The 57,671-nt window shown below is 35.5% G+C and carries 60 protein-coding genes and 1 pseudogene; 31 read left to right on the top strand and 30 right to left on the bottom strand.

Going from position 1 to position 57,671, the window contains the following annotated elements; genetic code table 11:
- Nucleotides 1-152 precede the first annotated feature (152 nt).
- Entirely contained in the window at nt 153-1,526 is a 1,374-nt protein-coding gene (locus tag ABN080_RS02285) for an MATE family efflux transporter (protein WP_196553147.1), read from the bottom strand.
- Nucleotides 1,527-1,839: 313 nt separating this feature from the next.
- Between ABN080_RS02285 and ABN080_RS02290 the strand changes: the two genes are divergently transcribed.
- On the top strand, nt 1,840-2,487 hold the full coding sequence (locus ABN080_RS02290; protein WP_349440249.1) for a riboflavin synthase subunit alpha: 648 nt from the start codon (nt 1,840-1,842) through the stop codon (nt 2,485-2,487).
- A 99-nt stretch (nt 2,488-2,586) separates the two neighbouring features.
- Here the strand turns inward: ABN080_RS02290 and cfa are convergent, their stop codons facing one another.
- Nucleotides 2,587-3,741 carry a cyclopropane fatty acyl phospholipid synthase gene (gene cfa, locus ABN080_RS02295; RefSeq protein ID WP_349440250.1) on the bottom strand — a complete coding sequence of 385 codons (1,155 nt, stop codon included), beginning with the start codon at nt 3,739-3,741 and terminating at the stop codon, nt 2,587-2,589.
- A 307-nt stretch (nt 3,742-4,048) separates the two neighbouring features.
- The gene (punC, locus tag ABN080_RS02300; RefSeq protein WP_196553145.1) at nt 4,049-5,266 is read right to left on the bottom strand and encodes a purine nucleoside transporter PunC; all 1,218 of its coding nucleotides are present in this window, start codon (nt 5,264-5,266) and stop codon (nt 4,049-4,051) included.
- Between the two features lie 118 nt (nt 5,267-5,384).
- On the opposite strand from punC, the gene punR reads away from it, so the two are divergent.
- Complete coding sequence (punR, locus tag ABN080_RS02305; protein ID WP_072070292.1) at nt 5,385-6,287, top strand: DNA-binding transcriptional activator PunR; 903 nt, start codon at nt 5,385-5,387, stop codon at nt 6,285-6,287.
- A gap of 22 nt (nt 6,288-6,309) precedes the next feature.
- On the opposite strand, the gene purR is transcribed toward punR, so the two are convergent.
- Complete coding sequence (gene purR, locus ABN080_RS02310) at nt 6,310-7,335, bottom strand: HTH-type transcriptional repressor PurR (RefSeq protein ID WP_036937255.1); 1,026 nt, start codon at nt 7,333-7,335, stop codon at nt 6,310-6,312.
- Nucleotides 7,336-7,602: 267 nt separating this feature from the next.
- Between purR and cydH the strand changes: the two genes are divergently transcribed.
- On the top strand, nt 7,603-7,686 hold the full coding sequence (cydH, locus tag ABN080_RS18210) for a cytochrome bd-I oxidase subunit CydH (RefSeq protein ID WP_115349648.1): 84 nt from the start codon (nt 7,603-7,605) through the stop codon (nt 7,684-7,686).
- A gap of 137 nt (nt 7,687-7,823) precedes the next feature.
- Here the strand turns inward: cydH and sodB are convergent, their stop codons facing one another.
- Nucleotides 7,824-8,402 (bottom strand): superoxide dismutase [Fe], encoded by a 579-nt coding sequence (sodB, locus tag ABN080_RS02315; RefSeq protein WP_072062546.1) that lies wholly within the window; start codon nt 8,400-8,402, stop codon nt 7,824-7,826.
- A 349-nt stretch (nt 8,403-8,751) separates the two neighbouring features.
- Nucleotides 8,752-9,567, bottom strand: a complete 816-nt coding sequence (locus ABN080_RS02320; protein WP_349440251.1) for a sulfite exporter TauE/SafE family protein — start codon at nt 9,565-9,567, stop codon at nt 8,752-8,754.
- Between the two features lie 679 nt (nt 9,568-10,246).
- On the opposite strand from ABN080_RS02320, the gene ABN080_RS02325 reads away from it, so the two are divergent.
- On the top strand, nt 10,247-10,714 hold the full coding sequence (locus tag ABN080_RS02325; protein WP_196553142.1) for an OB-fold protein: 468 nt from the start codon (nt 10,247-10,249) through the stop codon (nt 10,712-10,714).
- 421 nt (nt 10,715-11,135) lie between these two features.
- Nucleotides 11,136-11,474: a Grx4 family monothiol glutaredoxin gene (locus tag ABN080_RS02330; protein ID WP_072070287.1), complete on the top strand. Its 339-nt coding sequence runs from the start codon at nt 11,136-11,138 to the stop codon at nt 11,472-11,474.
- Between the two features lie 121 nt (nt 11,475-11,595).
- On the opposite strand, the gene rnt is transcribed toward ABN080_RS02330, so the two are convergent.
- Both rnt and gloA read right to left on the bottom strand, forming a co-directional pair.
- A complete protein-coding gene (gene rnt / locus ABN080_RS02335; RefSeq protein ID WP_349438905.1) occupies nt 11,596-12,234 on the bottom strand; it encodes a ribonuclease T in 639 nt (212 codons plus the stop codon).
- A gap of 94 nt (nt 12,235-12,328) precedes the next feature.
- Nucleotides 12,329-12,736, bottom strand: a complete 408-nt coding sequence (gene gloA, locus ABN080_RS02340) for a lactoylglutathione lyase (protein ID WP_036937247.1) — start codon at nt 12,734-12,736, stop codon at nt 12,329-12,331.
- Nucleotides 12,737-12,919: 183 nt separating this feature from the next.
- On the opposite strand from gloA, the gene ABN080_RS02345 reads away from it, so the two are divergent.
- Both ABN080_RS02345 and slyA read left to right on the top strand, forming a co-directional pair.
- The gene (locus ABN080_RS02345; protein ID WP_196553141.1) at nt 12,920-13,159 is read left to right on the top strand and encodes a DUF1289 domain-containing protein; all 240 of its coding nucleotides are present in this window, start codon (nt 12,920-12,922) and stop codon (nt 13,157-13,159) included.
- 453 nt (nt 13,160-13,612) lie between these two features.
- Entirely contained in the window at nt 13,613-14,041 is a 429-nt protein-coding gene (slyA, locus tag ABN080_RS02350; protein WP_196553140.1) for a transcriptional regulator SlyA, read from the top strand.
- A gap of 173 nt (nt 14,042-14,214) precedes the next feature.
- On the opposite strand, the gene ABN080_RS02355 is transcribed toward slyA, so the two are convergent.
- Nucleotides 14,215-14,682, bottom strand: coding sequence for an outer membrane lipoprotein (locus ABN080_RS02355; RefSeq protein ID WP_340896386.1), 468 nt, complete (start codon nt 14,680-14,682; stop codon nt 14,215-14,217).
- Nucleotides 14,683-14,902: 220 nt separating this feature from the next.
- On the opposite strand from ABN080_RS02355, the gene anmK reads away from it, so the two are divergent.
- From anmK to pdxY, 4 genes are all read left to right on the top strand, one after another.
- On the top strand, nt 14,903-16,015 hold the full coding sequence (anmK, locus tag ABN080_RS02360; RefSeq protein WP_115349655.1) for an anhydro-N-acetylmuramic acid kinase: 1,113 nt from the start codon (nt 14,903-14,905) through the stop codon (nt 16,013-16,015).
- Between the two features lie 45 nt (nt 16,016-16,060).
- Nucleotides 16,061-16,714 (top strand): pyridoxamine 5'-phosphate oxidase, encoded by a 654-nt coding sequence (pdxH, locus tag ABN080_RS02365; protein ID WP_164526218.1) that lies wholly within the window; start codon nt 16,061-16,063, stop codon nt 16,712-16,714.
- Between the two features lie 132 nt (nt 16,715-16,846).
- The gene (gene tyrS, locus ABN080_RS02370) at nt 16,847-18,121 is read left to right on the top strand and encodes a tyrosine--tRNA ligase (protein ID WP_072067950.1); all 1,275 of its coding nucleotides are present in this window, start codon (nt 16,847-16,849) and stop codon (nt 18,119-18,121) included.
- A gap of 121 nt (nt 18,122-18,242) precedes the next feature.
- Nucleotides 18,243-19,112, top strand: coding sequence for a pyridoxal kinase PdxY (pdxY, locus tag ABN080_RS02375; protein ID WP_197269252.1), 870 nt, complete (start codon nt 18,243-18,245; stop codon nt 19,110-19,112).
- A gap of 188 nt (nt 19,113-19,300) precedes the next feature.
- Here pdxY and ABN080_RS02380 read toward each other — a convergent pair whose 3' ends face one another.
- The 10 genes from ABN080_RS02380 to pspF all read right to left on the bottom strand — a co-directional run bounded on the left by ABN080_RS02380 (nt 19,301) and on the right by pspF (nt 29,370).
- Nucleotides 19,301-19,768 (bottom strand): hypothetical protein, encoded by a 468-nt coding sequence (locus ABN080_RS02380; protein WP_349440252.1) that lies wholly within the window; start codon nt 19,766-19,768, stop codon nt 19,301-19,303.
- A 152-nt stretch (nt 19,769-19,920) separates the two neighbouring features.
- The gene (gene gstA, locus ABN080_RS02385; RefSeq protein ID WP_115349659.1) at nt 19,921-20,532 is read right to left on the bottom strand and encodes a glutathione transferase GstA; all 612 of its coding nucleotides are present in this window, start codon (nt 20,530-20,532) and stop codon (nt 19,921-19,923) included.
- A 218-nt stretch (nt 20,533-20,750) separates the two neighbouring features.
- Nucleotides 20,751-21,452 (bottom strand): DUF3592 domain-containing protein, encoded by a 702-nt coding sequence (locus tag ABN080_RS02390; protein WP_349440253.1) that lies wholly within the window; start codon nt 21,450-21,452, stop codon nt 20,751-20,753.
- 302 nt (nt 21,453-21,754) lie between these two features.
- Nucleotides 21,755-22,543, bottom strand: a complete 789-nt coding sequence (gene fabI, locus ABN080_RS02395) for an enoyl-ACP reductase FabI (RefSeq protein ID WP_072067955.1) — start codon at nt 22,541-22,543, stop codon at nt 21,755-21,757.
- A gap of 207 nt (nt 22,544-22,750) precedes the next feature.
- Complete coding sequence (gene sapF / locus ABN080_RS02400) at nt 22,751-23,560, bottom strand: putrescine export ABC transporter ATP-binding protein SapF (RefSeq protein ID WP_072067956.1); 810 nt, start codon at nt 23,558-23,560, stop codon at nt 22,751-22,753.
- Nucleotides 23,550-24,551 (bottom strand): putrescine export ABC transporter ATP-binding protein SapD, encoded by a 1,002-nt coding sequence (gene sapD / locus ABN080_RS02405; RefSeq protein ID WP_072067957.1) that lies wholly within the window; start codon nt 24,549-24,551, stop codon nt 23,550-23,552. Before sapD ends, sapF begins: the two co-directional genes overlap by 11 nt.
- Nucleotides 24,551-25,444, bottom strand: a complete 894-nt coding sequence (sapC, locus tag ABN080_RS02410; protein WP_072067958.1) for a putrescine export ABC transporter permease SapC — start codon at nt 25,442-25,444, stop codon at nt 24,551-24,553. The genes sapD and sapC overlap by 1 nt, the downstream gene beginning before the upstream one ends.
- Nucleotides 25,431-26,396, bottom strand: a complete 966-nt coding sequence (gene sapB / locus ABN080_RS02415; protein WP_349440254.1) for a putrescine export ABC transporter permease SapB — start codon at nt 26,394-26,396, stop codon at nt 25,431-25,433. The genes sapC and sapB overlap by 14 nt, the downstream gene beginning before the upstream one ends.
- Nucleotides 26,397-26,399: 3 nt before the next feature.
- Nucleotides 26,400-28,085: an ABC transporter substrate-binding protein SapA gene (sapA, locus tag ABN080_RS02420; RefSeq protein WP_196553135.1), complete on the bottom strand. Its 1,686-nt coding sequence runs from the start codon at nt 28,083-28,085 to the stop codon at nt 26,400-26,402.
- Nucleotides 28,086-28,371: 286 nt separating this feature from the next.
- The gene (pspF, locus tag ABN080_RS02425) at nt 28,372-29,370 is read right to left on the bottom strand and encodes a phage shock protein operon transcriptional activator (RefSeq protein ID WP_349440255.1); all 999 of its coding nucleotides are present in this window, start codon (nt 29,368-29,370) and stop codon (nt 28,372-28,374) included.
- 217 nt (nt 29,371-29,587) lie between these two features.
- On the opposite strand from pspF, the gene pspA reads away from it, so the two are divergent.
- From pspA to tyrR, 8 genes are all read left to right on the top strand, one after another.
- Complete coding sequence (gene pspA, locus ABN080_RS02430; protein WP_072067962.1) at nt 29,588-30,256, top strand: phage shock protein PspA; 669 nt, start codon at nt 29,588-29,590, stop codon at nt 30,254-30,256.
- Nucleotides 30,257-30,292: 36 nt separating this feature from the next.
- On the top strand, nt 30,293-30,523 hold the full coding sequence (pspB, locus tag ABN080_RS02435) for an envelope stress response membrane protein PspB (protein ID WP_036937208.1): 231 nt from the start codon (nt 30,293-30,295) through the stop codon (nt 30,521-30,523).
- Nucleotides 30,523-30,879, top strand: a complete 357-nt coding sequence (gene pspC, locus ABN080_RS02440) for an envelope stress response membrane protein PspC (protein WP_115349663.1) — start codon at nt 30,523-30,525, stop codon at nt 30,877-30,879. Before pspB ends, pspC begins: the two co-directional genes overlap by 1 nt.
- 117 nt (nt 30,880-30,996) lie before the next feature.
- Nucleotides 30,997-31,251 carry a phage shock protein PspD gene (locus ABN080_RS02445; RefSeq protein WP_196553133.1) on the top strand — a complete coding sequence of 85 codons (255 nt, stop codon included), beginning with the start codon at nt 30,997-30,999 and terminating at the stop codon, nt 31,249-31,251.
- Nucleotides 31,232-32,626, top strand: coding sequence for a YcjX family GTP-binding protein (locus ABN080_RS02450; RefSeq protein ID WP_349440256.1), 1,395 nt, complete (start codon nt 31,232-31,234; stop codon nt 32,624-32,626). The genes ABN080_RS02445 and ABN080_RS02450 overlap by 20 nt, the downstream gene beginning before the upstream one ends.
- Nucleotides 32,623-33,666, top strand: coding sequence for a YcjF family protein (locus tag ABN080_RS02455; protein WP_072067965.1), 1,044 nt, complete (start codon nt 32,623-32,625; stop codon nt 33,664-33,666). The genes ABN080_RS02450 and ABN080_RS02455 overlap by 4 nt, the downstream gene beginning before the upstream one ends.
- A 533-nt stretch (nt 33,667-34,199) precedes the next feature.
- Nucleotides 34,200-34,619: a hypothetical protein gene (locus ABN080_RS02460; protein WP_340896398.1), complete on the top strand. Its 420-nt coding sequence runs from the start codon at nt 34,200-34,202 to the stop codon at nt 34,617-34,619.
- Between the two features lie 153 nt (nt 34,620-34,772).
- Nucleotides 34,773-36,338 (top strand): transcriptional regulator TyrR, encoded by a 1,566-nt coding sequence (gene tyrR, locus ABN080_RS02465; RefSeq protein ID WP_196553131.1) that lies wholly within the window; start codon nt 34,773-34,775, stop codon nt 36,336-36,338.
- Between the two features lie 70 nt (nt 36,339-36,408).
- On the opposite strand, the gene tpx is transcribed toward tyrR, so the two are convergent.
- Nucleotides 36,409-36,912: a thiol peroxidase gene (gene tpx / locus ABN080_RS02470; RefSeq protein ID WP_349440257.1), complete on the bottom strand. Its 504-nt coding sequence runs from the start codon at nt 36,910-36,912 to the stop codon at nt 36,409-36,411.
- 224 nt (nt 36,913-37,136) lie between these two features.
- On the opposite strand from tpx, the gene ABN080_RS02475 reads away from it, so the two are divergent.
- A complete protein-coding gene (locus tag ABN080_RS02475; protein WP_349440258.1) occupies nt 37,137-38,756 on the top strand; it encodes a peptide ABC transporter substrate-binding protein in 1,620 nt (539 codons plus the stop codon).
- A gap of 618 nt (nt 38,757-39,374) precedes the next feature.
- Here ABN080_RS02475 and ABN080_RS02480 read toward each other — a convergent pair.
- The gene (locus ABN080_RS02480) at nt 39,375-39,935 is read right to left on the bottom strand and encodes an Ail/Lom family outer membrane beta-barrel protein (protein ID WP_349440259.1); all 561 of its coding nucleotides are present in this window, start codon (nt 39,933-39,935) and stop codon (nt 39,375-39,377) included.
- A gap of 258 nt (nt 39,936-40,193) precedes the next feature.
- Nucleotides 40,194-40,535 (bottom strand): DUF4377 domain-containing protein, encoded by a 342-nt coding sequence (locus tag ABN080_RS02485; RefSeq protein ID WP_072067970.1) that lies wholly within the window; start codon nt 40,533-40,535, stop codon nt 40,194-40,196.
- A 345-nt stretch (nt 40,536-40,880) separates the two neighbouring features.
- On the opposite strand from ABN080_RS02485, the gene zntB reads away from it, so the two are divergent.
- Nucleotides 40,881-41,864, top strand: coding sequence for a zinc transporter ZntB (gene zntB / locus ABN080_RS02490; RefSeq protein ID WP_197269245.1), 984 nt, complete (start codon nt 40,881-40,883; stop codon nt 41,862-41,864).
- A gap of 309 nt (nt 41,865-42,173) precedes the next feature.
- On the opposite strand, the gene ttcA is transcribed toward zntB, so the two are convergent.
- Together ttcA and leuE are read right to left on the bottom strand one after the other, a co-directional pair.
- Nucleotides 42,174-43,097, bottom strand: coding sequence for a tRNA 2-thiocytidine(32) synthetase TtcA (gene ttcA / locus ABN080_RS02495; protein ID WP_196553127.1), 924 nt, complete (start codon nt 43,095-43,097; stop codon nt 42,174-42,176).
- 307 nt (nt 43,098-43,404) lie between these two features.
- Nucleotides 43,405-44,046 (bottom strand): leucine efflux protein LeuE, encoded by a 642-nt coding sequence (gene leuE, locus ABN080_RS02500; protein ID WP_164526221.1) that lies wholly within the window; start codon nt 44,044-44,046, stop codon nt 43,405-43,407.
- Nucleotides 44,047-44,530: 484 nt separating this feature from the next.
- Here leuE and ABN080_RS02505 point away from each other — a divergent pair, with 484 nt between their 5' ends.
- Together ABN080_RS02505 and ABN080_RS02510 are read left to right on the top strand one after the other, a co-directional pair.
- Nucleotides 44,531-44,827 (top strand): putative quinol monooxygenase, encoded by a 297-nt coding sequence (locus ABN080_RS02505; RefSeq protein WP_349440260.1) that lies wholly within the window; start codon nt 44,531-44,533, stop codon nt 44,825-44,827.
- A 67-nt stretch (nt 44,828-44,894) separates the two neighbouring features.
- Nucleotides 44,895-45,494 (top strand): pentapeptide repeat-containing protein, encoded by a 600-nt coding sequence (locus ABN080_RS02510; RefSeq protein WP_196553126.1) that lies wholly within the window; start codon nt 44,895-44,897, stop codon nt 45,492-45,494.
- Nucleotides 45,495-45,540: 46 nt separating this feature from the next.
- Here the strand turns inward: ABN080_RS02510 and gloA2 are convergent, their stop codons facing one another.
- On the bottom strand, nt 45,541-45,930 hold the full coding sequence (gloA2, locus tag ABN080_RS02515; protein ID WP_196553125.1) for an SMU1112c/YaeR family gloxylase I-like metalloprotein: 390 nt from the start codon (nt 45,928-45,930) through the stop codon (nt 45,541-45,543).
- Between the two features lie 452 nt (nt 45,931-46,382).
- Here gloA2 and ABN080_RS02520 point away from each other — a divergent pair, with 452 nt between their 5' ends.
- The 5 genes from ABN080_RS02520 to ABN080_RS02540 all read left to right on the top strand — a co-directional run bounded on the left by ABN080_RS02520 (nt 46,383) and on the right by ABN080_RS02540 (nt 49,535).
- Nucleotides 46,383-46,919 carry an Ail/Lom family outer membrane beta-barrel protein gene (locus ABN080_RS02520; protein WP_349440261.1) on the top strand — a complete coding sequence of 179 codons (537 nt, stop codon included), beginning with the start codon at nt 46,383-46,385 and terminating at the stop codon, nt 46,917-46,919.
- Between the two features lie 326 nt (nt 46,920-47,245).
- Nucleotides 47,246-47,785 (top strand): Ail/Lom family outer membrane beta-barrel protein, encoded by a 540-nt coding sequence (locus tag ABN080_RS02525; protein ID WP_349440262.1) that lies wholly within the window; start codon nt 47,246-47,248, stop codon nt 47,783-47,785.
- A gap of 228 nt (nt 47,786-48,013) precedes the next feature.
- On the top strand, nt 48,014-48,469 hold the full coding sequence (locus ABN080_RS02530) for a GNAT family N-acetyltransferase (RefSeq protein ID WP_072067978.1): 456 nt from the start codon (nt 48,014-48,016) through the stop codon (nt 48,467-48,469).
- Nucleotides 48,470-48,651: 182 nt separating this feature from the next.
- Nucleotides 48,652-48,933 (top strand): hypothetical protein, encoded by a 282-nt coding sequence (locus ABN080_RS02535; protein WP_349440263.1) that lies wholly within the window; start codon nt 48,652-48,654, stop codon nt 48,931-48,933.
- A 170-nt stretch (nt 48,934-49,103) separates the two neighbouring features.
- Complete coding sequence (locus ABN080_RS02540; protein ID WP_196553122.1) at nt 49,104-49,535, top strand: carboxymuconolactone decarboxylase family protein; 432 nt, start codon at nt 49,104-49,106, stop codon at nt 49,533-49,535.
- A gap of 357 nt (nt 49,536-49,892) precedes the next feature.
- Here ABN080_RS02540 and ABN080_RS02545 read toward each other — a convergent pair whose 3' ends face one another.
- Together ABN080_RS02545 and cls are read right to left on the bottom strand one after the other, a co-directional pair.
- Nucleotides 49,893-50,216: an HI1450 family dsDNA-mimic protein gene (locus ABN080_RS02545; RefSeq protein WP_115349680.1), complete on the bottom strand. Its 324-nt coding sequence runs from the start codon at nt 50,214-50,216 to the stop codon at nt 49,893-49,895.
- Nucleotides 50,217-50,331: 115 nt separating this feature from the next.
- Nucleotides 50,332-51,792 (bottom strand): cardiolipin synthase, encoded by a 1,461-nt coding sequence (cls, locus tag ABN080_RS02550; protein WP_072067981.1) that lies wholly within the window; start codon nt 51,790-51,792, stop codon nt 50,332-50,334.
- A 306-nt stretch (nt 51,793-52,098) separates the two neighbouring features.
- On the opposite strand from cls, the gene ABN080_RS02555 reads away from it, so the two are divergent.
- Both ABN080_RS02555 and tonB read left to right on the top strand, forming a co-directional pair.
- The gene (locus ABN080_RS02555; protein ID WP_072067982.1) at nt 52,099-52,281 is read left to right on the top strand and encodes a YciY family protein; all 183 of its coding nucleotides are present in this window, start codon (nt 52,099-52,101) and stop codon (nt 52,279-52,281) included.
- A gap of 113 nt (nt 52,282-52,394) precedes the next feature.
- Nucleotides 52,395-53,108 carry a TonB system transport protein TonB gene (gene tonB, locus ABN080_RS02560; RefSeq protein ID WP_115349682.1) on the top strand — a complete coding sequence of 238 codons (714 nt, stop codon included), beginning with the start codon at nt 52,395-52,397 and terminating at the stop codon, nt 53,106-53,108.
- Between the two features lie 113 nt (nt 53,109-53,221).
- On the opposite strand, the gene yciA is transcribed toward tonB, so the two are convergent.
- Together yciA and ABN080_RS02570 are read right to left on the bottom strand one after the other, a co-directional pair.
- The gene (gene yciA / locus ABN080_RS02565; RefSeq protein ID WP_072067984.1) at nt 53,222-53,653 is read right to left on the bottom strand and encodes an acyl-CoA thioester hydrolase YciA; all 432 of its coding nucleotides are present in this window, start codon (nt 53,651-53,653) and stop codon (nt 53,222-53,224) included.
- Between the two features lie 206 nt (nt 53,654-53,859).
- A pseudogene (locus ABN080_RS02570) lies at nt 53,860-54,408 on the bottom strand (septation protein A); the annotation flags it as partial.
- A gap of 310 nt (nt 54,409-54,718) precedes the next feature.
- On the opposite strand from ABN080_RS02570, the gene ABN080_RS02575 reads away from it, so the two are divergent.
- Nucleotides 54,719-56,536: a SulP family inorganic anion transporter gene (locus tag ABN080_RS02575; RefSeq protein ID WP_231619302.1), complete on the top strand. Its 1,818-nt coding sequence runs from the start codon at nt 54,719-54,721 to the stop codon at nt 56,534-56,536.
- A gap of 110 nt (nt 56,537-56,646) precedes the next feature.
- On the opposite strand, the gene ABN080_RS02580 is transcribed toward ABN080_RS02575, so the two are convergent.
- The gene (locus tag ABN080_RS02580; RefSeq protein ID WP_349440265.1) at nt 56,647-57,417 is read right to left on the bottom strand and encodes a YciC family protein; all 771 of its coding nucleotides are present in this window, start codon (nt 57,415-57,417) and stop codon (nt 56,647-56,649) included.
- Nucleotides 57,418-57,671 lie beyond the last annotated feature (254 nt).

The following is a 57,671-nucleotide window of genomic DNA, read 5'->3' on the forward strand; positions in this document are numbered from 1 at the left end:
CGCATTATCTATTCTGGGTAACAACGGAAACGAATATTAACGAGATGATCCGATTCTGGCAAGAGGAAAAACACAAATTTATACTCAACTGCTCGTATTTAAAGCTATTTGTTGATATTTGTGTCATTCCCTTGCCAAATTAACCTTTTCGTTTAACGCTCTGAGCGTAATAACACCACTTCATCAGATTGACGCTGGATCCACCAAATGCGAGATCCCATCATAATGGCTGAAGCCGTTAAACCAAGAATAAAGCCAATCCAGAAACCCGCAGGACCCATCGCTTCAACAAAATAATCAGTACGCCCTAAGATATAACCTGAAGGCAGACCAATAATCCAATAAGCAATAAAAGTAATAAAGAAGATAGAACGTGTATCTTTATACCCACGTAACACACCCGAGCCAATAACTTGCACCGAATCTGATAACTGATAAAGGGCAGCAAATAACATTAAGTGAGAAGCTAATGTTACCACTTCAAGATTGTCGTTATACATTAAGGCAATTTTTTCTCTAAAGATAATAGAAAAAATAGCGGTACAACTGGCAAGCATTAACCCGACGGCAAGTGCCGTGATCGCAGAGATACGCGCTTGCTCTGTAGATCGTTGTCCTAAGTTATAACCCACACGAATGGTTGCTGCTATTCCCAATGAAAGAGGGAACATGAACATCAGTGAACTAAAGTTAAGTGCGATTTGATGACTGGCGACAGCTGTAACGCCTAAAGGCGAGACTAACAGTGCAACAACAGCAAATAAAGTCACCTCAAAGAAGAGTGCTAATCCAACGGGTAACCCTAAAAAGGTAATACGCTTTATCGTATTTAACTCAGGGCTAACAAACCGTTTTTTAGGCATAACATCGCGCTGTGTGGGAGCACGACGCACGTAATAACGCATCATCAAGAACATAGCCCAAAAAACAGAGGCGGTCGCAACACCACAACCAATGCCGCCTAATTGTGGTGCACCAAATTTACCGTAAATAAAGGCATAGTTCACAGGGATATTAATCAACAAGCCAATAAAACCAATGATCATACCGGGTTTTGTTTTGGATAATCCCTCACACTGACTTCTTAATACTTGATAATAAAGACAACCAGGTGCTCCCCACATAATGGCATGAATAAAACCAATCGCTTTTTCAGCTAATTCAGGGTCGATATCATGTTGTGCTTCAATAATAAATCGGCTGTTATAAAGAACGGCAATTACCATAATAGACAAGAATGTGGCGAGCCAAAAACCTTGCTGTGTACGATCCGCAATATGTTTTCGTTGTCCTGATCCATTTAATTGAGCAACGATTGGCGTCAATGCCATTAATATGCCTTGACCTAATAAAATCGTTGGCAACCAAATAGACGTACCTACTGCTACCGCAGACATTTCTGTGGCATTTACAGCACCCGCCATAACAGTATCAACCACACCCATTGCCGTTTGGGAAAATTGCGCGATGATAACGGGGATGCCTAAAGCAAGTAAGCTACGCGCTTCTTTTATGTACTTCTGCACGCATACACCTTTATTTATTATAAGAAAAAGGAAGGAAAGGAAGAGAATAAACGCCGTATTGTTAAAATGGCGTAAAGAGATCCTCAAGAACGCATATTCTAATGATAAAAGTTTAATTAGCAATGAAAGATGCTTAGCTTTTTAAACACAGGATTTTGATAATTTATTAGGTGTTTTTACGTTATATTTAACGGCAGTTCTCAGCAAGGAATAAATACGATAATTGTTCCTTTGTATTAATAAGAGCTATGTTATTCTAACTAGCATAAGCCTAAATTGAGTTTACCAGTTTATCTACCCAAGGAGATGTAAGATGTTTACAGGTATTGTTCAGGGAAAAGGGCGAGTTATTGCTATAGAAGATAAAGGCGATTTTCGTACCCATATCATTGAATTACCGAAAGAGTTAGTCGGTAACTTAGAAACAGGAGCCTCTATTGCGAATAATGGTTGCTGTTTAACGGTTACTAAAATTGAAGGTACGCACATTAGCTTTGATTTAGTGAAAGAGACGTTACGTCTCACTAACCTTGGTGAATTAAACGTGGGCTCTGAAGTTAATATTGAACGCGCAGCTAAATATGGTGATGAAATAGGCGGACATGTGATGTCTGGTCATATTGTCACAACCGCCGAAGTTGCCAAAATTATTACTTCAGAAAACAATTTACAAATTTGGTTTCGTATCTTCGATAAATCGCTGATGAAATACATTTTGCATAAAGGCTTTATCGGTATTGATGGTATTAGTCTCACTATTGGTGATGTGGTTAATAACCGATTCTGTGTTCATCTTATTCCAGAAACACGAGATAGAACGACACTCGGTTGTAAACGCCTTGGCGATAAAGTGAATATTGAACTTGATCCTCAAACTCAAGCGATTGTGGATACAGTCGAACGTGTTATGGCACAGCAACAAGCTTTATTAGTAGCACAGCAAAGTGAAAACGAAGAGTAATAATAACATTATGACTTATTAGCTTTATTGCTTTTTAAGCTAAAGTAAAAAGAAAGCCAGTTCATTGATTAAACTGGCTTTTTTTGTTTTTAATTAAAATTAACGTGGGATCTGTAAACCACCAACTTGCCCTTTAGGGCTTAACATGATTTGCCATAATTGAATATCTCTGGCTCTAAATGCACCAGCACAGGCATTTAGATAATAGCTAAACATGCGTTTAAAGCGCGGTGTGTAATTTGATTCAATCTCTGGCCAACAGGTTAAAAAGCGCTGATACCATGCCATTAGAGTTTTATCGTAATCGGCACCAAAGTTGTGCCAATCTTCCATTACAAACTTATCGTCTATTGCATGTGCGATTTTTTGAATCGATGGCAAGCAACCATTAGGAAAAATATATTTACTTATCCAACTATCTACATTCACTTTATCGCGATTAGATCCAATGGTATGCAGTAAAAATAGACCATCTTCTTTTAAGTTACGACGAACTACTTTAAAGTACGTTGCATAATTTTTAGGGCCAACATGCTCAAACATACCGACAGAAACGATGCGATCAAATTGTTCATGTAAATCGCGATAATCTTCTAAAATAATATTAACATCAAGTCCTTGGCATCGTGCTTGTGCCAATTTTTGCTGTTCAACAGAAATGGTGACACCTGTGACAGAAACACCGAAATGTTTTGCTGCGTAAGCGGCAAGCCCACCCCAACCACAACCGATATCTAATAAAGTCATACCGGGTTTTAAATTGAGCTTCCGGCAAATAAGATCTAATTTGTGTTCTTGAGCTTGTGCTAAGTTATCTGCATTTTTCCAATAGCCACAGGAATATTGCATATTAGGATCAAGCATAGATGTAAATAAATCATTACCAAGATCGTAATGCTCTTTACCAACCATCCATGCACGTTTTTGTGTTTGTAGATTAAAAAGACGGGCCGTTGCAATTTTGAAAATATCACGTAGATTTTGCGGAAGCTTATTTTCAAGGCCTGCACGCAATACTTTATGAAAGAATATATCAAGTCGCTCACAATCCCACCAACCGTCCATATAGCTTTCACCGAGACCTAATGAGCCTTGTTGCAATACTCTTTTATAAAAATTTTGATTGTGAACCTGAATATCATAAGGTTCAGAGCCATTTACTCGAATATCTGCATGAGTTAATAGTTCTATAGCGATCCTTTTATAAGGATCATGAGAGGTCTTTCGGCCTTCTTCTACACAAGATGTACTCATATACTCTCCGGCGTAAACTAAGCGGGTTTTGAGACATAAAGCTAAAAAAGGATGTGTACAGATTGAAAGTATTAAAATGGTATTGTGTTCAATATGAATTGAACGAATAGAATTAATAAGACAACTAATCTGACATAATCAGCTAATAATCTGTTTAATGCCTCAAAATCCGAAAGAAAAAATAAATAAAACGCTATTACAGCGTATAGGTAAGTATAGAGACGTAGATTATTTTTCTCTAGAAAATAAAAAGGCTATTTTTTATAAAACAGCCTTTTTGAGAATATTCTTAAAAATAAGGGTGCGATTATTCTGCTGTTTGAATTGTGTGTTTGCTAACGGATTTATTACGCTGAATAAAGTAACCAACTGCCATTGGGATCGCAGTTAACGCCATAATTGCGGTGGTGTTAATAAGCGGTTGTTGGCTGATAAACGCAGACACGATAAAACTTGCTAAACTACAAAGACCCAGTTGTAGTGCATTTTGTAATGCGGCTGCTTTACCACTGATTTCAGGGTAAGCTGATAAAGCATTAGATACAGCGATTGGATAAGATGCACCATTCATTGCAGCCATAATACAGAACGGAATTAAGATCGTAGTTAATGTTGGCTCAGTAAATTTAGCAACAAGGTATAATGCAGTCATACTAACGGCATAACCAATTAACAGCAGGGGTAATAATGCTTTACCCGTCATTTTTGACAGTAAAATACGACAACCATAACCACCAACCATAAAGGCAATAGTTTGTGGAATATAGCTTAAACCGATATCCTGTGGTGAGTAACCCATTTTCTCAAGAATAATAGGTGAGCCTGCTAACCAAGCAAAGAAACCTGCACTACAAGAAGCGTAAACTAATACGTTACCTGTATATAGAGGTGATTTCAGTAATGTCATAAATGACGCAGTAGATTGGTTTGCATCGGAGACTGATTTTTGTTTAATATTTTTCAACATTAATGTTGGTAACATTAAAACAAGTGTTACTGCCATTAGTAGCATGAAAATCATACGCCAGCCACCGTGATTTAATAGTGAGGCACCAATTAAAGGGGCGAGTGCGGGTGATAATGCAACCAGTGGCATGATTAAAGCAAAAACGTGTTGTGCGCGAGACTCATCGAAGCGATCAATAACTAATGCTTGCCAAATAACAGCTGCAGAGCAGACACCAAAAGCTTGTAAGAAGCGCATCGCGAGTAAGCCTGTTGCACTTTCAACCCACAACATACCAAGGCAGCCTAAAGAGAAAAGGCTTAAACCAATAAGAAGAATAGGTTTACGACCAACTTTGTCAGAAAGTGGTCCCCAAAGTAACTGAGCAACAGCAAAACCAAATAAAAAGATACTTAAGCTATTACTGATAGCGCCTTCGCTGATAGCGAGTTCACGCTGCATCATACCGAATGCAGGTAAGTACATATCAATTGCTAAGTAACCCAGCATACTTAAACCTGCTAGGTACACCATGAAGCTCATAGGTGTTTTTGATTGTGTGGATGTTTTAGTATTCATTTTATTTTCTATGCTATGTGATGTAGAACATTTTATGTATTGTAACTAAGACCTATTTTACTTGTGAAACGGGAATATTTGGTTAATGCTGTGAAAAATTTTCAAAGGAATAAACTCTATGTGGTCAGAATACTCTTTAGAAGTTGTTGATGCAGTCGCTAGAACAGGAAGTTTTAGCTCCGCTGCTCAAGAATTGCACAGAGTGCCCTCCGCCGTTAGTTATACTGTTCGGCAATTAGAAGAATGGCTCGCCGTTCCTTTATTTGAGCGTCGTCACCGTGATGTAGAATTAACCGATGCGGGTAAAATTTTCATCAAAGAAGCGCGATCTGTTATCAAAAAAATGAATGACACTCGACACCTATGTCAACAAGTTTCTAATGGGTGGCGTGGTCAATTTAGTATAGCAGTTGATGGCATTGTTAAACCCGAAAGAACACAACAGCTTATTCTCGATTTCTATCGCCATTTTCCTGATATTGAGTTGTATGTCTACCCAGAAGTGTTTAATGGGGTATGGGACTCCTTAGTTAATGGTCGTGTTGATTTAGCAATTGGTGCAACAAGAGCGTCACCGATTGGTGAACGTTATAGTTTCAGGGATATGGGTTTTATGCCTTGGCGCTGTGTTTGCCATGTTGATCATCCATTAGCTAAAGCAGAACACCCATTAACCGATGATGAAATGCGACCTTATCCTAGCTTATGTTTAGAGGATACATCACGTAGTTTACCAAAGCGTGACACTTGGGCGTTAAATAACCAACGTAGAATGGTTGTACCAACATGGGATATGGGGCTTGAGTGTTTGTTGGCAGGATTATGTGTAGGAATGGTGCCTTGGCATCGTGCTGAGCCATTGATAGCCCAAGGTAAGCTAGTTACTTTAAAACTTGCACAGCCATTGCCAGACAGTCCATGCTGTCTGACGTGGGTTGATAAAAGTGAATCGCCTGCTTTGACGTGGTTGTTAGATTATCTTGGAGATAGCCAAACCTTAAATGAGGAATGGCTTCGCTAGATATTATATAGCTGAATAGGAATTAGCGACGATAGTCGATAAAAGGACCATCAGCAACTGAACGACGCTCAACCAATCGAGGGTGTACTTCGATTGTTTGGGCATCTTCACGTTTGTTAACGATGCGATCAAGCAACATAGATAAGGCCATTTGACCTAAACGTTCTTTGGGCTGGTGGACAGTGGTTAATGCAGGGGTAAAATAACGTGCATTACGAATATTGTCATAACCCACAATTGAAATATCAAAAGGAACACGTAAACCTAGCTCATCTGCAGCACAGATTGCTCCCATTGCCATCACATCACCACCACAAAAAACTGCAGTAGGGCGTTGTTTTTGATTTAGCATTTGATACATCGCTTTATAACCTGACTCAGGTTCAAAGTCACCTTGTACAATCCACTCATCTTTTACTGTAATTTTGGCTTCTTCCATGGCTTTTAGAAAGCCTTGTAGACGACCACCGCCGGTGTTGCGCTCTAATGGACCAGGAATAATACCGATATCACGATGACCTCGTTCGATAAGATAACGGCCAGCGATATAGCCACCATGAAAAGCGTTATCGATAATTGTATCTGTAAAGTCGCCACGGGCCTTACCCCAATCCATGACAACCATGGGAATATTACGATAGCCTTCCAAAAGAGTGAGAAGGTGATCGGGATATTCAGAACACATCACTAATAATCCATCAACGCGTTTTTGTGCCAGCATTGCTAAATAGGCTTTTTGTTTATCAAGATTATTATGTGAATTACATAAAATCAGTGTATAGCCTTTGCTATAACAACTGTTTTCAACTGCTTCAATCACTTCAGCAAAGTAAGGAGCTTCACTGGACGTGGCTAACAGGCCAATAGATTTGGTATGATTGACTTTTAAACTACGCGCCACGGCACTAGGCGAATAATTTAATTCTTTTATAGCGGCCCAAACTGCTGCCCGTGTGTTCTCTGCAACAAAACGCGTTTTGTTGATCACATGAGAAACAGTCGTGGTTGATACGCCTGCGCGTTTTGCCACGTCTTTTATTGTTGCCATGGTGTGGAAAACTCCTGACCTTCATTGGTCTCTTTTATCTAATTTTATGGTTTAACTGCCAGTATAGTCATACATAGGGCAAACACTGGCAATAATTTAGCGATTAGCTGTGAATTTTGTATGATCTAGCTCAAAAGTGAAAGTATTAATCAATGTTATAAATTGTGCACTGGTCGCTATTTTAGCAAATTTTGATATGTGATAATAATTAACCATGACAAGGTTATGGTTAATAATGTGTATTATAATCATTTTGAGGGAGAATAGATGGATACGGATCTGAAATTTGGTTTGAGTACAGCAGTAGCAGCACTTGTTATGATCGTTATATTTTCTACTATGTTGTTCTAATCACTGCTTTATAAAATATCCGATCAATTTAAATTATAAATTATCGAATATCTGAGTATAACAAAGGGCTCAAGGCCCTTTGTTATTATGTTACCAAAAACGAATCTTAATCACTCATCTTTGATTATCAAGTTCAATTAAGCTAGGTTAGCTTCAACAAATGACCAGTTAACCAGCGCCCAGAACTCTTCTAAATATTTCACGCGTGCGTTACGGTAATCGATATAGTAGGCGTGTTCCCATACGTCCACAGTTAACAGTGGTTTGTCTGCACCTGAAACTGGTGTTGCTGCATTAGATGTGTTAACAATTGCCACTGAACCGTCAGCTTTTTTCACTAACCAAGTCCAACCTGAACCGAAGTTTTTTGCTGCCGCATCGTTAAATTGCTTTTTGAACTCTTCAAAAGAACCAAATGCTTTGTTGATAGCATCAGCTATTTTACCTGTTGGTGCACCACCAGCGTTTGGTGCTAAGCAATTCCAGTAGAAAGTATGGTTCCATACTTGTGCTGCGTTATTGAAGATGCCACCATCAGTCGATTTGATGATTTCTTCTAACGATTTAGATTCTAGATCAGTGCCTTTAACCAGATTGTTTAAGTTGGTTACATAGGTTTGGTGATGTTTACCATAGTGGTATTCTAATGTTTCTTTAGAGATATGTGGCTCAAGAGCATCTAACGCATAAGGTAATTTTGGTAATTCGAAAGACATTGCGTACTCCTTTATACTATCTATTTCGGGTTTTGTGCCTAAAATCATTTCATCAAGATCATCTGAATTGATAAAATGAGGCAAATGAATCACTAACTTGTTACTATTTTGCTAATTATTTTAACAAAAATTTGCTGAAATAACAGCTAAATATCTTTTATCTATCGTTATAAGGCATATTGATTAATTATACTCATAAGAGTATATCCCACCAAGCGACGCGTAAAGTAGTAAAGCCATTATTGTGCTAAATGAAAATATTATTATTAATACGATTATTTCAGGTTTATAAAAAAAACATCTCTAACTTTACTTATTTCATTGATATAAAAGTATTTTTATTTTTTTCTTATTCGATAATAAGTGTATATATCATTTTAATAACGACTAAAAATAAAAATAATGCAAATATTTGGCGGACTTTTGAAATTGGCAGGCGATAAGCCACTTTTACTCCAATAGGGGCGAAAAGCACGCTAGTAATGCTTATTCCAACAAATGCAGGTAAATAAACAAAACCTAAATAATAGTCATTAATATTCGTTTGGTTCCAACCATAAATAATCCCCATCGTTGTGCCAATTAGGGCAATAATTACTCCTAACATTGATGAAGTTGCAATGCATTTGCGTGTATTAAATCCCCAATGACTTAATAGCGGAATGGTAATAGTGCCACCAGCAATACCAATAAAGCTTGAGACAAAACCAATAAGTGAACCACCACTTGTTAGTGCAGGTTTTGAGACAATAGGATCTTTAACATTCTCAATGCGTTCTGTTTCTTTCTTTTTGGTTAACAAACCATAAATGGTATAGATCATGAAAATACAAAACACGATTTGCAAAAAAGTGTTCGACATTTTTTGTACAAGAAATGTTCCCACAAGCATGCCAATAATAGTACCTATGGCTAATAGAGGAAATTGCTGCCATAAAATGGCTTTATGTTTATTATGAGAGTATGCCGAAGATGCCGTAGAAAATATAATGACAGAGAATGATGTGGATAAGGCTATTTTCATTACCATATCAAGAGGTATTGCTTGTTGGCTAACCACATACATAACGACGGGAACAATGATTGCTCCTCCTCCAATACCAAGTAATCCAGCAAAGAAGCCCGTGATACATCCCACTAAAAGAAAAAGTAAAATCATCTCCATAATTAATACTACCCATCAGGATTTATCATAAACCCATTTATATACATTATATCCTTTTAGGAAGGTAGCATTAAATCGCTAGTTATCAAAAACTGGGCGCTCAGGCTCTTAGTGATTAAAAAAAGATTACAAATTAATATGGTAGGGGGCTATTGTTAACCGAAGTATAGAAATAGTTATTTTTCGAATTTTTTATATTTTCCTTTCTTCTTTTTAAGATGTGAAAATATATAACTGAATATAATTCCAATAAAGAAGAATGCAACATACTTTATCAATATTGCTATAATGAATTCTATATTTAAATCTTTATATTTAAATTTCCGAATTAATTTTTATGGGGGAATAATAGTAATGTGTAGAATGATAAACCCTAAGTTTAGATATAAAGGTACAATAAAGAATTATTTGGCGATACTATTGGGTGGTGATAGTGGTTAAGTTGGAATATAATGCTATTATTTTATTTCTTCATTAAGGCTTAAGGCGAGAGACTTTTCTTATTTTAAATCATACAATAGACAGTTATAGTATCGTTCATTTATATTTCCATTAATATAAAATAAAAACATTAAGCTGTTTAAGTAGTAATGTATTTCTCTACAAAATTGGCGAGGAAGTTGTTTATTTACCTATTATATTTTTATATGTCTTTTTTTGACGCTATAAAGGATTTTTTATGAAAAAGAGAGTGTTATTATTATCTGCAATTATATTATTATCGGGATGTAAAATAAATGAAGCTATTCGCTCAGTTAATAGTGCTGTAAGCCAAATAGTTCCATCAATGGAATCAACAGTAACAGAAGCTTCTTATGCAGGAATATGCAAGGATTTTAATGATAATGAAATAGCTGCTCAGAAAAAATGGAGAGGTAAGTGGGTCATTTTAGAGGGAAGAGTGACTAATATCAGAAGCTTGGATGAAGTCGTTAGATATGACCTCTATAAACCAACCCCACCTAAAGTCGTTGCTATTTCATTTAATAATAAAACCAGTGCGTCATATACTTTAAAACCAAGCGAAGAAGAAAATGTCCTTAAAATTAAGAAAGGACAAACTGTGAAAATAAAAGGTGAAATAACTGATATTACATATGCACTGGGTTGTTTGATCCTTTTAGACAACGGAACCATACAGCAATAAGTCATATGAATTAGGTTAATTGATTTGAGTTATGATGATTTTCTCATCTGAAATGTATTCAGCCTCTTAATTGAGGCTTTTAGTGTATTATCACCGATAAAAAATAAATAATGAAAATAGAGTTGTAAAGAATTACCTGTTTTTACAGTACGTATCTTTTCTAACATCTTAGAAAGTGAATACGTAGATCGTAAAGGTGAAGTGATAAGGTAAAACACACACATAAACATCTATAACTTGTTGATTTGTTTTTATGCATTATCGTGCATTTTCTCGTCAATAGTATTGTGATTTGATACCAACTTATTGTTTTATATTGATAACTAAACTTATATAGAGCTTTCCAATATAAAGTGGTATTCTTCTTTCATGTTTTCCCCTATAAAGCATATTGAATGTAAAAGGCTGTAAGGACTTACAAATGACGACTATTGAAAAAATTGAACGCCAGATTAATGAAAACCCAATTATTTTATATATGAAAGGTTCACCAAAATTACCAAGTTGCGGTTTTTCTGCTCAGGCAGTTCAAGCTATCTCTGCTTGTGGTGAGCGTTTTGCGTATGTTGATATCCTGCAAAACCCAGATATTCGTGCAGAATTACCAAAATATGCACACTGGCCAACTTTCCCACAATTATGGGTAGATGGTGAATTAGTCGGTGGATGTGACATCATTTTAGAAATGTATCAGCGCGGTGAATTACAGAAGTTACTAAAAGAGACTGCTGATAAGTATCGCGGCGAAGAAGAAGCCTAATTATTTTTTTCTTTTAAGGCATTGATATTAAAAGAGACAAAAATAAAGTATTCAATAAAAAAGCCAGTTCAGAGATGAACTGGCTTTTTCTGTTATTCATATTATTATTGAAAAAATAGAATTAAGGTGTTGGTAATGGCCATCCACCGAGCTTTTTCCAGCGATTAACTAATTCACAAAAAAGTAATGATGTGCGATTCGTATCATACAACGCACCATGAGCAAGTTTGCTATCAAAAGGTATTCCTGCAGTGATACAGGCTTTAGCTAAAATAGTTTGTCCCAATACTAATCCACTTAACGCCGCTGTATCAAATGTGGCAAAAGGATGAAAAGGGTTTCGTTTTAACCCAGCACGTTCAGCCGCCGTCATGACAAAGCTATGATCAAAATTTGCATTGTGCGCCACAATAATGGCACGGTTACAATCAGCATCCTTCATTCCTTTACGTACCATTTTAAAAATAGCATGCAAAGCTTCATATTCACTGACTGCGCCACGAAGTGGATTTGTTGGATCAATGCCTGTAAATTCTAAGGCTGCAGGTTCTAGATTAGCACCTTCAAAGGGATCAACATGAAAATGTAGCGTGTTATCAGGTTTTAACCAACCTTGTTCATCCATTTTTAATGTAATGGCTGCAATTTCAAGTAAACCATCTGTTTTTGCATTAAATCCACCTGTCTCAACGTCAATAACAACAGGGTAGTAACCTCGAAAACGGTTACAAAGCTTATTGGGATTATTTATTTCAGGCATCAAATTGTACTTATCCGATAAAAATAAAATATCGGAAATTAATAATAAGCAAGGCCAGAAAGATAAAGAGATTATCTTTCTGGTTAAATAAAAATCAGTTACCTAGCGCGTGACTTGCACTTTTATTTTCGATGAGTTCGATTTTATACCCATCAGGATCTTCAACAAAAGCAATAATAGTTGAACCACCTTTAACTGGGCCTGCGTCACGGGTAACATTACCGCCAGCTTGACGAATTGCTTCACAGGTTGCTGCAACATCATCAACACCTAGCGCAACATGGCCAAAAGCCGTTCCCATTTCATAGCTGTTTACGCCCCAGTTATAGGTTAATTCAATAACCGCACCGGTGCTCTCATCACCATAGCCCACAAAAGCTAACGAGTATTTATATTCCTCATTCTCGCTAGTGCGTAGAAGTTGCATACCTAATACTTTGGTATAAAAATCGATAGAACGTTGTAAATCGCCTACACGAATCATGGTATGAAGTACTCGCATATAAACCTCTCGTGTTTTTTTAATGTTAAACCTTACAGATAAACTGATGGCGCAGTACTATAGCGCGTTAAAGCCCTAAAGTTCAATTTTACTACCCCCTTAATAGTTCAATCTGTGCATTGTGCAGATAATCTCTCCATTAACTATACTCTATAGTAACAAACAACAGGGGGGGGAAATCAAATGCAAGATCAATTAGAATTTTTTGATATTCCTAGTCCTTGTATTGGATGTTGTGAAATGAATGCTCAAGGCTATTGCATGGGATGCTATCGTAACCGGCAAGAACGATTTAATTGGTCAACAATGAGCGCATTAGATAAAAGAAATGTATTACGCCTTTGTCAGCAACGTTATTTAAGAACATTTAAAAAAGAAGGGGCGACAATAGGAAAAGAAAATGAACAACTTAATTTATTTTAAAATTTCCACTTGTTTTTTAATTTTAAAAAATAAATGTAGAATTATTTTAATTCATTTTTGTTATTTATTGTAGTTAGTTGGTTTATTATTTTTTCTTTATTAATACAATTATATTGATTAAAAACATTTCTAATGGTTATTTATTTGTAATTGCATGATAACAAAAATATTTTTCTTTATCGGGATATGAATCGTGAAATAATGATTGTTATTATGTAAAAAAATATAGATTAGTTTTTATAACAAGGTTATTCTTTATGGGCTTTCGTTGTCAGAAAGAAAATAAATTAATAAAGTCTTGAAAATAATTACTTATCTAATAAATAGGAATATAATTATATTAGTTATTAAAGGTAAATATTTTAATTAAAAAGAATAGGTAAATGTTGTATTAAAAATGAATATCTAAACTTTGTAATAAGTTGACTGAAAATGCTAATTAAGGAGAGATAAGTGGAATCAACATTAGGAGCTGATTTGGCGCGTTTAGTTCGATTATGGCGTGCTTTAATTGATCATCGTCTCAAACCATTAAAATTAACTCAAACCCATTGGGTCACTTTGTATAATATTAGCCAATTACCGCCAGAGCAGTCACAAATACAATTGGCTAAAGCTATAGGTATAGAGCAACCTTCTTTAGTAAGAACACTTGATCAACTGGAAGAAAAAAAACTGATATGTAGACATACATGTGCAAATGATCGTAGAGCCAAACGTATAAAATTAACAAACGAATCAGAACCTTTTATTAATGAAGTCTATGCAGTTATAGAGCAAACTAGACGAGAAATATTGGGTGATATTCAACGAGATGAAATTGAAACATTAATTGGTATTATTCAAAAGTTGGAAAAAAACATAAATAGATTAAGTAGCTAATAATTTAAAAATCAATATATAATCTATTTAAATAAAGATTAATTACTATTGTGATAATAATTATTACGTGAGAGTAATAATTAGGTGGGTTATATATTTAATCTCTCTTTAAATTCATTATTAGGCCATAAAAAAAACAGGCAACATTAAGTTGCCTGTTTTATATCCATAAACTATCTAGGAGATACAGTTAAATTATTACCATTACCAATAACTGCAACACGTTGGCCTTGGCTATAAACAGTATTATCTGCTTTTTGAACGATAGCCACGGTTTTACCGCTATCTAGACGAACTTCAATTTGAATACCCTTGGTTGTATTTAATGCACCTTGTGCTTGTTGTCCTGCCATCCCACCTGCGATTGCACCAGCTGCTGTTGCAAGGTTACGACCTGTGCCACCACCAATAGTGTTACCTAACATTCCACCAAGAACAGCACCACCAACGGCACCTAAGATGTTCTCATCACTGCCTGCTTGGATATTAACTGCACGAACAGAAACAATCGTACCATAAGTAATATTTTGCGCTTGTTTAGCTTGGCTTGCAGTGTAAGTGTCGCCCGATAATGAACTTGTGTTCACACAACCAGTAAGAACGGTCATTGTAAAAAGACCAATAAGTAAATGCTTAAACATAGTTACTCCTAAAGAAAACCTGATGTACATTGTTCAGGTTATACCAATGTTATCTAGTATCAGTTATAGACTATTTTTTACTTATGTCGACACTGATTTTAATAATATATAGCTTACTATATAGTAAAGGCCGATAGTAAAAACAGAAGAGATTTCTGAAAAAGAGAATATAACATTATATGTTAAAAATTTGCATCATCTTGATTATAAGGAAAAGAACATGAGAGCAGGGCGATACATTGGCGTGATGTCTGGCACAAGCTTAGATGGTGTTGATGTTGTATTAGCTGCAATCAATAATAAGTTCGTTGCACAACAAGAAACTCATTTTTTACCTTACCCTCAACTTCTACGTCAACGTATTTTAGCTGTTTGCCAAGGACAACCCACTACTCTACATGAGCTAGGCTTATTAGACGCGCAATTAGGGGAGCTATATGCTCAAGCAATTATAGAGTTACTGGCAAAAGTAAAACTTAGTGCAAGCGATATTACGGCGATAGGGTGTCATGGACAAACGGTCTGGCATGAACCTGAAAGTGATATGCCATTTACTATGCAAATCGGTGACAATAATCGTGTAGCTGCATTGACAGGGATCACCACTGTCGGTGATTTCCGTCGTCGTGATATAGCATATGGTGGGCAAGGTGCGCCTTTAGTACCTGCTTTTCACCTTGCAGTATTAGGGCATTCTATCGAGAGACGTATTATTCTAAATATTGGGGGAATTGCCAATATTTCATTACTATTGCCTGGTGTCGCAGTAAAAGGCTATGACACAGGCCCTGGCAATATGTTGTTAGATAGCTGGAACTGGATACATAACCAAACGCCTTATGATGATAATGGGCAATGGGCAGCAACCGGGAAAGTAAATGCTGCATTATTAAAAGACATGCTGTCTGATCCTTATTTTTCTCGTTCAGCACCTAAAAGTACAGGACGAGAATATTTCAATACACAATGGTTAAACTATCATTTAGAAAGAGTACCTAATGTCTTCCCTGAAGATGTACAAGCTACTTTAGTTGAATTAACCGTTATCAGTATTGTGCAACAAATACAATTAAGCGGGGGATGTGAACGCCTTTTAGTTTGTGGCGGAGGCGCTAGAAATGGGCAAATCATGCATCGTTTGGCTTCATTGTTACCAGGCACAGAAGTGGCTGCTACAGATAAATATGGTTTAAGTGGTGATGATATGGAGGCTCTTGCATTTGCTTGGCTCGCAGCTAGAACTATTGCCAATGAATCAGGAAATTTACCTTCTGTCACAGGGGCATCAAGAGAAACTGTTTTAGGGGCGATTTACCCTACAAATCCTCGTTAAGCGTGATATGCTGAACGCAGTTTCTCAAAAGAGAGAGTGTGAAAAATGACAGATCTTGATTTTATTGATGTTGCCGATTTACGCCGTGAATATATGAACGGTGGATTACGACGTCATGAATTAACTGAACAGCCATTGGTGTTGTTTGAGAAATGGTTAAAACAAGCTTGTGAAGCGCGTTTAAGTGATCCTACAGCAATGTGTGTTGCAACTGTTGATGAAAATGGACAACCTTATCAGCGTATCGTGTTATTAAAGCACTTTGATGAACATGGCTTAGTTTTTTACACCAACTTGGGGAGTCGTAAAGCGAGTCATTTAGAACATAACCAAAGAGTGAGTTTGTTATTTCCTTGGTATCCCTTAGAAAGACAAGTCTGTTTTTTAGGGAAGGCAGAAAAGCTTTCGCCTATTGAAGTTCTGAAATACTTCCATAGTCGCCCTAAAGATAGTCAAATTGCAGCTTGGGCTTCTCAACAGTCTTCTCGTATTTCCGCAAGAGGCGTGTTAGAAAGTAAGTTTTTGGAATTAAAACAGAAATTCCAAAATGGAGAAGTCCCATTACCGAGCTTCTGGGGTGGATATCGTGTGACATTTGAATCTGTTGAATTTTGGCAAGGACGAGAAAATCGTCTACACGATCGCTTTATCTACCAAAAATCACCACAAGGATGGGATATTGAGCGATTAGCACCTTAATAGTGCGTTAATAAATTTTCCTCAAAAAGCCTTTTTCTACTGGTACTTAACGTAGTGGCGCTTTATGCTATACCACTTGTGTTTCACTTATATTTTAAATAGACAAAAAACAATAAACCGATGGAGTCATTGATGTCTAGCAAGAACCTAATCACACAATTGCAGGAGCGTGGGCTAATCGCTCAGGTCACGGATGAGGCAGCTTTAGTAGAGCGTTTGGAGCAAGGTCCTATCGCTCTCTATTGTGGCTTCGATCCTACCGCTGATAGCCTGCACTTGGGGCATTTGGTTCCTTTGCTGTGTTTAAAACGATTCCAACTAGCCGGGCATAAGCCTGTGGCGTTGGTGGGTGGTGCAACGGGTCTGATTGGTGATCCTAGTTTTAAAGCCACCGAGCGCAAACTGAATACCCAAGATACTGTTCACGAATGGGTAGAAAAAATTCGTAAACAAGTGTCACCTTTCTTAGATTTCGACAGTGGTGAAAACAGTGCGGAATTAGCAAACAACTATGACTGGTTTGGTCAAATGGATGTGCTGACATTCCTGCGTGATATCGGTAAACACTTCTCTGTGAACCAAATGATCAACAAAGAAGCGGTTAAACAACGTTTAAATCGCGACGATGTGGGTATCTCTTTTACTGAATTCGCCTATAACCTATTACAAGCTTATGACTTCGCGTCATTAAATACGCATTTAGGTGTTGAATTACAAATCGGTGGCTCTGATCAGTGGGGTAATATCACTTCAGGTATCGATTTAACCCGTCGTTTCAATCAGAAACAAGTATTTGGTATGACTGTACCATTAATTACTAAATCTGACGGAACTAAATTCGGTAAGACAGAAGGCGGTGCGGTTTGGTTAGATCCGAAGAAAACAAGCCCATACAAATTCTATCAGTTCTGGATCAATACAGCAGATGCCGACGTTTATCGCTTCTTAAAATTCTTCACCTTTATGAGTATTGAAGAAATTAATGCACTTGAAGAAGAAGATAAAAATAGCGGTCAAGCGCCTCGTGCTCAACGTGTATTAGCAGAACTAGTTACTGGTTTAGTTCATGGTGAAGAGGGATTAGTCGCCGCTAAACGTATTACAGAAAGCTTATTCTCTGGTGCAATTGCAGACTTAACACAAGCTGATCTTGAACAATTAGCACAAGACGGCATGCCTACAATTGAGTTAGAAAAAGGCAGTGATTTGCAACAAGCGCTAGTGAACGCAGAATTAGTTCCTTCTCGTGGTCAGGCTCGTACAATGATTGGCTCTAACGCCGTTTCAATTAATGGCGAAAAACAAGACAATCCTGAATACGTTTTTGAAGAAAAAGATTTCTTATTTGGTCATTATTCTATTTTACGTCGCGGTAAAAAACATTACTGCCTTGTTATCTGGAAATAATTGACAGTAAAGGGCAGCTAGTGAGTTGCCCTTTTTCTTAATAACAATAAATAACGTATATACCTCGCCTATGATGATAAAGCTTGGGTGTTGTGTGTATTCACAATAATCGGTTTATGTCATGAAAAATATACTCTCTATTCAATCTCATGTTGTTTTCGGTCACGCGGGTAACAGTGCTTCTGAGTTTCCAATGCGTCGTATGGGTGTGAACGTTTGGCCTTTAAACACAGTGCAATTTTCAAACCACACACAATATCCAGAAAAATGGACTGGCTGCGTCATGTCAGCAGAACATATTACTGAGATTGTTGATGGTATTTCCGCAATTGGCAAACTCTCGCAATGTGATGCTGTACTAAGTGGTTATTTAGGATCGGCTGAACAAGGTTTGCGCATTGTTGATATCGTTAAAAAAGTAAAACAAGCCAATCCTAATGCATGGTATTTTTGTGATCCAGTGATGGGACATCCTGAAAAAGGGTGTATTGTTCCTCCTGCTGTTTCAGGTGTGCTATGTGAAGAGGCTTTACCAATTAGCGATATTATTGCACCTAATCTTTTAGAGCTTGAAACATTAAGTGGTGGTAACGCTCTTCACAACGTTGATGAATGCGTAAACGCTGCTCGTGAATTGTGTAAACAAGGCCCTAAGATTGTATTAGTAAAACACTTATCACGTGCAGGGTATCGCCATGATCGTTTTGAAATGCTGTTAGTAACCGCAGAACATAGTTGGCATGTTAGTCGGCCATTAGTTGATTTTGGTGAGCGTCAACCTGTGGGAGTCGGTGATTTAACCAGTGGTTTAATGCTGGTGGATTTACTCAAAGGGGTTGAGTTACAAACCGCACTAGAACACGTTGCCGCGGCAGTTTATGAAGTGATGCTTAAAACGAAAGAAATGAATGAGTACGAATTGCAGCTCGTTGCTGCACAAGATCAAATGGTGCATCCAACACATAAATTCTGCGCAACACAGATAGATTAATTGCAATAAAGCGTATTTAATTAAAACAAGAACGGAGGCTTAATAGTTTCCGTTTTTCTAGCAGTCCAGTTGTAAGATATCGATAGATTATACAAACAACGATAATATTATAAGCCATCTATCTCATCTTCACTCATTAGGTTATTGATAAAAATATCGAATGAAGGAGCTAAATAAAGTTGAGCATTTTATGGTTTATATTCATTGTCTTTTAGTAAATTTTCTATATTTTGAAAATCGATAGCATAATCATTAAGAATAATACCTTTAAATGTTGTCAATTTATTAAAAAAGCCTTGTGCATGTAATGCCATTGTTCTTATAAACAGGTCTTTTTTAATAAAAGATTTTCGTGATTCATTGGCATTGATGACAATGAGCACATTTTCATTGATAGGTTGAAATTTCATTTCAATAGGTTGATCGGGGAAATTTATTTTAGCCTCTTGATTTTTATTTATTTTAACTAAAGATTCAATCAGGTAACTCCATAATTGGTCAACATAATCCCACATTTCTATATCAATTACTTTGATATTATAAATAGATAATTCTATGGCACCTTCAATATAGAAAGTATCTTTTAATAAGCCATTATACTCATTGATATTAATAAAATTATCTTTTATTTTTAAGTAAGTAGAAACGTTGATCATGTAATAAGGTGATTTTCCTGAGTAATTTTTAAATATAGATATGAAAGTATATTATTTTAGATAACAATATCTGTTACATAGAGATATATTTAAAAAACAATAGCTCAAGTAAATTGAGAACACTTGAGCTATTTTAATTCAAAAATCAAAAGTTACTCTTTAATGAGTCCTTCAGTGACTAATGCACTGTGCACATTAGGGCGTTGTGCAATACGTTTTAAGTAATCTTGTAGATGTGTTAGATCAGTTAAATCTAAGCCAACATGCGGTGCCCATTGGCTTAATGTAAATAAATAAGCATCAATAACAGTAAAATACTCACCACATGCAAATTTATGTTTGCTTAAGACATCATTGATATAAGCAAATTTACTTTTGAGTTTGGTTTTAACTACAGGTAGGTAGCTTTCAGGTGTGTCTGGTGAAAATAATGGGCTATAGCCTTTATGAACTTCACTCGCAAGAAAGTTTAACCATTCTATTTGGTGATAACGTTCTAATGTTTTTGCTGGCGCAATTAAATTTCTGTCTGGTTTTAAGTCTGCAAGGTATTGAATAATAGCAACGCCTTCAGTCAGAATATCACCATTATCTAATTGAAGAACAGGAACCTGCCCTTTAGGGTTGATGGTTAGGAAATCTTTACCTGATTCTGTTTTTTTAGCACGTAAATCGATGCGCTCAATAGAAAAATCCAGGCCTGTTTCACGTAAAACGATATGAGGGGAAAGTGAGCAACTACCCGGCGTGTAGTACAATTTCATATTGAATAGCTCCCTATCAATGAGATGGTGATAATGATTTACAGATATCAAAAAAATATCTTCATTAACATAAGATAATAAGGTGTTCTAAGAAATTAGCAAACTCAAATGATGCAAATGAAAAAGGCTTTTGTAAATCTGTGAACAAGACAGATAATTGATGAAATTATAAGAAAATAAGTATTCTTTATATTAAATATATATAGACCATTTAATCATCATTCTTCAAATGAAGGTAGAAAAGAAATATCAAGGTAATAAATCTTGGGTTTTTTCTTATCGACATAGACTGTAACCAGCTCTTTATTAATATAAGGCGTGGGATCAAAAAAGATATAACCACTTTTATAACGAATTAAACGATTGTTTAATGTGTCATGATAATCTGCAATGATTTGATAAGGAGAACGGTGATTAATTCGAATATTATTATTAATAATAACCTCAGATATTTTTACATTAATAGGCATGCCATCCCGTTTTAATCGTTGATCTCTATTGGCTCTTCTTCTTATAAAATACAAAGGGATAAGACCCGTTGAGGCAAATGCTAAACTAAAAATACCTAATATAGTGCCCGCACCATATAAACCTAAAAAGTTGTTAATTGTCGCTCTTTGAGGATCATTTTGAAGATAAATAACGCTGATTTTTTCACCAAGATGGAAACGAGGTGGGTTACTTCCTTCTAGTGAACGAAAAGTAATTTCTCTATTATCATTAGTAGTAAATTGAATAATAGGGTGATAAATACTTCTTTCACTAGAGGACTTACTCATATTTTGATCAATAACAATACCTGTTGTTTCTATTCCGTTTCTTACTAAATGTAATTCTGATTTAATAACAAATAAAGTGATGATAAAAATAATCACGCCGATAATGGCAAAAATATAAAACAGGAATTTAAATTTCTTCATACATTAAATCCTTTTATTAATATTTGATTATTTTATCTGTAATGAGTGAAAAGATTATAGGAATTAACTAAAAAATAAAAGTTAAATTTAGCTAAAAAGTAATTGATCTAAATATGAAGTTCAAAAAGAGTGAAAACAAGATGAAATATGGATATTTATCAACAAAAAAGTAAAATAATTAAACATAAAAAACTTAAAAAATCTAACATAGTGGATGAAATGAAGATACGCAGGAATGTTATTTTCATAAAAAAGCCAGCCTTAATGATTTTAGGCTGGCTTTTGTTATTCAGACAATAGAATTATTTTAGTTCTAATTCATTCATTGCTGCGATGCTAAAGCCACCATCAACGTGGATGATTTCACCAGTAATACCACCTGATAAGTCAGAGCATAAGAATGCAGCAGTATTACCTACATCTTCGGTTGTTACTGTGCGACGCAGAGGGGTTACTGATTCGCAGTGGCTTAACATTTTACGGAAGTCTTTGATACCAGACGCTGCTAATGTACGGATTGGGCCAGCAGAGATACCGTTAACACGAATACCTTCAGGACCCATGGCGTTTGCCATGTAACGTACGTTAGCTTCTAAAGATGCTTTAGCCAGACCCATAACGTTATAGTTAGGGATTGCACGTTCAGCACCTAAATAAGTCAGAGTTAACAGTGCAGAGTTTGGATTTAGCATTTCACGACTTGCTTTTGCCATCGCAACAAAGCTGTAAGCGCTAATATCGTGAGCAATTTTAAAACCTTCACGAGTAACAGCGTTAACATAGTCACCATCTAATTGGTCAGCTGGCGCAAAACCGATAGAGTGAACAAAACCATCGTATTTTGGCCAAACTTTTGCAAGTTCTGCATACATGGTATCGATGCTTTCGTCTTTTGACACATCACACTCTAATACGATATTTGAGTCTAATGATGCTGCAAATTCTTCAACGCGTGGTTTCAGTTTTTCATTTTGGTAAGTAAATGCAAGTTCTGCACCTTGGTCACGCATAGCTTTGGCAATACCATAAGCAATTGATAATTTACTAGCAACACCAGTAATAAGAATGCGTTTGCCGGTCATAAAGCCCATAGCTGTATCCTTGTTTTTTCGTAAATCGCGATAATAACATCATTCACAGTTTTATTTATCTGTTGGGTTATCACGCTTATTGTTAATAAACGTGGCTGATTCTACCACGACATTTGTAAATTTGTTTAATTTCCCTAGCACCTCCGAGGAGTTAGGGAAAAAGGGTGAAATAATGTGCAATTAACATTAGACCTATATTATTTATACTTAAGTTAAATCTTGACGCCAAGCTTCGGCTGTTAAGGCTTCACCAAAATGGCTTGCAACCAATCTTCGTGTGACTTCATGCAAAGGTGAAGCAAGAACTTCAGCTGTATTACCGCGTTCAACAACTTCACCATTATCCATCACAATAATCTTATCGCTAATATGTTTAGTCATACCTAAGTTTTGTGTTACATAAATATAGGCAATATCATGAGTTTCTTGCAGTTCTAACATCAAGTTTATAATTTGTGATCGTAAAGACATATCCAATGATGCGATAGCCTCATCAGCAATAATCACTTGAGGTTGTAAAATTAATGCTCTTGCGAGCGCAATACGTTGGCGCTGACCTGATGCAAACATATGGGGATAATAATTGGCATGTTCAGGCAAAAGACCTACTTGGCGTAATGTCTGATAAATGCGCTTTTCACGTTCAATAGCACTCAGATCCGTATTAAGACGCAAAGGAATATCTAATGTTTGACCGATACGCTGGCGTGGATTTAATGAGTTAGTGGGATCTTGGAATATCATTCTAATGCGTTGACTTCGATAAGGATAATCACCGAAATGGAGCTGATGCCCATTAATAAAAATATCCCCGCCTGTAGGCTCAGTTACACCTGATAACATTCTTGCTAATGTAGATTTTCCTGAACCATTAGCACCAATAATGGCTAAGGTTTGTTTGGGTTCAAGTGTAAAACTAACTGGCTTTACAGCTTCTAATTGTTGACGCCGAAATAACCCAGTGCGATAGCGAAAGGTTTTTGAAAGATTTTTTACCTCAAGCAATTTATCGAACATCAGTTGGCTCCACATTTAACGGAAAATGACAAGCCACGGCATGGTTTTTAAATAAACGTAACCGAGGGGCTTCAATACATTGACGTTGTGCATATGGGCAACGAGGGCCTAAACGACAACCGACGGGCAAATGTTCAAGCGAAGGGATTGCTCCTGGTAATGTATTTAAACGGCTCTTATGTGCCAATGAGTTGGTAAAATCAGGAATAGAGCGTATTAATGCTTGAGTATAAGGATGATAAGGCGTCACTAATAGTTCATCGGGAGAGGCAGTTTCAACCATTTGACCACAATACATCACTGTAATTTTATTCGCCAATTTACTCATCCATTGCAAATCATGGCTAATCAAAAGAATTGTCATATTATTATTTTGATTAAGTCGAGTAAGTAAACGAAATATTTGTGTTTGTGTTGCGGGTTCCATTGCGTTAGTTGGTTCATCCGCAATCAATAATCGAGGCTGATTAGCAATGGCGATGGCTATCATCACTTTTTGGCATTCACCTTCGGTTAATTCATAAGGGTAACTGCGCATAATATCTTTGTGATCTTTAATACCTACACGGTGCAATAATTCAATTGCACGACGTCTTCGCCAATGAAAGCGTTGCCACCAATGGCCTTTAAATGTCCAGCCTGGGATAGCTTGTATCAACTGCTGCTCAATTTTTGTCGCAGGATCAAGACAAGATTGCGGCTCTTGGAAAATCATTGAGATATTATGACCAATAACACGACGTCGTGCTCTTGGTGATAATTTAAGTAAATCAATATCATCAAATCGGAAACGATCAGCGGTTACGTTGATATTATCTTTAGTAACGCCACAGATGGCTTTTGCAATTAAGCTTTTACCTGATCCTGATTCACCAACAAGACCCCTGACTTCACCTTCATTTAGGGTAATAGAAACACGATCGACGGCTTTAACTGGCCCATCAGGTGTCATAAATTCAATGGTTAAATTGCGTATATCTAACAAAGGCATTATTCAACTCCCTCATTTATTGCACGCTGTAAACCATCTCCTAATAGGTTCACCAATAAAACGCTGATCATAATTGTGGCGCCCGGAATCAAGACAGTCCATGGGGCGACATAAATTAACTCAAGTGAATCACCCAGCATGGCACCCCATTCAGGAGAAGGAAGCTGAGCGCCTAAATTGAGAAAACCCAATGCGGTAATATCAAGAATAGCGATTGAAAAAGCACGCGTTAATTCAGAGACCAATACAGGGGTAATATTGGGTAATACGGTATACCATAAAATGGAAATATTCGATGCGCCATCAAGTCGAGAAGCAATGACATACTCTTTGTTTAATTCATCATTGACCGCAGAATAGATCATTCTGACTAAGCGAGGTAGCAATGCTAGCCAAATCGCTATCATGGCATGACCAAGGCTTGTTCCCACAAAAGCCACAACAATAATGGCCAGAAGTAGTGATGGAATTGATAATAAGGTATCTAATATATGGTTAAGAATGGCGGATTTTAAACCATGAGTCATCCCCGCAAAGCAACCAATAATCAAACCCATTAATGTCGCAGCAAAAGTGACAATAAATGCACCACCAAAGGTCATGCTTGTCCCAATTAAAATTCTACTAAAAACATCTCGGCCTAAGTCATCTGTACCAAAAAAGTAAGAAACGTTCCCATTTTGATACCAAGATGGTGGCGTTAATTGATGACCGAAAAATTGTTGATCAAGAGCATAAGGCGCAATATAAGGGCCAATTACACTCAATACTAAGAGAAAAAGAACACCATAAAACCCGACCATTGAGATAACATCTTTAGAAAAACATTGCCAAATCACCGCTGCGGGTGTCGGTGTTTTTTTCTCTTTATAAAACTGGCTATCTAAAGGCATATCCCACCTTGTGTTTCATTGGGTTACTCATAGCGCCTACAATATCTGACAAGACGTTGACAACAATGACCATTGAACCTACTAACATCACTCCTGCGGAAATCGCAGAGTAATCTTGTTGGCGGATTGCTGTGACTAACCAGCGACCGAGTCCCGGCCAGTTAAATACAATTTCAGTCACCATGGTAAGTGTAAGCATGGTAGAGAACTGTAAGCCTAATTTAGGGATAATAGGGGGTAAAGCATTATGAAGAATATGGCGGCGAATAATAGTAAAACGTGAGAGACCTCGAGTTGCGGCTGCCTTCACGTAGTTCTCTGACATAATTTCTTCCGTACTATTGCGCATTAATCGAATAACTTCCGTTGTAGGTGCAATAGCAAGTGTTGTTACAGGTAAAATCAGGTGTTGTAACACATTAATAATCATTTGCTGGCGATAAGGCGAATTAGATAACCAAGCATCAACTAATGCAATGCCTGTAATAGGCTGTAAGTTATAAAGTAAATCAATACGACCAGAAACAGGAAGCCAACCCAGTTTTAATGAGAAGAATAGTGTTAATAACAAAGCGAGTCCAAAAACAGGCACAGAAAAACCTAAGAGCGCAAAGTTACTAATAATAATATCAGCAGATTTATTACGCCAAACACCAGCAATGATCCCTGCGGGAATACCCATAATTAAGGCAAAAAGAAAGGCTAAGGTGCAAAGCTCCATTGTTGCTGGCAATGCTTCAATTAGTTGCGCTTTAATGGGTTCTCCATTAATAGAGGAAATACCAAAATCAAAATGAATCATATTGTGAGCATAGAAAAAGTAGGCATCTATTAGTGATGCACCACTTAATGGACCATTTGGTGTGTAATAGCTCAGGCTAAAGCTCACGAGTGACAAAAAGAACAGTGTCACAAGCAATAAAAGCAATCTACGTATTGAATAAATAATCATGGATTATTTTATAGCCTCTTTCTTGTGATTTTGTTCATCCACTTCTGCTTCTCGATAAACACCAGCAAAAGACGCATTACCGAAGGTACTTAATAGTAATCCTTTAATATCATAACGATATGCTTGCATACGTAAAGAATTAGCTAAAGGCAATACAGGTAGTTCTTGAGCGAGAATATCTTGTGCTTGATGATAATAATCCATTCTTGAAGCAAGTTGCTGACTATAAAGCGCTTTTTTTAAAATATCATCAAAACTCGGTAGGCACCAATGACTAAGGTTAGTCTGTGAACCAATAGCAGCACAACTAAATAGGGGACGGAAAAAACTATCAGGATCGTTACTGTCTGTTGACCAGCCAGATAACGTCATATCATGAGTCCTATCCATCATACTGGTTTCTTGGTATCGCCCTTCAATTGGGCGAATATTCATTTGAATGCCCACTTGAGCTAAGTCTGCCTGAATGAGCTCAGCCATTTTCAATGGGCTTGGGTTGTAAGATTGTGATGCGCTGGGTACCCAAAGGCTCAATTTAAGTCCATCAAGCCCTAATTCTTTTAGTATTTGTTTCGATTTCTCAGGATTGTACTCTGTGATTTTTGCACGATTATCATAAGCCCAAGATGCACGAGGAAGTACCGATGCGGCTGTTTCAGCAGTACCATAATAAATCGATTCCATTAAACGTTCATTATTTATGGCATAAGCAATAGCTTGGCGTACTTTCAGATCATTGAGTGGAGGCTTACTAGTATTAAAGGCTAAATAAGCAATATTCATACCTGAGCGTAATGTTAATCTTAACCGAGGATCATCACGTAAAACTTTTAATTGGCTAGCCGCTGGATAGGCTAAAACATCACATTCACCCGTTAATAGTTTAGATATGCGCCCTGTACCTCCAGCGCCCATATCAATAACAACTTGTTGCATTTTAGGCTGACCTTTCCAATAGTTTTCATTTCTGAATAAGCGAACAAATTGGCCTGGTTGATATTCATCAAGAAAGAAAGGGCCAGTACCTACTGGTTTCCAATCAAGTTGTGTCTGGTTACCTGATTTTTCTAAGCTTTGTGCATATTCAGCGGAAAGAATAGGGGCGTAATGTGTTGCTAAATGCCATAAAAAAGAGGCGTCAGGCTCTTTTAAGCTAAACTCGACTGTGTATTGACCCAATTTTTTAATTGATTGGATATTGTCGGCAAAACTTAAGCTATCAAAATAGGGATATTTCCCACCATTAACTTGATTATAAGGATTTTGTGGGTTGATCATCCGTTCAAAACTAAAAATTACATCATCTGCTGTGAGTTTTCGCGCAGGTGTAAACCACGATGTTTGCTGAAACGAGATATTTTTACGTAAATAAAAGCGGTATGTTGCGCCATTATCTAGCGATTCCCAGCGTGCTGCTATTTCAGGAATAAGACGATAAGTATAAGGGTCAACATCTAAAAGACGATCATAAAGTTGCGCCGCAAGGGGATCGATAATTAATCCACTGCTTGATAATTGTGGATTAAAGGTATTCACACTGCCATCAACACAATAAACAAAGCCATTTTGATTAATAGGAGTTGGCTCTTGTTTTATCGATAGCGCTTGTGTTTTTGGTGCTACATCTGCGATACAAGTAGCACTTGTTAAGCTAACTAGCAGAGTACCAATAAGTAAAATAGGGCGCATAATAATGTCTTTTAGAGAAACGATTTTGCTATTGTAACTTAAAAAACTTTCTATCCCCAAATAGTCAAAAAAAACAAAGTGAGAAAAATTCTCAACAAAAAGCTTTACAAATGCTAATGATAAAGATTATCATCCGTATTGTCCTTCTGGTGGTAAGAGGTTTTCCGCAGAAGGTACGACATTGCTCACATTGCTTCCAGTATTTTTTACTAGCCAGCTCGGGTGCTGGCTTTTTTTTTGCCTATTTTTTAAAAACTACTTTTTGATAAATAAAAACCATTATTAATTATGTTGTTATGTGATGTTTTCTAATCAACCCTCTAAATTGATCGTAGCTTAACTTCAGTTTCTCAGCCGCTTCTTTTTGATTATATAAACCCTCTTTCAATGCATTGCTAACTAATATTTTTTCCATTTCATTTTGCCATTGTCGCAAATCAAGAGGTAAATCTGGTGGCGAAAAAGACGGAATTTTTTTTTCTAATGGTGATTGTTTTGATATCGCGGTTTGCAAGCCTGCAAAAGGATTAATAATAATATTGTCTAATTCTCTATCACTGGTTCCATGGCGATAAACCGAACGCTCCACAACATTTTTTAGCTCACGGATATTACCAGGCCATGAATAGCCTAAAAGAATTTGGCATGCGTTATCACTAAAACCAGGAAAAAAAGGTAATCCCAGTTCTTGGCACATTGAAATTGCGAAGTTTTCAGCAAGTAACATGATATCTGCTTGTCGTTCCCTCAACGGGGGCAACCTGATGACATCAAAAGCTAATCTATCCAGTAAATCAGCACGAAATTTACCTTCTTCAGCCATTGCAGGTAAATCTGCATTTGTAGCGCAGATAAGTCTAACATCCACATGCAAAGATTGGCTGCCACCAACACGCTCTAAATGACCATATTCAATAACCCGCAATAATTTTTCTTGTACAAGCATTGGCGCTGTTGCCAGTTCATCAAGAAAAAGAGAGCCACCATCAGCACGTTCAAAACGCCCTTGATGGCGACTTTTAGCGCCAGTGAAAGCACCCGCTTCATGACCAAAAAGTTCAGAATCGAGTAAGTTATCATTAAGTGCAGAGCAGTTGATAGAAATAAAAGGGCCTTGCCACCAAGGTGCAAGGTAGTGTAATCGGTGAGCGATTAACTCTTTACCTGTACCTCGTTCACCAATAATTAATACCGGTTTTTTTAATTGAGCAAGTGCTGAAGTTTGTTCTAAAACATCAATAAATTGACTATCAACACCGATTATTGTCTCTAAATTCTCATTCATTGGTTAAATTCACCATAGTGAGGTATTTTTTACCAGTTTATCAGGTGTTCGAAAAATAGGCGAACAATATAAATTTCCTATTATTAATAGGTTAAGTGAATTTTAAAAGTTGGCACGTTAATTGTATTAACTAAAGTAAGCCGAGCGTTATGATAGATGACGCCATTTAATGAAACATTTAACATTACTAATTAGCATAGCTATTAAGGATGACATCATGGGTATATTTTCACGTTTTGCTGACATTATTAATGCCAATATCGCTTCTTTATTAGATAAAGCGGAAGATCCTGAAAAAATGATCCGTCTAATGATCCAAGAAATGGAAGATATGTTAGTTGAGATCCGTACAACGTCTGCACGTACTTTAGCTGAAAAGAAAGGATTAGAGCGCCGTATCGAACAAGCGGAAAAACAGATTAAAGATTGGCAAGATAAAGCTGAGTTAGCTCTGATTAAAGACAAAGAAGATTTAGCTCGTGCGGCATTAATTGAAAAACAACGTGTTGCTTCAGTTAATGATACGCTAAAACATGAGTTGATTATCATTGATGAAACCTTGACTCGTTTGAAAGGTGAAATCAGTGAATTAGAAAATAAATTGACAGAAACTCGTGCTAAACAACAGTCTTTAGTTGTTCGCCATCAAGCAGCAAATTCATCTCGTCAAGTTCGTCGCCAATTAGACAGTGGTAAAATGGATGCAGCAATGGCACGTTTTGAACAATTTGAGCGCCGAATTGATCATATGGAAGGCGAAGCACAAAGCTACGGGTTAGGTAAAGAGAAATCATTAGACCAACAGTTTGCTGAATTAAAAGCTGATGATGAAATTAGCGCGCAATTAGCGGCATTAAAAGCTAAAATCAATATCAATAAAGAGTAACAGCAAGCGTAATAACCATCTTATAAAGGATATGTAATGGGCTATATATTTCTGGGAATACCACTGACCATTTTTATTTTATTTGTTCTCCCTATCTGGCTGTGGTTGCATTACAGCAATCAGAAAGGTGGTGGGAATGTTCAGTTAACCCAACAAGAAATGCAGCGACTGAGCGCGCTGGTGGATAAGGCTCAGCAAATGCAGGAGCGCATTAAGACGCTAGAACAAATACTTGATGCAGAACATCCTAACTGGAGGCAATCATAATGACGGTACAAAGTAAGAAATTGTATCGCTTGCCACAAGAGGGCGTGATCCGTGGCGTATGCGCAGGCCTTGCCCATTATTTTAATATTCCTGTTTTACTTGTCAGGGTTATTGCGGTGATTGCACTCTTTGCTGGATTTTTTGGACTAACTATTGTTGCTTATCTTGTTTTGAGTTTTTTTATGGAGCCTGCGCCAGCTAATTACCAACAAGGTGGTGAGCAACAGGAGAGTTTAAAAGAAATTTTAAGCGGTGTTGATAATCAATTAATGCAAGGTGAAAAACGTTTACAACAAATGGAACGATATATTACCTCTTCCAGTTATCAATTAAATAAACGCTTTCGCGATCTGTAATATTTTCACCAATTGATCCGATAAGACGCTCCGATTTAGGAGCGTCTTTCGTTAAGTCGGTTTATTTTCTACTGAATGAATTAGGAATAAGCAAAATTCCTGATTGAGGAGAGTGCTATGAATATTAATCAAGCTTATACCTCGTTAAAAACAAATAAACTCACCTACTTTGCCAAAAAAGGGTTAACATTTGGGGTAATGTTATTGACTTTATTTGGGCCAGCCGCAATAACTGGCAGTATAATAAAACGCGTAAGTAGCAAGCCGTTACGTTGGTTGGTTCTATTGATAGCAGAGCCTGTTATTAAAGCAGGTTTAAATAAGCTATCGCGTCAAATGTCTTGGGAGAAACATGAAGCGCCTACAAAATGAACTTACAGCTTTTATTAATCGTGGTGTTGATAGACATCTTCGCTTAGCGGTAACTGGATTAAGCCGAAGTGGTAAAACGGCATTTATTACTTCTTTAGTTAATCAACTTATTAATGTGCATACAGGTGCGCGTTTACCGCTATTTTCAGCGGCACGAGATAAGCAACTATTGGGTGTAAAACGTATTCCTCAGCATAATTTAAATATCCCCCGATTTACTTATGACGAAGGAATGGAATCGCTTTATCACACGCCTCCAAGTTGGCCGGTTCCGACTAAAGGAGTGAGTGAAATTCGTTTACAACTACGTTATCGCTCAAATGAATCATTAACACGTTTTATCAAAGAAACATCTTCGCTTTATTTAGAGATTGTTGACTACCCGGGCGAATGGTTATTAGATTTACCGATGCTTGAGCAAGACTATTTTGAATGGTCAGAGCAAATGAATAAGGTAAATCGTCAAAGAACATTGCCAGAACAAAATTGGCAAACACTACTTAAAAAATGCGATCCCTTTGCACCTGCTGATGAAACATTATTAGCGGATATTGCCTCCGCTTATACTGAATATTTATTAGCATGTAAAAAAGAAGGGCTCCATTTTATTCAGCCCGGTCGTTTTGTTTTACCTGGTGAATTAGCGGGCGCGCCTGTTTTGCAGTTTTTCCCTTGGCCCGATTTACAACAGCATGATATTACTAAATTAAAAAATGCTGATAAACGGACTAATATTGGCATGCTAAAGCAACGTTATGAATATTATGGTCAGCATGTGGTAAAAGGTTTTTATCGAGATCATTTTCAAGGTTTTGATAGGCAAATTGTTTTAGTGGATTGTTTGCAACCTCTCAATCAAGGCGCTGATGTTTTTAATGATATGCGGCAGGCTTTAACACAATTAATGCGTAGCTTTCATTATGGTAAAAGAACACTACTTCGGCGTTTATTTTCACCTTGTATTGATAAGTTATTATTTGCAGCGACTAAAGCTGACCATATTACAGTTGACCAGCACGAAAATTTAGTTTCATTGCTTCAACAACTTATTCAAGATGCTAAACAAAATGCTATTTTTGAGGGGATCAGTATTGATTGCATGGGGCTTGCCTCTATTGCTGCAACTGAAAGTGGCATTGTGGATCACCATGGTGAAAAAATCCCAGCATTAAAAGGTTTTCGTTTAAGTGATAACAAGCCTTTGGTGTATTTTCCTGGTGAAGTTCCTAAACGATTGCCTGAAAAAGCATTTTGGGAAAAACAAGGATTTAGTTTCGAATCTTTTAGACCACAACAAATATCAAGAGATAGCGCAGTTCCTCATATTCGTATGGATAGTGCAATGGAATTCTTGTTAGGGGATAAATTAAAATGAATGAGCCATTAAAATCACGAATTGATTTTAAAGAGCCCATACTTCAAGATGAAGTAAGCTTAAAGAAAGGTATTGATTTTCAGGAAAATGAAGCATTTCTACCTATTGATCCTCAATTAGATGAAGAAAACGAAGGGCAGTTAGAAGGTGATATCCAATCTATTCTAAAACCTAAAAAAAGTGTATGGAAACGCTTAATCACAGTTGCAAGTACTATTTTAGGGATTAGCGTTATCGCTCAAACAGGGCAATGGATTTATGAGTCATGGATAAACTCGGATTGGATTGCATTAGGTGCGGCAAGCGCAGGGGGCTTAATTGTTATTGCAGGAATTGGCTCTGTAATAACAGAATGGCGTCGTATCTATCGCTTACGCCAAAGAGCAGATGAAAGAGATAAAGCAAAAGAATTACTTTATAGTCATGCGATGGGAAATGGCCGACCTTTTTGTGAGAAATTGGCTAAACAAGCAGGGATACACTCACAACATCCTGCACTAATTCGTTGGCAAAGTGCATTACATGATACGCATAATGACAAGGAAGTATTAGAGCTTTATAGCCAATTAGTTCAGCCTATTTTAGATAAACAAGCGAGAGCTGAAATTAGTCGCTCTGCTGCAGAATCAACATTAATGATAGCAGTAAGCCCGCTAGCGATGGTTGATATGGCTTTTATTGGTTGGCGTAATATTCGTTTGATTAATCGTATCGCTGAAATTTATGGTATAGAGTTGGGATACTATAGTCGCTTAAAATTATTTCGCCTTGTCTTAGTCAATATTGCATTTGCGGGTGCTACTGAACTAGTAAGAGAAGTCGGAATGGATTGGCTTTCTCAAGATCTAGCTGCACGACTATCAACACGAGCAGCCCAAGGAATTGGTGCTGGTTTATTAACGGCACGTTTAGGGATCAAGGCAATGGAATTATGCCGACCACTACCTTGGATCGATGATAATAAACCAAAGTTGGGTGATTTTAGAAAAGAGCTTATAGGAAAATTAAAAAATACAATTAGTGGTAAGAAAAAAGAATAAAATAAAGTTTCTAACATTGAGTTATTTTAAATAAAAACCGTAGAGTTATTTCTACGGTTTTTTTGTATAAAAAATTTTTGAAAAAAGTTTGTATAAAATTACGACCATGATGTAAATGTCGATATTTTATATTTAAATAAATAATTTCATGCTATAAAATACCGTCTGTTTTTATTTATTATATTGTAATTATTTATTAATGAAATTAGTTCAATAAATTATCTTTAAAAAGAGTAAAACTATCCAAAAAGAAAGGTGTTTATAATCTATTGTATTTATTGAATAATGTTCGTGTTCTTGGTGAAATATTCGTAATTTCTATAAAAATATTCCCTTTTTGATAGAAAATAGTATTGAGTTTAATAGGGTAAGTAGCGTTAAATATCACGGTAAAATATTTACCACATAAATATTATCTTAATATATTTTCAAAACTTACTTTGTAGGCAATTTTCTATTAAAAAAGAAAGATAGTTTTATTTATAAGAAATAGGTAAAGAGTTAACAAATAATACTTTTAATTAGGTCGAAAAATGAAAGAAATACAGATATCAGTAATAAAAAAACTCTCGAAGGAAAGACGCAGACTTTATCTTAGTTCTACTCTTAATGTGTCAAATATTGATAAACAATTGAGTATTTTGATCCCTATTCTTAGTGAAACAATCGATGAAATTAAAAAAAAGCAGTACCAAAAACAACCTAAACCATTTCAAATAAAAGAAACATCAGAATTTTTTGAATATCTAAGAGAGGCAGATAAAAAAGAACAGGCAATCAATGCATTAGAGTATCTTCTTTTTTGTTTTGATAATGGTTGTAAAACTATTAAGAAAGTAATACGCCGAGAATTAGGCCCCTTAATAAAAGATATCGAATATCTTATTGATTTTGAGCTAAAAAAAATAATAAAAAACTCTTCATTTTCATTATTTGATTTTTTTAAAGCATAAATAATTCAAGTTTAAAATCAAAATACAAGCTTATCTGTGTAAAAATAAATGCTAGTAGTGTCAACTTTTGCTGACAATGCTCTTTATTTGGTTGATATTTATGTATAATATCTAGAATAAGTTCAGGGTCACTCAGTATTAAGAAGGTTTATAATGCGTTTAGAGATCACTTGTGAAGATCGCATCGGGTTAACCCGTGAATTGTTAGATCTACTAGTATTAAAAAATATTGATTTGCGTGGAATTGAAATATTTCCAATAGGTCTTATCTACCTGAATTTTTCACAGATTGACTTTGATATATTTCAACCGCTAATGGCGGAAATACGGCGAATAAATGGTGTTATTGATGTTCGTACGGTTGCATTTATGCCATCAGAACAAGAGCATCGAGCCATGTGGACACTGCTAGAATCTGTGCCAGTTCCGGTTTTTTCTATTAATATTAAAGGCCAAATAAAATTACAAAATCCGGCAACTCGTCAACTATTTGAACTTGATGCTAACGATAATAGCGAGAAATCATTCAATCAACTGATCCCTAATTTTAATATTCATCGTTGGTTAGAACAAAAAGATCCTTCAGCTGAAATTATTCCAATCAATTTAAAAAAACAAAGTTTTGATATGGAAATAGTACCAATAAAACTTGCAGATGATAACCAATCTAATCATTGTGTCGGCGCGCTTATTTTATTGAAATATCGAGATGCTATTCATGAGAGTTCAAAATTAATTGTCAGTGATAATCATGAATTTGAGAAAATTATTGCTGTTAGCTCTCAAATGAAACAGCTTGTTGAACGTGCAAAAAAAATGGCAAAAATGGATGCGCCACTGCTATTGGTGGGGGATACCGGTACAGGAAAAGATTTATTTGCTAAAGCCTGTCATTTCCTTAGTTCCCGCGCTAGAAATCCTTTTTTGGGACTCAATTGTGCTTCAATGCCTGATGATGTAGTAGAAAGTGAATTATTTGGTTATGCTGCAGGAGCTTACCCTAATGCTGTGGAAGGAAAAAAAGGCTTCTTCGAGCAGGCAGACAGAGGAACTGTTTTACTTGATGAAATTGGTGAAATGTCGCCTCAAATGCAAATTAAGCTTTTACGTTTTTTAAATGACGGGACATTTCGCCGTGTAGGTGAGGAGCACGAGGTTAATGTCAATGTTCGTATTATTTGTGCGACGCAGAAAAATTTGTGGGAGTTGGTGCAAAAAGGATTATTTAGAGAAGATCTCTATTATCGCCTGAATGTATTAACGTTAACTCTACCTCCGCTGCGGGAAAGAAAAGCCGATATTATGCCGTTAGCGATGCATTTTATTAACCAATATTGTATTGAGCAGCAAGCAACTAAGCCTGTAATATCACCGGAATTATCAGTTTATTTAACACAGTATGGTTGGCCTGGTAATGTTCGCCAATTAAGAAATACTGTTTATCAAGCAATGGCACAATTAGTAGGAAACACTCTGCGAATTCAGGATATTACTTTACCTGAACATACAGATGAAACGCTATTTGATGAGGATTTATTGGAAGGCTCTTTAGATGAAATGACAAAACGCTTTGAAGCTTCAATTTTAACACGTTTATATCGTGATTATCCAAGTACCCGGAAACTTGCAAAACGTTTAGGCATTTCTCATACTGCGATTGCTAATAAATTGAGAGAATATAATTTAACAAATAAAAAGAACGAAAAATCTGAAGGTTAATTTTGTTGTAGGAATATCTGCATAAAAAATAGACGAGCATTACGCTCGTCTATTTTTTTTATAATGAATATTATTTTAGTGCATTTAATGCATTATCATAATTTGGCTCAGTTGTGATTTCATCAACTAACTGGGTGTAGAGAACAGTATTGTTTTCATCTAACACAATCACAGCACGGCTAGTTAAGCCCGCTAATGGGCCTGATGTAATAGCAACACCATAGTTTTCTTTAAATTCAGCACCACGCATTGTAGATAATGTTACAACATTATCTAAACCTTCAGCACCACAAAAACGCGCTTGGGCAAAAGGTAAGTCAGCTGAAATACATAAAACAACCGTGTTACTTAGTTCATTTGCAACTTTATTAAATTGACGAACACTTGCAGCACAAACACCCGTATCTACGCTTGGGAAAATGTTTAGAACTTTACGTTTACCTGCAAAGTTTGTTAAAGAGATATCATTAAGATCTTTACCAACGAGAGAGAAATCAGCAGCTTTTTGACCTACTGTTGGGAATTTACCCGCCAGAGTCACTGCATTTCCTTGTAAAGTAACTTGATGTGCCATTGTTGTTCTCCTTTATTAGTTGTCAGACTAATTATTATTAATACTAAATTATTAACGAAAAATCTTGTTAATGCTTAACCATTATTAAAACTTACCACTATTTGCATAGTGACCATGAAAAACATAAAAATTTATAAAATATTTGTAATCAGTGATTGTGCCTTTTTATCAGGCTCTTATAATTATGCAGTTCATTCTCATACAGATTACAGGACGAAACAGTCATGCGCAAAATATTCGTCATTTCATGTGCACTTGTCGTTCAAGGATTATTCCTATCGCAGGTAAATGCGGCGGTAGTACCAGCTGGAACGATACTTGATAAAAAACAAGAAGTGGTTAGACATTTAAAAGATGAACCAGCGTCACTTGATCCTATTAATGCCGTTGGTTTAACAGAAGCTCAAGTGCAACGTGATTTATTTGAAGGGTTGACGATAGAAGATGAACATGGGCGAGCTATTCCTGGCGTCGCTCAGAGTTGGCGTACTGAAGATAATCGTGTATGGATCTTTACTTTGCGTGATAATGCAAAATGGTCTAATGGAGAAAGAGTCACTGCGGCTGATTTTGTTTACAGTTGGCAACGATTAGTTGACCCTAAAAATCTTTCACCTTTTGCATGGTATGCTTCACTCGCTTCTATTGAGAATGCTCAAAAAATTATTGATGGAAAATTAAAACCAAGCTCATTGGGTGTAGAAGCAATAGATGAAAAAACGTTAAAAGTGACGTTAGAGCGGCCCGTTTCTTATTTTCCAAGTCTGACAACGAATTTTTCTTTATACCCAGTTCCTCGCCATAGCATTGAAAAATATGGTGTTGGTTGGATCAAGGTTGGTAATTTAGTTGGAAATGGTGCTTTTGTTTTAACAGACAGAGTGGTTAATGAAAAAATTGTATTAACGCCTAATCCTTATTATTGGGATCATAAAAATACAGTATTAACAAAAGTCACTTTTGTACCGATAAACCATGAATCACATGCAACTAAACGCTATTTAGCGGGTGATATCGATATAACAGAGTCATTTCCTAAAAATTTATACCATAAACTAATGAAAGATATTCCTAATGAGGTTTATATACCAGATCAATTAGGAACATATTATTATGCTTTTAATACTCAATCAGGGCCGACAAAAGATATTCGTGTACGTAAAGCGTTGGCAATGGCAATAGACAGAAAAATCATTACCGATAAAGTGTTAGGCACTGGTGAAAAGCCAGCAAATCGTTTTACACCAGATGTTACGGCTAATTTTACACCAGAATCAACTATTTACGATGAATATAATCAAGATGAGTTAGATAGCCAAGCCAAGATACTGTTGGCAGCGGCAGGATATGGCTCTCATAATCCATTAAAATTATCATTGTTATATAATAATTCGGAAAATCATCAGAAAATTGCCATTGCAGTCGCTTCTATGTGGAAGAAAAAGCTAGGGGTTAAAGTTGAGCTACGCAATCAAGAATGGAAGACGTATATAGACAGCCGAAACTCAGGGGATTTTGATGTGATAAGAGCCTCATGGGTTGGTGATTATAATGAACCTTCTACTTTCTTAAGTTTATTAGGCTCTAAACATGCGGGCAATATACCTAAATATCAAAACAAGCAATATGATGAAATTTTGACATTGTCAGGCATGGCGATTGATGCAAATGAAAGAAATAGTTTATATAACCGAGCAGAGCAAATTATTGCTGAGGATGCGCCAATAGCACCTATTTATCAATATACTAATGGACGATTGATAAAACCTTGGTTGAAGGGTTATCCCATTGAGAATCCTGAAGATGTTGCCTATAGCCATACGCTGTATATATTAAAACATTAAAATAGTAATGAAATAGATTACTTGAAATTGGCCATTGGTGAACTCAGGCTGTATAAAATAGTAAGAGAAAATAGATAATGCCTCAAAGTTAATACCTTACTTTGAGGTGTTTTTTTATTTAAAAACAAAAAAGAAAACTAAACAATTCTTGTTTACAGTATTAATCTTGAATAAATGGAGGTGTGTATAAAATAAGAGGGCATATAAATAAAAAAGAACCCCTTTAAAAAGGGGCGTAGCAAAATAAAGCAGATTAATTTATTGTCTGGATATAAATTATATTTTTAATACCTTGTTTGCACGCTTTTTATTGTATCTAACTGTTACAGCAATTAATAATATATGTATAAAAAAAAGTCCCTCTGTTATAAAAACAGAAGGAGACTCAAAAGGAATAAACATTGCAGAAGAGATGTTAATACATTTTTGCCACTTTGTTTTGACTAATTGTGCAATGTGTCCGATGTTAAATATTATATTTCATATTATTTATAGGTGTAATCCCTTAAATACAATGAAAATTGATGTATTTATTACTATATTTAAGCCTTTTATAGATAAATTCACCTATTAGTATTCTATTTATTGTTAAATAAAACTATAGTTTTTTAGGGTGATTTAAAAACGATAACCTAAAGATAATTGTATGCTATTTAATTCAATGTGACGTTTGTTTGCTGTGACATCGGAATAAAGATAGCCAAAGTTAATTGCAATCTCTTTTGTTGGGTGATAATCGATACCTATTTGACCAATAACACTTGTTGTATCAACAATATGTGTGTCTGTTACCTCTATTTCAGGGTGAAATTTATCTTCTTTATGTTTTAATTTATTGGGCCCCATTTGGGCATAGACAGAAAAGGTCGGTGTTATTCTATAAGTAGGACCGATTAATAGAGCTGTGGTTTTAGTTTTATACTGTTTTATTGATGGTGTGATAAAACGAGGTTCTTTAAAGGATTCTTTATGATTTGAATTTAAATGCAGTAGAGAAACTAATATTCCCCACGTATTTCCTGTCTCATAACGATAGCTGACAATCATACCCTTTGCTATATCACCTTTTATTTTTCCATGTATATAACCGCCATAGACGGTATGTGCCTCATTATTAGCATGCAATGTAGAAGAATAAGATAAAGCGAAACTAATTAAAAAAAAGACTAATTTATTCATTATAGAATTTCTATGTTGATGTAAAGAACTCTATTTTTAGTAAATTCAAGCACGATTTCAATGTTAATTAATTGAAATTACTCTTAAAAAAAATTAGCAGACTTATCTATAATAAATAATAAAAAATGAGATTACATAAATAGCTTATTAATAAATTTTATCAATTTGCTAATAATAACCATCAGAAAAATAATATTAATAGATGAATTACTCACAATAGCGAATACAGCCTATTGTGAGCTTGAATTAAGTAAAAAATTACTTTTTATCGACAATTTCTACCAGTGTGTATTTTACACTAGGTGCATCAGCAGGGGGATTAGGAATATCTGTAACATTTACTTTTAATGTGTATTCAGTACCTGCTTTATATTCAAAACCTTCAATATTCTGATAGAAAAGGGACCATTCGCCTGACGGTAGTTCTTTCACCTTCATGCATTTCATTGGTGCAACACCGACACAGTCATAAAGTTGTGAATCGACCAAAAGTGTTTTTGTTGTATCAGAAGTAGAGGCAGTATTAGCACTTTCAGTCGATGTTGCATCATTGCATCCGACTAAAAGTAAAAATAAAGGAATAGCGAGAAATTTTTTCATATTCATGACCTTATTTTTAGGTTGCAATAAATGTATAAGATAATATTTAGTATACACTAGGGAGCTAATTATTATAAATTACAGTAGATAAAATTTTTTCTATAAATAAAGGAAGTTATCTATAGGTATTTTTAGTATTAATATACTAACGTAATTATCCGAATTAGATTTAGTGTAATAATCCTAAAGTGGGAAATATAAATAGAAGTTTTAGATTATTATACAAAAATAGTGTTGATATACAGTGGACTAGAAAAAAGTATAAAATAAAGCTTTGAAAATAATTAGATAAAGAGACTATGAATTAATCTATTGTGACTAAAGCAAGAGTATGGAGGAAACTAAGTGAAAACAATTAATGACTCTATTTTGCAAGATTCAGATGCAATTTATGCCGCACAACTTGATGGACATGGGGGAGCCATAGAAATAACACCAAAAACAGTTGTTTCAAATGAAACACCATATTGGATACATTTAGATTATCGCAAGCCACAAAGTGCACAATGGATCCAAGATACAGAATTACTTCCACCGATTGCTAAAGATGTATTATTAGCTGAAAACGTAAGACCTAAAGCACAGCGTATTGGTGAAGGTGTCATTATCAACTTACAAACAATTAATAATAATCCTAATGACCGACCTGATGAACTAGTTGCATTCAGGATTTATATTAACAGCCAAACTATTATTTCAAGTCGTCATCGTCGTGTTAATTCGGTTGATTCAGTTATTCATACATTAGAGTTAGGCAATGGACCTGAAAGCAGTGGTGATTGGCTTATTACCATGGCGGATGCTGTGACCGATGAAATAGGGGAGTTTGTTGAAACGCTGCATGATCAATTAATTGAATTAGAGGATATGATCCTCGATCAACAAATACCGGCGAGAGGTGAGCTTGCCTTATTAAGAAAACAGCTGATTGTCTTACGTCGTTATATGGCACCACAGCGAGATGTATTTTCAAGACTCTCTATCGAAAAGCTACCATGGATGAGTGATAGCGATAGAGTCACAATGCTCGAAATATCAGAAAGACTTTCTCGACGTTTAGAGGATTTGGACAGTAGTATTTCTCGTACAGCAGTGATCGCCGATGAAATAACATCAATGATGGCTGATGCGATGAATAGACGTACTTACACTATGTCATTAATGGCGATGTTATTTTTACCAACAACATTTCTAACAGGACTATTTGGTGTCAATTTAGGCGGAATACCTGGAAATGAATTTCCTTATGGTTTTACCATTTTTTGTTTATCTCTCTTTGTTTTGATTGTGATTGTTACTTGGTGGTTAAAGCGTAGTAGATGGTTGTAAAAATTCAGCAAATTAATCGTAACTAAATGGATTTAAAAAAGAATTCTCTTACCCTGTTTGAGATATATCAATTTTTTAAAATAGAACATCTGGCATTATAACTCTCGCAGGTGAATACAACGTTGAGCGATGAACGTTGTGCTCCATAATTGTAGTTTTTCTCATATTGAGTTCTTAATACAGAATAATTGACCATTATTACACCGATGTTTATTAACATCGGTTTTTTTTTGCTTAAAATTATTGTTGGCGATTATTTTATCAAAAAAATCCTAAGCCTCTAAGGCAATAAGGCTTAGGTGATAGAGACTATTTAACTTCAACAATATCTAATTTATTCTGGCTAAAGTCTGGGCGCTCGTCATCTTCTTCTTGAAACATCACCGGTACAGCAGGGATCTCATCTTTATCAAATGCTAAGTCACCACCATTAATAACTTCATCACCATGTTTGATATTGGCAAAGTCAAATAATTGAGTATCACACAGATGTGATGGAACAATATTTTGTGTTGCTCTAAACATCGTTTCAATACGCCCTGGATAACGTTTATCCCAATCTCTCAACATCTCTTTAATTACTTGGCGCTGAAGATTAGGTTGAGAGCCACAAAGGTTACATGGAATAATTGGGAATTGCTTGGCTTGTGCGAAACGTTCAATGTCTTTTTCACGTGCATAAGCGAGAGGGCGAATAACAATATGTTTGCCATCATCACTCATTAATTTAGGTGGCATGCCTTTGAGTTTGCCACCATAAAACATATTTAAAAATAACGTTTCCAAAATATCATCACGATGATGACCTAAAGCAATTTTAGTTGCGCCGAGTTCTGTCGCTGTGCGATATAAAATACCCCGACGTAAACGTGAACATAACGAGCAAGTTGTTTTACCTTCAGGAATAATATCTTTGACAATTCCATAAGTGTTTTCTTCAACAATTTTATATTCCACACCAAGTTCATTTAAATACTCAGGTAAAATATGCTCAGGAAATCCGGGTTGTTTTTGATCTAAATTGACTGCAATAAGTGAAAAATGAATTGGTGCGCTTTTTTGCAGATTCATTAAGATGGAAAGTAGTGTGTAACTATCTTTACCACCAGAAAGGCAGACCATGATTTTGTCGCCTTCCTCAATCATATTAAAGTCAGCGATAGCTTGCCCAACATCACGGCGTAAGCGTTTTTGGAGTTTGTTGAAATTATACTGCTCTTTTGGGATGCTCATTTTTTACGGTTCTATATCGTTGCTGATTATTCTGTAACTTGCTAACCAAGGCTTTGTTTTCATGTTACGGTTTGATCCCTTAAAAACTTTATCAATCAATAAGCTTTTAAGACCCAAATACTGGACGATTTGAAAAACAAAGTTATTTATGGCAAGAAAATTGATAAGTCGCCAATGATACCAGATGCTAGGGTAGTTTCGATATAGATAACTGCAGTTAAGCGATATCAGAACTAGTTAAACATGGAAATAAAAAACGGCAATTCGTCAATGATTGCCGTTTTTTCTCATTTTTTACTACATTTTATTATGATGATAATGTCGCTAATTTTGTAGCAAAACCCATAAAGAAAATGCCTATAACACCATTTCCTAACTTAGCAATATTTTTGCGAGAGCCGAAGAATCGAGCAAGCGCTACACCGCCAAATATTAAAAAAGAGAGATAGATAAAACTAAAAGCCTCAAGCATAGAGGCTAGGATTAAATAGGATAACCCTGTATGTGCATAATTAAAGTCGATAAACTGCACAAAAAATGAAATATAAAATAAGATTGCTTTAGGATTGGTTAAACTTAATGTGAGTGCTTTTCTAAAAATATGTTTTTGTATATTCGCTGTTTGTTCAGCATGTGCTTTTTTGGAAAAAAAAGTTGAATGAATAATTTTTATTCCCAGATAAAGAAGGTAAAAAGCACCTAAAAAACGGACAATAGTAAAGAGAACTGGGGAGGCTTTTATTACAGAGGCGACACCAATAAAGGCGAGGAAAATCAAAATTGCATCACCTAAAAAGACACCAAATGCTGCACGGTAACCTGCACTGACACCGCCAGATGCACTTGTTTTTAGTACATAAAGTGTGTTAGGTCCAGGAACAAGAATAATAAAGAACATACCAGCAAGGTATGTCCAAATATTGAGTACGCCAAATTGTTCAAACCACACGTTAACCCCCAAATCTGACTTCTTCGTATAACTTCATGAACCATTATTATATAAAGAGGATCGCTCCTATTAAAACGTATATTTTCATTTAAATTAATAATAAATGTTTGATGATCACTGCTATTTATTCAACAAAAAAATTTCTTTGTTATTTCAAAGAGATATTAGCACTATTTCTATCTTTCCTTTCAAAATAGGTGTGCTCTTAAAAAGAAGATAACGTATTGATAGAGATATTAAATATGTCTTAAAGTCAAAAATACAACAGAGAAAATTGATGAGTTTGCCCAAAAAGTAAGACTGTTCACTTATTAGCTGGAAAGTGAACACTTAAAAAGAATATATCTGCTTTAACGATGTTATTTTCATCTTTTTAATATTGCTTTTTTCTTATGTAAAGATGATAGATCTCTTTAGGTAACTCGACTATATTTATCTGTATGTTTATACAGTTAATGCTTATTAAGTCGATCAAGGAAACATCATGCTAAAAGTGATTGCTGAAGAATTTATTAAAACAGAAGCGATTGAAATTGTTTTACCACTCTACTGTGAATTAGTGGAAGCGACAAAGAAAGAACCTCTTTGTATTAGTTATGATTTATATATTGATGAAAAAGACCCAGGTCATTTTGTTTTTATTGAGCAATGGCCTGATCATGCTGCTCTTGATATTCATTGTGCCAGTGAACATTTTCAGCGGCTCGTTCCTATGATTGATGCCTATAAAAAAGCTGAGCCTAAATTTTTACTTATGGGGAATGCTTTTGATGAAAAGTAAAGGGAAGAGCACTAGTCTACTTTTTTAGGAGAGTTATTTGTTAGCATAAAATATATCGGAGTAAATTATGGAAAGTATAGAAAATAACCAGGATTATTTAGACAAAACATTTAATAAACTTGATGTGGCAGAAGGGGAATTTAAAAATATTACCTTTGAACAATGCGAATTCCATCAATGTGATTTTTCATCTGTAAATTTATCACACTGTAAATTTGTTAATTGTTTATTTGATCGTTGTAATTTAAGTTTAGCATATATACCGAATACTCGTTTTTCTAATACAGAATTTATAGGGTGTAAACTCGTTGGTATTGATTGGACTAAAGCACATTGGCCTCGGTTTGATCTCTATTCACAATTAAGTTTTAAAAGTAGTATTTTAAGTGGATGTAATTTTTTTGGTTTAAAACTCTATGAATCTGTTTTTGATGATTGCCGATTGCATGATGTCGATTTTAGAAATGCAGAACTTAATAAGTCGATAATGATAGGATCTGATTTTACAAATAGCTTGTTTATGCAGACAAATATTGAGGCTGTAGATTTTACAGATTCACATTCATTTGATATTGATATTCGTCAAAATAAAATTGCAAAAGCAAAATTTTCAAAATTTGAAGCACTTGATTTATTGCGATATCTCGATATTAAATTAGTCGATTAAAATTGTCAGAAAGAGCCACTTAAATAAGTGGCTTTTTTAGTATGGTTTATGCGCAATATAATTCTAGAGGCAATCCGTCGGGATCTTGAAAAAAAGTAAATTGCTTATGACTACCAGGATCAATTCGTATTGGCTCACATGTAATACCATGTTGTTGTAGATATTGAATACTTTCTTCAACATTATCGACACTAAAAGCAAGATGGCGTAAGCCACAGGCTTCTGGATAATTTAAGCGTGGAGGTGGTGCTGGAAAACTAAATAGCTCAATTTGGTAATTATCCCCAAATGCAAGCTCTGCTTTCCATGATTGTATTGCTTCACGATAATTTTCTTTGAGTAACGTTAATCCCAAAATATTGCAATAGAAATGTTTACTCACTTCATAATCGACACAAATAATCGCAACATGATGGATTTTATTGAGTTTTAGCATAAATAGTAGCGCTCTAATCTAGTAAGAAATTCCCACCTATTATGATGCTAAATAAAGTTAACAACAATAGATTAATTTTTAAACTTAAATTAATTTATTACCTTTAAAACTACCATGTGTAATAATTTGTTTCTCCTTAACCTATATAATGGTTTTTTCTTTCTAGTGTTGAATAATTTGCTTTTAATTACAGTGAATAAAATAATATTTAAAATAAATTCACACCTAAAAATATAGACTCATTATTTAATTAATAATGGTGTAAAATGATGTATGTTTACTCTTAATAAGGATGGACTTTTAATCTTCTCCTTATTGATAATAATGTCTTTGTAAATAATTCATTAATAAAGTATTATTTACAAATAAAATTATTGGATTTATTCCAGTTTGATAAAAGAGCTAAGTTTAGCTCTATTTTTCTGTTTTTTTATTTTATATAGAGAATAAAGATGAATCGTTTTTTACTTATTTCTACTTCAATGTTGGCAATTTCTACACTTTCTTTTAATGCACATGCTGCATTGAATAATACTCTTTCATTAGGGTATGCTAAAAGTTCAATTAAATTCGAAGGTAATAAATTTGAGGATAATTCTAAAGGAATTAACTTTAAATACGATCATGAATTTGATAATAATTGGGGCGTTATTGGCTCACTCACATATACAAAGTTAACATATAATTTCTATAGTTATTGGGGAAAAATAGGAACCACGGAAATTGATTATGTTTCATTAACAGCGGGTCCTAGCTATCGTTTCAATGATTACTTTAGTGCTTATGGGTTAATCGGTCTTGGTCATGTTAATCAAGAAGATAAGTTTTATGATTATCGCGGTGACTATAATAAAACGTCATTAGCTTATGGTGTGGGTTTTCAAGTAAATCCAATTCCTAATATCGCAATTGATGCATCTTATGAATATTCAAAACTAGATGATGCTAAATTTGGGACTTGGGTGCTTGGTGTGGGTTACCGTTTCTAATATTGTCTTAATATATACTATTTCTTAGAAAGCCACATTAAAGTGGCTTTTTATATTTATATTTATATTTAATAATATTAAAATTAATTATTTCCCTCGGTTTATCATGCTTTATATTTTAACTTTATTGATTTTAAATTGTTAAACAATCGTTTTTTCAAGGTAATTATTTTATATTTTAGAATGTAAGAAATAAAATATTCTTATGAGTTTTTTTTTGCTTTATTATTTTAATTGAGAGTTTATGCGTTATAACACTAACTTCTTATTGGTTTAAATTACATTTACTTAATTACTTTAACGATTTAAAAATATAGAGGAATTTAATGAAAAACAAATTAGTAACTCCAATTGTAGCTATTGCTTTATCAATAATAACATTTAATGCATCTGCTAATTTAAAAAACACCTTATCCCTTGGTTATGCGCAAACTCAGATAAAAATCGATGGTGATAAGGTAGATGGGGCACCTAAAGGGATTAATATTAAGTATGATCATAAATTAAATGAGAGCTTTGGTATTATTGGCTCAATTATTTATAATCATAAAAAATATTATTGCTATGATGTTCAGGATGAAATGAACGCTCAGAGTAATTTTAATTACTATTTACTTACTGCTGGACCTAGTTACCGATTTAATGAATACATAAATATTTATGGTTTAATTGGTACGAGTATTATTAGTGCTAAATATAAAGATGATATTGAAAATCATCATGAAAAAAAAGCGTCTTTAAGTTATGGTGTAGGTCTTCAAATAAATCCAATCTCTAATATCGCAATTGATGCATCTTATGAATATTCAAAAGTGAATGATGCTAATTTGGGAACTTGGGTACTCGGCGTGGGTTATCGCTTCTAATATTATATTAAAAAATCCTTATTCTAAAGACCATATATATGGTCTTTTTGTTTAATTAATTTCTATATTAATATTTCAATTAATATTGTTGTAATGATGTTCAAAAATATTATAAAATAAGTATTTATTGTTAAGTTTTTAATTTATAATAATCAATTATCCGCTTTTTAACAGAATAAATTATCTGTAAGTAAAATATCTTTGAGATGTGGGATTTGGAGGATCAACATGTTAACAGTTATAAAAGCAGAATCATCACATTATAATGAGATGATCTCAGTGTGGGAGTCTTCAGTGAGGGCAACACATACATTTTTGTCTGAAGATATTATTTCATCGCTTAAAAAAGATATTTTAGAACAGTATTTTCCTATGCTTAATACTTATATTGCGATAGATGAAAATAAAACTATTCATGGGATCTTAGGTACAGCGGGAAATAGGCTCGAAATGCTATTTGTTCATGCTGATTCTAGAGGTCATGGTTGTGGTAAATTGCTCATAAATTTTGCAATAAATACACTCAATATTGATGAGTTAGATGTTAATGAACAAAATCCTCAAGCGGTTGGCTTTTATCTGCATATCGGGTTTGAGCAAATAGGGCGTTCTGAATTAGATGGTCAAGGAAATCCTTTTCCACTACTACATTTAAAATTAAACAAAAATAAGTATAAATACTAAACAAAGAACGAAATAAAAAAATGTATTACTAAAATGAGAGAGGGGAATAAAAAACACTCTCTCTTTCCCTTTCATAAAGATCAATTATTCACTTTAATTTGATTTATGTCGTGATAATTCCTTCACTTTCATGGAATAATTTTTTCATAATTAAATAAATTTCATATAGTTATGGAATCGTCATGAAGAAAATAGTCGTTGTTATTTTATCTTTATTTGTGCTACCTGCTTGTTCTGAATCACAAGAAAATGCAGTTACTGAATATTGTCTGGATACATTAAATGTCTATAGCATTGTCACTAAAGATCAATGTTTGTGTTTTTATAATGAAGTGGACAATAAATTTTCTTCCTCTGAAATAGATAGAATGATCCAATCATCCCCCATCAAAAAAGACAGCACATTAAGTCGTGAAGGTATAATGTTTTTAACTATTACTCACTCATCGAGATGTTTTGAATAAATAGCATTACAATTCGTTTAATAGAAAACAATGCATTAGGTATAAATACTTAATTCATTATTTTAAGGTGTAATACCACAAAATTGATAAACTCATTACTATAAATCGCTTACATTGGTACTGTTTTTATATCCAGTGTGTAATTTGTTTGCCTTTATTGTGAGAATATTATGTCAAAATTGCGTTTATCTTACCCAAAACTTAGTCCCGCAGCTTATGCGGGCTTAATTCAATGTAAAACAGCATTAGAAAGTAGCTCACTTGATATTATGTTGATTGAACTTGTTTATTTAAGAGTCTCTCAAATCAATGGTTGTGCTTTTTGCCTAGAAATGCACAGTACTTCGTTACGTCATCATGGTGTTGCCCAAAATAAATTAGATGCATTAAATGGTTGGCAGGTCAGTGAGCGATTTACAGAGAAAGAACGAGCTGCATTATTATGGGCTGATGCTGTAAGTCAAATTTCCGCAAAAAATACCAATGATGATATCTATCAACAAGTGAAAGCATATTTTTCAGATACAGAAATGAGCGATTTAACATTGGCAATTGGATTAATGAATGCCTTTAATCGTATTGCAGTGAGTTTACGTCAGTAATTATCTGTATTTAGGGTAATAAGCATGGCAAGGCAATTTAGTATAGAAAAAGCGCTGATCTTAATAGCGCTTTTAATTTTTTCTGTTGTATGTTTACCAGAGATATTGCATTAACGGTATATAAGCAAAAACTAAAGCGAAAAGAATAAAAAAGATGCGTAATAACATTTTTTTGGTTTTTATTACACCATAAAACATCACAATAATAAGAACAATGCAGATATACCAATAAGATGCGCCAAAGAGAGCGAGTGTAAAAATCGTATCGGTAAGAAGATGGCTTGAGTTCATTTTATTGGCTATTTGAAATAGAAATCGCCAGCCTAAATATGAGCTGGCGAAGATAGTGAAAAGATATTATGACTTCCAGATAATATGGAACATGGGATTTAAAGGATCACGGCTAATCAGTACACGCCCAAAAATATCATCAATATCTGAATTATCATCAGGTGCAAGGCCAATAATCACTTCACTAAAGCGAGCAGGTGTAACTGGCAGACCAACAATGAATTGCCAATCATTACCTAATGGAACCACTTCGGCTGCACCTCTTTCTTCAAATTGCAGATTAAAGAGTAATTGGTCTGCAACATCTAAATTATCAGCTGCTTGAGCTAAAAAGAGATCATACGCTTGTTCTAGAGCGTCATCTTCACTGATCAAGGTTGGTTCATTCATGGTAATGCCTGTTTATTATTCCAATGATTATCGCGTTGTTTGTATCGCATTTTTGCGAATTTAGCAAAGTATTCTATCGCAGATCCTATTTACCTTCTTGATAACAATATTTCTGTTACAACAGAGGGCTAAAGAAATAGCAGATACGTTCTAAAACGCGATTGAAGAACGGTCGCTTTTCCCATTCATCTAATGTTAATTCTGTAGAACGAGCAATGTAATCATATTGTACAATGCTTAAGTCGCTACCAAAACCTTCATCATCAATGACGACAGTAATTTCAAAGTTTAACCATAAGCTTCGCATATCAAGATTAACAGAGCCGACCATGCTGAGTTGCCCATCAACCATTACGCTTTTGGTATGTAATAAGCCATCTTCAAACTGAAAGACTTTCACACCTGCTTCGAGCATTTCTGTAAAAAATGCACGACTTGCCCAACGTACAAGGAAAGAATCATTACTACGAGGCACAATAATACTTACCTCAACACCCCGCATTGCTGCGGTTGAGATTGCATGGGCAAGATCGTCACTAGGCACAAAATAAGGTGTTGTAAGAACCAATTCTTTTCTTGCTGAATAAATGGCGGTAATTAATGACTGCTGGATGAGTTCATCAGGAAAGCCTGGACCTGAAGCAATCACTTGTGTTGTATGACCACTTTCTTGTTCACAAGGCATAATGTTGTCATCAGGAGGGGGAGGTAAATGGCGCTCACCTGTTTCCATTTCCCAATCAAAGGCATAAATCATACCTAAAGTAGTAGAAACAGGGCCTTCCATTCTGACCATGATATCAATCCATTGTCCTACACCTGAATCTTGCTTGAAATAACGAGGATCAACCATATTCATACTTCCGGTGTAGGAAATATAGTTATCAATCAATACAATTTTTCGATGCTGGCGTAAGTCCATTCGGCGTAAGAAAAAACGGAATAAATTAACATGGAGTGATTCGACAAACTCAATACCCGCGGCTCTCATTACATCAGGGCCTTTGGTTCGAAAGAAATTCCAGCTTCCAGCAGAGTCAACCATGATACGGCATTTTACACCCCGTTTAGCGGCTTTGATTAAAGCATCTGTCACTTCTTCGACTAAACCACCAGGTTGCCAAATATAAAAAACCATTTCAATATTATCGCGGGCATTATTAATGTCTCGCGTGATTGAGTTTAACGAATCTTCGCAGGTAGTTAACAACTCAATTTTATTCCCTTTAACGCCTTTAATACCTTGGCGTTTAGCGGTTAATTGAAAAAGAGGTGTTGCAACATCACTAGTACCCGTTGCAAAAATATGCTTACATTTTTTTAAGTCCTCGAGCCAAGCAACAACAGAAGGCCACATCTGCTTAGCATGTTCAACACGCCGTTTACCAAGATGTAATTCACCAAAGGCAAAATAAGCAATAACACCGACTAATGGCAGAATATAGATTATCAATAGCCAAGTCATTGTGGAGGTGACAGGACGTCGATGCATTAGGACACGAAATGTGACCCCTGCAATTAATAGCCAATAGAAGAAAAAGGTTAGCCAACTTAATACAGTATAAAATGTTGTCATAGTAGAGCTATTTTCCGTTGAAAATGAATCGCATGGATAAGCTTAAAGGCAATTTACTAAAAATAGTTCATTATTTTTGTTATTTGCCGAATGTTGTTATTAAATCAGGATTATTATCTCTGTCAAATCTCTTTGTTAAGATATAAGCATTAAATAAGCAATAAGATACGATGTTTTATTTATTTTTCCTTTGTGAGAAATGCTCAAAGAATGAATGAAATTTAAGCAAATCATAAATCACCTCTTGGATCACAAAATGAACGTCTTATAATACACCACTTATTCGAAAAAATAGGTGCTGATAGCATGAGACACAGTAGGACTGAAGTAGCTCGTTGGCGAATGATGAGACAAGCTATACGTAAACGTCGTCGATGGTTAGAAGGGCAATCTCGTCGTAATTTCCGAATTTATAAGATGCGTAAACTGGATACTTCAAAAAAACACAGAGCACTTTTATTTGTACAGCAGATTGAATGGAACTCATAATTTCACTTTTTAACTGTTTATATCAATCATTTTGATAAACGTTATTGAATATGATTGCTATTTGCATTTAAACTAGGGGCATTGTTTTTTCTTTAGGTGAAATAAGACAAGTTATGCGTTGGAAGCTTTGGGTATTCATATCACTCTGCCTGCATGCCTCTTTGGTTGCAGCAGCAATGTTCTATGTTGTAGAGGACGAGGTCGTTACACCTGAGCCTATCTCTATACAAATGTTGGCATTTGCTGCGGATGAACCTGCTGGCGAACCAGAACCTGTGGTTGAAGAAGTCACACCGCCAGAACCGGAGCCAGTTGTCGAGCCTGAACCCGAACCAGAGCCTATTCCTGATGTAAAACCTGTTATTGAAAAACCGATAGAGAAAAAACCAGAACCAAAACCTAAACCTAAGCCAAAACCGGTTGATAAACCTAAGCCGCCTGTTGAACGACCACAACCTTTAGTGGTTAATAAAGGCAATGATCTTAAAAATCTTAATCCAACGGCTAAGCCAAGTGATAAAGGTGATGAGAAACCTGTCGCAGTAGCAAGCAGTGGCGAAGGTAGAGTACCTAACGTTGTACGCCAAGGTTTACCCGAATATCCTTCACGTGCACGAGCAGTCGGTATTGAAGGTTCAGTGAAAGTACGTTTTGACGTTGATGCTGATGGGCGAGTCGATAATGTAGAAATTGTTTCTGCTGATCCTAAAAATGTGTTTGAACGTGATATTAAAAGAGCCATGCGCCAATGGCGATATGAAAAAATTCCTTATAAAGGGAAAGTTATCGTTATCGAGTTTAAATTAACAGGTGTTTCAGCAAGCTAAAATACAATGTAGATATTAGATCTCAGATAAATAAAAAGGCACTTTAATCAGTGCCTTTTTTAGTGTTTAAAATGTCAGTGTCTTCATATCATTTGTTGTAATCGACGAGCTTGTTATTCCATTGTACTTGTTAATGTGAAGTGTGCTTTACCTTCAGGTAAGCGACGAGCTGCATTGTTTTCATCAACAGCAACATAAGTAAACACCGCTTCAGTTGCACGATAACGTTGTCCAACAGGTTCAGTTGCAACCTTCTTAACCCAGACTTCAATATTCACAGTAATTGAAGAATTACCTGTTTTTAAGCAACGTGCATAACAGCAAACGACATCGCCAACCGCAACAGGTTTAAGAAAGGTAATGCCTGTTACACTAACAGTAACGACACGACCTAACGCAATTTCTTTTGCTAAAATTGCACCACCGATGTCCATTTGAGACATTAACCAGCCACCGAAAATATCACCATTGGCGTTTGTATCAGCAGGCATGGCAAGGGTACGTAAAACGAGCTCACCATTAGGCAAAGATTGTTGTTCAGTCATGGAGAATTATTATCTGTAAATGTTTAAACCAAGGAGACATCTACTCATCTACTTCAAGGTTATATATGATGAGTATACATCTCCCAATAAAATAAACGTGATTACTCAGATTTTGAATGAGCATCGTGTGATGTCGGTTTAGATGCTTGTTTTGTCATATCATCTGATAATGCGTGTTCAGTATTTTGTGTGGCTTCTTCTTCAGTTTGTTCTTCTGGTAAACGATTATTCCAGATATAAACCACACTGGCGATAGTAAAGATAAAGGTCAAAATGGTTAAACCGAAGACTTTAAAATTAACCCAAGTCTCTTCAGGTAAAGAGAATGCCACGTAGATATTACCTAAGGCACAAGCAAAAAAGAAAATCACCCAAGCTATATTTACTTTTTTCCAATTAGCCGCTGGCATGGCAAGTTCTTTGCCTAACATTCTTTCCATTAATGTTTTAGGTGTAAATAGCTGCATACCAATTAATACAACAGCAAAAATGGCATATATGGCAGTGACTTTCCATTTAATAAAATCAGCAGAATGGAAGAAGATAGTTAATGAGCCAAAAATAGTGACAACAATAGCCGTAATGAGTGGTGCTTTTTCAACTTTATGGAAAATAAGCCACGTCAAGCCGACTGAAATCCACGTGGCGACAATTAATGCACCTGAAGCGTAGAAAATATCTTGCCATTTATAGAAGATAAAAAACACTAATAGTGGAGCGAAATCAAGTAATTGCTTAAGCCAGCCATTTTTCATAACAAATAGGAACCTATGGTAATTAAATTCATAAACTAGGCTATTCTAATGCAAAGCGACAGAAAATGGGTAAACAATTGCATATCTTTAATTATGAAGTGCTGATTTATATAAAAAAACACAGTTTTTCTCTGAAATAACTCAATGAAAAATCAACGTAATTGCATTTAGGGGGGCTGAAATTAAAGCTTGAGTTATGAAAGAGGATTTAAATATCACTCTAGTATATGATTCAGTAACTCATCAACATTATCGCCACTTTTTGATGAATGCATAAATATAAAAAAGTATTTCTGATAAGAGGAAATCAATGAACGGAAAAAGAATAATAAAATGGATGCCAGGATTAGGCTTATTGTTTAATTATAAGCGTAATTATTTTGGCTATGACTTAAAAGCTGGGCTTTCTGTTGCTGCCGTTGCATTGCCAGTCGCAATTGCTTATACCGAATTATTAGGAATTAACCCGATTGTTGGATTATATGCCTGTATTTTTCCGATGATTATTTATGCGTTGTTTGGCACATCGCGTCAGCTAATTACAGGGCCTGATGCAGCAACCTGTGCTGTTATTGCTGCTGTAGTTATTCCATTATCTGCTGGTGATGAGAATGCTAGATGGCAACTTGCAATTATTATGACGGCAATGACGGGATTTTGGTGTATTTTAGCCAGCCATTTTCGGCTAGGGGCTTTTACTGATTTTCTATCTCGACCTATTTTGCAGGGGCTTTTAAATGGTGTCGCGATCACTATTATGGTTGGGCAAATCAGTAAAGTATTTGGTTTTGATACATCACCTGATCATTTAATTGAAAAATTAATTGAAGTTCCATTTCGATTAATGGATGCGCATTTACCCACCGTGTTAATGTCTGCGATAACATTAGCGTTATTATTGGGTATTCGGTATTTTCGAAGCCGTTGGCCAGCACCTTTAATTGCTATGGTCGTGATGACGTATTTAAGTTGGCAATTTGATTTAGCAAGCTTTGGCATTGCTATCGTAGATAAAGATGCAGGTAATGTTGATCTGTTTTTACCTGTTGTATCCATGACGGGATTTCATCCAGGTGTCTTGAGAGAATTGTTAGTTCCATCTATAAACTTGGCGGTTATTAGCTTCGTTAGTTTTATGATGACTGCCCGCAGCTTTGCCAGTAAGAATGGTTATGATGTCGATGCAGACCAAGAGTTAAAAGCGTTAGGTATTGCCAATATTGCGGCCGCGCTTTCTCAAGGATTTGCGGTAAGTGCGGCAAGTAGCCGTACTGCAGTCAATGATTCTGTTGGTGGGAAAACGCAATTAGTTTCTATTATCGCAGCACTGGTTATTTTGCTAGTACTATTATTTATGACCGATTTTCTCGCCTATATTCCATTATCATCATTGGGGATTGTGTTGATTGTCTCTTCATGGTCATTATTGAGTATTCGTCATATTTGGTCTTATCGTAAACGTAATAAACAAGCATTTACATTGGCATCATTCACCTTATTAGCCGTGTTATTGGCAGGGCTAATTAACGGTATCGGTTTTGCCGTTTTATTAGGTTTGTTACAATTTTTGCGTATTGTTTTTCGTCCGAGCGATCAATTATTGGGTGTTGATGAACAAGGTATGGTTCACTCAATGAATAAAGATAATGGCATTGAACCTATTGATGGTTTAATGATGTATCGGTTTAATTCACCACTGACTTATTTTAATGTGGGCTATTTTAAAAAACGGGTACTTCAACTTGTTGATAGCGCACCTCGACGGCCAGCATGGTTAGCGGTAGATGCAGCTGTAAGCTTTACCTATGATGATGTTAGCGTGTTTGCTGCTATTGATGAGCTAATACGAGAGTTACGAATAAAAGGCGTGAAATTGGTTTTAGCTGGCCGTAGAACAGAATTAAATCGTTGGATTGAACGTAATAAAATTTCACTTAATGAAGATGATTTGATTATTGCTCCCGATCTCTATTTTGTGATCCGACTGTATCAAAGCCGACAACAAATAAAAGAAAAACAAAAAGAAGCAAGAATAGAGGCGTTAAAACAAGATGCTGAGAGCCACGATGAGGATACATCAACGGCAACAATAGTCAGCAATATACCGACACCAAAATGTGCTGATTAAGCATTATTGAGGCGTATTTTGTACAAAGAAAAATCCCGTGATATGACGTAACCTCAAAATCGGTTAATTATCACGGGATTTTTTATAGATAAAACTAAGGCATAGAGCGATTAACGCTGTTGCGTTGTGTATTTATTTTCCACCAGCATAAATAAGCGAAACAAGTAAATAATCAACCAAGCTGAAGCCATGTTTTTCAGAAAGTAGAATAAGAAGTTATGGATAATATCGGGCAATTGAATTGTGAGATTACCCACAAAACCAATACCGAACTGCAATAAGATCCAAATCCCTAATGCGGGGATAAGTGAACCTGATTCACCAAAGCCTATTCTCCATCCTAAACGAATAGCACTTCCCATATTCTGTTGGCGTACTAGCACAACTGGCGCTAATGCAAAGCCAATCAGCAAAATGATACCTGGAATGATCATCACCATAAAGCCCGCACTAATCAAAATAGAGCATAAGACAATCAATAAAAACATTTTCGGTAGGCGAGGTAGGCTAGCATTAGCTGTTTGACCTAGAGTGACGCTATGACCTGAGGAGATAGCCATAGCAAACATCAGTAGGGTAAGCACGAGAATACTTTGCTGGAGTGTTTCAAATAAATAGAGCACTAAGACTTTTTTGGCAACACCCACGACACTATTTGACATAGCTTCTAATTCAGCAGGAGAAGTAGAAGAAAGTTGTGTGTTTTTAAAATTGGCAACAAATTCAATCATCAATTGGTACTCTTGGGGAGTTGGACCAACTAAGACATGAATGATCGCTAAAATAACAGCAAGAATAGCGGAAATAGTAACAATGCTACGTTGTTCATTCTTATAAAAATTAAGGCTGTCGCGGTAGATTGTGCGTGCCGTGGTAGGCATGAAACTGCTCCTATAAAAATAGACTAAGTCAATGTGCGCCATTGTACCTTTTACAACAGCAAAAAGGGATATTTTCTATCAAACCGCTTACTAAGCTTATTTTTTGATATTAACAGCCACAGTACATTCATTATTTAAATTAAACAAAACATTATTTTAACATAAAGATAACTTTATTTTTAAATATGCCTTTTTAGGATGTTTTTTATTCAAAAAATATTACTAAAAATAAATTTAATTATAAGAAAAAATTG

This window comes from Proteus sp. fly-1089 (assembly GCF_040138965.1).
Lineage (GTDB): Bacteria > Pseudomonadota > Gammaproteobacteria > Enterobacterales > Enterobacteriaceae > Proteus > Proteus vulgaris_B.

What these genes read in the sequence shown, in the direction of transcription:
- ABN080_RS02380 (WP_349440252.1), bottom strand. Translation starts at nt 19,768, where the DNA reads ATGATCAACGTTTCTACTTACTTAAAAATAAAAGATAATTTTATTAAT.
- tyrS (WP_072067950.1), top strand. Translation starts at nt 16,847, where the DNA reads ATGTCTAGCAAGAACCTAATCACACAATTGCAGGAGCGTGGGCTAATC.
- yciA (WP_072067984.1), bottom strand. Translation starts at nt 53,653, where the DNA reads ATGACTGAACAACAATCTTTGCCTAATGGTGAGCTCGTTTTACGTACC.
- tonB (WP_115349682.1), top strand. Translation starts at nt 52,395, where the DNA reads ATGCGTTGGAAGCTTTGGGTATTCATATCACTCTGCCTGCATGCCTCT.
- ABN080_RS02445 (WP_196553133.1), top strand. Translation starts at nt 30,997, where the DNA reads ATGAATATTAATCAAGCTTATACCTCGTTAAAAACAAATAAACTCACC.
- ABN080_RS02525 (WP_349440262.1), top strand. Translation starts at nt 47,246, where the DNA reads ATGAAAAACAAATTAGTAACTCCAATTGTAGCTATTGCTTTATCAATA.
- gstA (WP_115349659.1), bottom strand. Translation starts at nt 20,532, where the DNA reads ATGAAATTGTACTACACGCCGGGTAGTTGCTCACTTTCCCCTCATATC.
- ABN080_RS02330 (WP_072070287.1), top strand. Translation starts at nt 11,136, where the DNA reads ATGACGACTATTGAAAAAATTGAACGCCAGATTAATGAAAACCCAATT.
- cfa (WP_349440250.1), bottom strand. Translation starts at nt 3,741, where the DNA reads ATGAGTACATCTTGTGTAGAAGAAGGCCGAAAGACCTCTCATGATCCT.
- ABN080_RS02290 (WP_349440249.1), top strand. Translation starts at nt 1,840, where the DNA reads ATGTTTACAGGTATTGTTCAGGGAAAAGGGCGAGTTATTGCTATAGAA.
- gloA2 (WP_196553125.1), bottom strand. Translation starts at nt 45,930, where the DNA reads ATGCTAAAACTCAATAAAATCCATCATGTTGCGATTATTTGTGTCGAT.
- ABN080_RS02460 (WP_340896398.1), top strand. Translation starts at nt 34,200, where the DNA reads ATGAAAGAAATACAGATATCAGTAATAAAAAAACTCTCGAAGGAAAGA.
- ABN080_RS02345 (WP_196553141.1), top strand. Translation starts at nt 12,920, where the DNA reads ATGCAAGATCAATTAGAATTTTTTGATATTCCTAGTCCTTGTATTGGA.
- ABN080_RS02390 (WP_349440253.1), bottom strand. Translation starts at nt 21,452, where the DNA reads ATGAAGAAATTTAAATTCCTGTTTTATATTTTTGCCATTATCGGCGTG.
- ABN080_RS02325 (WP_196553142.1), top strand. Translation starts at nt 10,247, where the DNA reads ATGAAAAAGAGAGTGTTATTATTATCTGCAATTATATTATTATCGGGA.
- sapC (WP_072067958.1), bottom strand. Translation starts at nt 25,444, where the DNA reads ATGCCTTTAGATAGCCAGTTTTATAAAGAGAAAAAAACACCGACACCC.
- pdxH (WP_164526218.1), top strand. Translation starts at nt 16,061, where the DNA reads ATGACAGATCTTGATTTTATTGATGTTGCCGATTTACGCCGTGAATAT.
- ABN080_RS02455 (WP_072067965.1), top strand. Translation starts at nt 32,623, where the DNA reads ATGAATGAGCCATTAAAATCACGAATTGATTTTAAAGAGCCCATACTT.
- punR (WP_072070292.1), top strand. Translation starts at nt 5,385, where the DNA reads ATGTGGTCAGAATACTCTTTAGAAGTTGTTGATGCAGTCGCTAGAACA.
- tpx (WP_349440257.1), bottom strand. Translation starts at nt 36,912, where the DNA reads ATGGCACATCAAGTTACTTTACAAGGAAATGCAGTGACTCTGGCGGGT.
- sodB (WP_072062546.1), bottom strand. Translation starts at nt 8,402, where the DNA reads ATGTCTTTCGAATTACCAAAATTACCTTATGCGTTAGATGCTCTTGAG.
- ABN080_RS02555 (WP_072067982.1), top strand. Translation starts at nt 52,099, where the DNA reads ATGAGACACAGTAGGACTGAAGTAGCTCGTTGGCGAATGATGAGACAA.
- sapD (WP_072067957.1), bottom strand. Translation starts at nt 24,551, where the DNA reads ATGCCTTTGTTAGATATACGCAATTTAACCATTGAATTTATGACACCT.
- ABN080_RS02485 (WP_072067970.1), bottom strand. Translation starts at nt 40,535, where the DNA reads ATGAAAAAATTTCTCGCTATTCCTTTATTTTTACTTTTAGTCGGATGC.
- ABN080_RS02450 (WP_349440256.1), top strand. Translation starts at nt 31,232, where the DNA reads ATGAAGCGCCTACAAAATGAACTTACAGCTTTTATTAATCGTGGTGTT.
- pdxY (WP_197269252.1), top strand. Translation starts at nt 18,243, where the DNA reads ATGAAAAATATACTCTCTATTCAATCTCATGTTGTTTTCGGTCACGCG.
- ABN080_RS02480 (WP_349440259.1), bottom strand. Translation starts at nt 39,935, where the DNA reads ATGAATAAATTAGTCTTTTTTTTAATTAGTTTCGCTTTATCTTATTCT.
- ABN080_RS02355 (WP_340896386.1), bottom strand. Translation starts at nt 14,682, where the DNA reads ATGTTTAAGCATTTACTTATTGGTCTTTTTACAATGACCGTTCTTACT.
- ABN080_RS02505 (WP_349440260.1), top strand. Translation starts at nt 44,531, where the DNA reads ATGCTAAAAGTGATTGCTGAAGAATTTATTAAAACAGAAGCGATTGAA.
- ABN080_RS02545 (WP_115349680.1), bottom strand. Translation starts at nt 50,216, where the DNA reads ATGAATGAACCAACCTTGATCAGTGAAGATGACGCTCTAGAACAAGCG.
- ABN080_RS02510 (WP_196553126.1), top strand. Translation starts at nt 44,895, where the DNA reads ATGGAAAGTATAGAAAATAACCAGGATTATTTAGACAAAACATTTAAT.
- pspA (WP_072067962.1), top strand. Translation starts at nt 29,588, where the DNA reads ATGGGTATATTTTCACGTTTTGCTGACATTATTAATGCCAATATCGCT.
- purR (WP_036937255.1), bottom strand. Translation starts at nt 7,335, where the DNA reads ATGGCAACAATAAAAGACGTGGCAAAACGCGCAGGCGTATCAACCACG.
- ABN080_RS02580 (WP_349440265.1), bottom strand. Translation starts at nt 57,417, where the DNA reads ATGCCTACCACGGCACGCACAATCTACCGCGACAGCCTTAATTTTTAT.
- tyrR (WP_196553131.1), top strand. Translation starts at nt 34,773, where the DNA reads ATGCGTTTAGAGATCACTTGTGAAGATCGCATCGGGTTAACCCGTGAA.
- cydH (WP_115349648.1), top strand. Translation starts at nt 7,603, where the DNA reads ATGGATACGGATCTGAAATTTGGTTTGAGTACAGCAGTAGCAGCACTT.
- cls (WP_072067981.1), bottom strand. Translation starts at nt 51,792, where the DNA reads ATGACAACATTTTATACTGTATTAAGTTGGCTAACCTTTTTCTTCTAT.
- ABN080_RS02320 (WP_349440251.1), bottom strand. Translation starts at nt 9,567, where the DNA reads ATGGAGATGATTTTACTTTTTCTTTTAGTGGGATGTATCACGGGCTTC.
- ttcA (WP_196553127.1), bottom strand. Translation starts at nt 43,097, where the DNA reads ATGAGCATCCCAAAAGAGCAGTATAATTTCAACAAACTCCAAAAACGC.
- ABN080_RS02575 (WP_231619302.1), top strand. Translation starts at nt 54,719, where the DNA reads ATGAACGGAAAAAGAATAATAAAATGGATGCCAGGATTAGGCTTATTG.
- ABN080_RS02530 (WP_072067978.1), top strand. Translation starts at nt 48,014, where the DNA reads ATGTTAACAGTTATAAAAGCAGAATCATCACATTATAATGAGATGATC.
- pspC (WP_115349663.1), top strand. Translation starts at nt 30,523, where the DNA reads ATGACGGTACAAAGTAAGAAATTGTATCGCTTGCCACAAGAGGGCGTG.
- sapF (WP_072067956.1), bottom strand. Translation starts at nt 23,560, where the DNA reads ATGTTCGATAAATTGCTTGAGGTAAAAAATCTTTCAAAAACCTTTCGC.
- rnt (WP_349438905.1), bottom strand. Translation starts at nt 12,234, where the DNA reads ATGCCTGAAATAAATAATCCCAATAAGCTTTGTAACCGTTTTCGAGGT.
- sapA (WP_196553135.1), bottom strand. Translation starts at nt 28,085, where the DNA reads ATGCGCCCTATTTTACTTATTGGTACTCTGCTAGTTAGCTTAACAAGT.
- fabI (WP_072067955.1), bottom strand. Translation starts at nt 22,543, where the DNA reads ATGGGCTTTATGACCGGCAAACGCATTCTTATTACTGGTGTTGCTAGT.
- ABN080_RS02535 (WP_349440263.1), top strand. Translation starts at nt 48,652, where the DNA reads ATGAAGAAAATAGTCGTTGTTATTTTATCTTTATTTGTGCTACCTGCT.
- anmK (WP_115349655.1), top strand. Translation starts at nt 14,903, where the DNA reads ATGAGAGCAGGGCGATACATTGGCGTGATGTCTGGCACAAGCTTAGAT.
- pspF (WP_349440255.1), bottom strand. Translation starts at nt 29,370, where the DNA reads ATGAATGAGAATTTAGAGACAATAATCGGTGTTGATAGTCAATTTATT.
- gloA (WP_036937247.1), bottom strand. Translation starts at nt 12,736, where the DNA reads ATGCGAGTACTTCATACCATGATTCGTGTAGGCGATTTACAACGTTCT.
- pspB (WP_036937208.1), top strand. Translation starts at nt 30,293, where the DNA reads ATGGGCTATATATTTCTGGGAATACCACTGACCATTTTTATTTTATTT.
- ABN080_RS02475 (WP_349440258.1), top strand. Translation starts at nt 37,137, where the DNA reads ATGCGCAAAATATTCGTCATTTCATGTGCACTTGTCGTTCAAGGATTA.
- ABN080_RS02540 (WP_196553122.1), top strand. Translation starts at nt 49,104, where the DNA reads ATGTCAAAATTGCGTTTATCTTACCCAAAACTTAGTCCCGCAGCTTAT.
- punC (WP_196553145.1), bottom strand. Translation starts at nt 5,266, where the DNA reads ATGAATACTAAAACATCCACACAATCAAAAACACCTATGAGCTTCATG.
- sapB (WP_349440254.1), bottom strand. Translation starts at nt 26,396, where the DNA reads ATGATTATTTATTCAATACGTAGATTGCTTTTATTGCTTGTGACACTG.
- ABN080_RS02520 (WP_349440261.1), top strand. Translation starts at nt 46,383, where the DNA reads ATGAATCGTTTTTTACTTATTTCTACTTCAATGTTGGCAATTTCTACA.